The following is a 57,671-nucleotide window of genomic DNA, read 5'->3' as shown; positions in this document are numbered from 1 at the left end:
CGACCGAAACCTTCGGACCCAGCTTGGTGGCGCCTTCCTTTGCCACGGCCTCGAGGTTGCGTTGGACCGCAAGGCGCAATGTCGTCTGATGCTGGATGGCCTTCGGGTCCTTGCGAAGGGCCCGTTCGGCGAGATGCGCGGCATAGGCGGGAAGCTGCAGGCGGCGCGAGGGGACGGAGGTTGCGACGGCGCGCGCGGCCTCACCGTCCCCGATCACATCGGCAACGGCGAGACGTGCCAGCACGCGCTCACGGGCGGCGACGGCTGCGGCATGGTTGCGATCCGGCCGGCGCTTCTCCGGCAGTTGCGGCAGGGCGACGAGCAGTGCCGCTTCGCCGGCGGTCAGCCGCTTCGGCTCCTTGCCGAGCCAGGCGAGGCTTGCGGCGCGCACGCCCTCGATGTTGCCGCCATAGGGCGCATGGGTGAGATAGAGGTTGAGGATCTGCTCTTTTGAAAGCCGTCGTTCGATCTGGATCGCACGGGCGATCTGCAAGAGCTTGGCCGTCACCGAGCGTTGCTGGCGCGGTTCGATCAGGCGGGCGACCTGCATCGAAAGTGTGGAGGCGCCGGAGACGATGCGACCGTTGCTGACAAATTGCAGCGCCGCGCGCCCGAGCGCCAGGAAGTCGACACCCGAATGCTCTTCAAAACGTTGATCCTCGTAGGCGATCAGCATCTTGAGGAACTGCGGATCGACATCGCCGACCGTGGTCTTCAGTCGCCAGAGGCTGTCCGGCGTGGCGAAGGCTCGCAGCAATTGCCCGTTGGCATCGAGCACCTCGCGCGAGACGACGTCAGCCTCTTCGAGTGGCGGCGGGAAGGCCTCGTCGGCCTTCTCGATCGCAAAACCCGTCAGCCCCGTCAGCAGTAGGCAGACGGGCAAGGCGATCAGCAGTTTGCGCCCAATCGACATGATCTAGCCTATTGCGCAGCGAGCACCTCCATGCGCCCGGTGGCGGTGCGAGCCGACAGTTGCGGCCGGTACATATCCTCGACCGTGGCAGCCGGATGGTCGTAGACACCAGGGGTGACGGCACGCACCACATAGGCGAGGGTCACATCCCGGGCGGCACCGGTGCTCCGGTCGATCGCCGCGACGAAGCGGTCGTTGCGGAACTCCGAATGGGTCGCGGTGATTTCGCCGAGCCATTCGAAATTCGTCAACTGAGCGCTGTCAACGAGGCTCGGATTGTCGATCTGGAATCCGGCCGGCAGCAGGTCTGTCACCAGCACGCGCGACGGCCAGTCGTTGGTCTCCGTCATCTTGAGCACAACGACGTAGCGCTCGTTCTGGCGTGCCTCCATGACGTTGGCCTCGGCGCCGTCGAGCGTATAGTAGGTACGCTCTATGGTAAAACCGTCGCCGCCGGCCGAAAGCGGTTGAGCCGGGGCGGCGACGCTGGTGACGACAGCCGAAACCGGATCGGCGCCCTGATTGCGGATTACGACCGGATGGGTCACGAGCGCGTCGCCGGTCATCTGGGCCGCATAGCTGCCGGTCTTCGATGCGCCGTTGACGTCCAGCGCCATGTCTTCATCGCCGTTCTGAATGGCACGGGCGGCTAGCAGCATCCAGGCCTGTTCCTGGGTGCTGGTGTAGGTCTTCTGTTCCCATTCACGCGCGACGATCTTTGACAGTTCCGGAACGATCGGCGGGACCGGACGGCTTTCAGCGGCAAGCACCAGTACGGCGGCGTTGTCGCGCAGGGACGAACCGTAATCGGAGCGCGACAGGCTGACATTGACGAGGCCGGTCGACATGTTGGCCGCCTTGGCAAAGGTATCCTGCGACCCCTGTGCATCGCCATAGAGCGCCAGAGCCGCGGCAATATGGGCCTTGGCGAGCGGTGTCGGGAAGTCATTGATCGCCGTGTTGGCGTAGTAACGCAGATCGTTGATCGCCGCCTTGCGGTTGCGCGCGAGCACGTAGAGCCCGTAAGCGATCTCGTTGCCGCGGTCCTTGACATTGGTGTCGTAGCCGACGCCGTTCTGCAGGTTTTCCAGCGCTTGGACCATGGCAGCCTCAGGCACGTCGTATTTCTGCTCGCGGGCGCGGGTCAGGAAGTCGGTGACATAGGCGTCGAGCCAGAGATCGCCATAGCCGGGGCCCCACAGGCCGAAGCTGCCGGACGATGACTGGTAGGAGAGCACGCGATAGACAGCCTCCTGCACGCGCTTGGTCACGCCCTCATCGTCGGCGAGACCGGATTGCTTCGCAAGTTCGCTCAAATAGAGCAGCGGCAGCGCCCGGCTCGTCGTCTGCTCGGCGCACCCATAGGGGTAGCGATCGAGCGTCATCAGCAGCGCCGGCATGTCGAAGGCAGCCGCGCGCGTGACGCTGAGATTGACCGATGCGCCCTGCAGGATGCTGTCGGCGAGCAACTGCCCATCGACCGTAAGGCTGCTTCCGGGCGCGATCGCAACGACCTGCCGCTGCGTGATCGGCAAGGTTGCCGGACGCACGAGCATATCGAGCGACTGCTCCAGCGAAAGGCCGTTGGCGCCCGTCAGTGCGACCGTGACGACACCGTTTCCGGGATATTGCCCGACCACCGGCAAGGTTATCGAGGTGCGACCGCCCTGGTCCAGGGTTACCGTGTTGCCCGTGCCGGGTTGTTCGACCGTTGCAGGTCCGCTGGTCGTTACGTGGATCTGGTAGTCACCCGCCGGCGCGTCGGTATTGGCGATATCGAGCCTCAGCTCGGACCGGTCTCCGGGCGCCAGGAACCGCGGCAGGCTGGCGGTGACGACCACCGGGTCGCGGATCACCACGTCGCGCGTGGCGTGGCCGACACCGGATTTCGTCCAGGCGACGGCCATCAGCCGCGCCGTGCCGTTGAATTGCGGGATGTCGAAGCTGACGGTCGCCTTGCCGTCACCGTCGAGCTGCACTGGCCCCTCGAAGAAGGCAACGAGCTTTTCCGTGGGCGGGCTGCCCTGGAGCGCCACCTGGCCGCCGTCGCCGCCGGTGCGCAGTTTTCCGGTAGCGCCAAGCGAGCTATCGATCAGGCGGCCATAGAGGTCGCGGATCTCAAGCCCGAGCTGCCTCTGGCCGAAATACCAGGCTTCCGGATCCGGCGCCTCGTAACCGGTGAGATTGAGGATGCCGACGTCGACGGCTGCGAGCGTCACATAGGCTTCCTCGTTGGCACCAGCACCGGCGACCTGAAGGCCGATGTCGAGAGCGCCGCGCGGCTCCATTTTCTCCGGAGCGTTCAGTGTGACGGCGAGTTTGCGCTCGGCCGGGTCGACCGAAAGCCACTTGATGCCGATCGAGCGCATGGGCATGCGGCTTTCCTGGGCATCGCCAGGCCGATAGAGCGTGGCTGTGACATAGGCGCCGGCGCCCCAGGCTTCGGTCACCGGCAGCTCGACCTCGCCGCCTTCGGCGGCAATCGACGCTGTCTGGGTCGTGATCAGGTTTTCGGTGCCGACGGTTACCAGCAGTTCACCGGCAAACCGCGGCGAAACCTTCAGCTTGGCCGTATCGCCGACCGCGTATTTCTCCTTGTCGAGCGCGATCTCCAGGCCATCGGGCGTTTCCGTCGAGGTGGCGGCGACATACCAGCCGGCATCGAATTCGACGCTGGAGGTCGGGCCGTCGATCGAGGCCGTCTCGACCTCCAGGCGGTAGCGCCCCCAGCCGACAGGCACGGCGATCTCGCCGCCATCTTCGGTCAGGTCGACGCTGCCGTTTGCCACCTGCTTGGTGGTGACGACAGGCTCATACTTCCAGGCACTGCCGTCGCGGTACCAGTGATAATTGCGTTCGACGCTGATCAGCTTCCACAGGAGGCCGGGCATGGCGGTCTTGCTGCCGTCCGGATCGACGGCGATGACGCGGAACTTGCCAATCGAGTTTTCGGCAAGTTCGCCTTCGAACTCCGGCTTGATGCCGAGCATCGGGCCTTCGGCGCGCACCGGTAGCTTCAGTGAGCGCTCGACAGCGCGGCCGCCGGCTTCCCGCATGCGGACGGTGACGGTGGCGTCGAGCAGCTGTGTGGTCGAGGGCACTTCGTCGATGAAGACGTCGAACGTGGACTTGCCTTCCTCGTCGAGCGCCGAAAGCTCCTCAAGCGGCAGGCGCGTGTCTTCGCTCGCCTCTTCGTCTGCAAGGCCGAAGGAATAGCCCTTGAAGGCGGCGTTCTCGCGCGTCGGCTTGATGGCCACTTCGCCTTCGAGCTCGAGACCGGCGGCTGGCGCGCCATAGAGATAACGTCCGTCAACGGCCACGCTCGCCGCCTCGCCAACGGCGATTTCCTTGGCGTCGCTGGTCAGGTCGAATTCGGTGCGATCGGGCACGAAATCATCGACGAGGAACTGCTTCTCGCCGATGGCAGGAGATTTCGGATCGGTGAAGATCTGCATCGTCCAGGTGCCGCGCATGGCGTTGGCCTGAACGTCGAGATCGAGTGTATGGCCGCCGAGCTTGCCGCCGGCGCTGGTCATTCGGCGATACTCGACCCCATCGGGCCGGAGGAAAACGAAGGTCAGCGGCAGGTTCTCGATCGCCATGCCGTCGACGTCGCGGGCAAGCGCTGCCGCATGCACTGTTTCGCCGGCGCGATAGATGCCGCGCTCGGTCCAGGCGAGAATGTCGATGGCGCCGGGGGCCGCGCGACCGGTGACGCCGCGATCGGACAGATCGAAGCCGGCACGGCTCATGTCGAGGAAGACGTAGTCGTCTTCACCCTTCCTGGCGGTGATGACCGCGGGGGTCAGTCCCGCCGTGCCGCGGATCAGGCCCGCCGTGAAGGTGACACGGCCATCGCCATCGCTGGTCGCCGTACCCAGGATCTCGTTGTTCTTGGCGACGAGCTGCAGTTCGACGCCTTCAATCGGCTCGGCCGACGCAAGCGAGCGCACGAAGACGTTCAGCCCGTCCGTGCCGGCATAGGTGGAAAGGCCGATATCGGAGACGACGAACCATTGCGTCGCGCGCGCATCCCACTCCTGGCTGATACCGGTGGTCGGCGCCGCCGTCAGAACGTAGACGCCGGGCTTACGCTCCGGCAGCGCTTCATCGACCGGGAAGCTGGTGACGACCTCCTTGTTGACGTCGCGCTCGATGTCGATCGTGCCCTGCCAGACGAGTTCGCCGCTTTCATCTTCGATGCGCTGGGCACTGTAGCCGTCGAGCTGGGTGAGGAACTGCGAGCTCTGCAGCACCTGGGCGATGCTGCGGTCGCCGACGCGATAGAGTTTGAGTTTGGCGCTATCGGTGTTGACCGACACGAGCGGGATCCCGCGGCGCGCGGTCGACGGCAGCACGAAGCTGTCACCGGTGAAACGCACCATCTGGGCGCGGTCGGCGACATAGATGTCGAGATTGACCGGCGCCTCCAGCACTTCGTCGACAGTGGAGGGCAGGCCGGTGCGAAGCGTCAGTTTGTAACGCTCGCCATGCGAAAGGCCCTCGACGCAGATCTGATCGCCTTTGGCTTCGAGCGCCTTGGGTGCTGCGCCGTTGACGGTGACGAAAGAGGCATAGTCAGCGCCACTCTTCAAGAGCTGTTCGGAAAACTGCACGCAGGCGCGCGGCGTCGCAGCGTCGGAATCGATCGTATGCTCGACGACGCGGAAACCCTTGCGCTGCTTAAGATCGAGATAGGCGGCCTCGGCCGACTTCGCCTTCACCAATTCCAGGCTCGCCTTGTAGGCGTCCAATGCGGCGCGGTAGTTTTCAGCGCCTTCGAGCGATTTTGCCATAACGGCGAGCGCATGCGCCCGGCTTTCGGCCGTGCGGGTCAGCTCGTAGCCGTTGATCGCGGCGATCGCTGCTTGCATCGACACGGCCGAATTGTTGGTGATGCGGTTTGCCGTACGCGCCGCTTCCAGCCAAAGCTCGGCTTCATCGGGCGTCACCGCCAGCGCGCCCTGGAAGGCCTTCAGCGCATTCTCGATATTGCCCAGGCCGGCCTGGCCGCGCGCCATGTCGATCAGCGTATTGACGCCCAGGCCCTGCTGGTCGTCGGCAAGCGCGAGATTGGCCTTGGTGTTGCGGGCGTCCTGCAGGATCTGGTCCGACAGGAACTTCAGGCGCGGCGGCGCGCCGATGTCGGCTGCGGCTGCCTGCGGCTGTACGACCTTGCCGGCAATGGCGCCTGGGAAGGCGTTCAACTGATTATAGTCGGACTTGAGGAAGCACCACTTCACCTTGGGATTGTAGGTGAAAGCGCGGCAGGACTGATCGGCGATACAGGTCTGCTGGCATTCGTCGAGCGAGACGTTTTGCTCGGTCCTGAGATCGAAGCCGAAATAGTCGCCATCCTTCGTTATCTCGACCTGGCGGCCGGTCTCCTGAGCAGCGGCGGGGTTTCCCGCGGTCAGAAGGGACAAAAGGAGGGTGGAAAGGCCGAAAAACGCGCGCACAGACATCAAGTCCTCCCAACGCTGCCGGTCTCGATAGGGGCCCCACTTTTCAGGCTTCCGGGGGCGCTTGTCAACCGAGGAGAGGTCGACGTGCTGCGCAATTTCAGCGGGAGTCCTGAGATAAGTGCCAGAGCACCGATCCGGAATGAAACACGATAAAATGATATTTAAATCAAACTATTATGACGACGGCGCCGTTGCGCGGCGGGCCATCGCGCTAGGCTCTCTGTTCCCTGAGGAAGACGATCAGCGAGCGGCCGGCATCTATGATGTGGTCGCGCGTCAGCGCACTGGCGCGCTCGGCGTCGCGGGCAATGCAAGCATCGAGGATCGCCTTGTGCTCGCGGCGTGCGCGGGCAATGCCCGATGTCAGCGTCAGCTGCGCCCTGAGGTAGCGGTCGATGCGGTCGAGCGAGGCGCGGACGATTTGCAGATAGTAGGGTCGGCGCGCGCCCTCATAGAGGCTGTAGTGGAAATTGCGGTTGATCTCGCCCCAGTGGTCGGCGTTCTCTTCTTGCTCGAACGCCTCGCAATGCCGGCGTGCAAGGTCGAGCGTGCGGCGGTCGAGATTGGGCACCGCAAGGCGAATGACCTCGGCCTCGATCAGGGCACGAAACTCGAAGATCTCTTCGATCTCCTCGATGGAGAGGCCGGCGACGACGGCGCCCTTGTAGCGCTCGGTCGTGATCAGGCCGTGCTGTTCGAGACGGGAAAGCGCTTCGCGCACCGGGATGCGGCTGGTGTTGAACATTTGCGCGATGTGGTCCTGTCGCAGGTTCTCGCCCTCGGCGAGATCGCCTTCGATGATCGCCTTGCGCAGCGCTTCATAGACGATATCGGCGGCTGAGGCAGATTGCCTGACGTCCACGGCCTCGAGTTTCATCGTGTTCAAATCCTGCTGGCAAAGCCTTCTGGCTCGGCGAATTCGGAAGCGTTTTGGCGCTGTTGGTCCATGGTCATAGGTCCATTCCGGACCGCGGGCAACAGAACCCTGTGGTCTCGGGCGGGATTTCGAATATTTCAGATTGTATATTGGATCCAATATTTCTATGAGTGTTTTCGCCGGGTTCAGCGCCGTCGCGTATCATCCTGGCAAAAGCGGGAGTACGGCCAATGCGCAGGGCATCGGTCGCCTGAGGTGGCACCCGTCCACCGCTTGGAAGGAGAGAGGCATGCGCAGCAACAAGGTCGTCCACATCGTTTCCTGCCACGCGGAGGGGGAAGTCGGCGACGTCATCGTCGGTGGCGTTGCGCCGCCGCCCGGAAACACGCTCTGGGAACAGCGCCGCTTCATCGCCGAAGACCAGACGCTGCGCAATTTCGTGCTCAACGAGCCGCGCGGCGGTGTCTTCCGCCACATCAACCTGCTCGTGCCGCCGAAGGATCCGCGCGCGACGATGGGCTTCATCATCATGGAACCCGAAGATACGCCGCCGATGTCCGGTTCCAACTCCATCTGCGTTTCGACCGTACTTCTCGACAGCGGCATCGTGCCGATGCAGGAACCGGAAACACGCATGGTGCTCGAAGCACCGGGCGGGCTGGTCAACGTCGTCGCGCAGTGCCGCAACGGCAAGGCCGAGCGCATTACGGTGACCAACGTGCCGTCCTTTGCCGACAAGCTCGATGCCAAGCTCGAAGTCGAGGGGCTGGGCACGCTCACGGTCGACACCGCCTATGGCGGCGACAGCTTCGTCATCACCGACGCGCGCACGCTTGGCTTTTCGGTGACGCCGGACGAGGCGCGCGAGCTTGCCGAAACCGGCATCAAGATTACCCGCGCGGCCAATGAACAGCTCGGTTTCACCCATCCGGAAAACCCCGAGTGGAACCACATTTCCTTCTGCCAGCTCACGCTGCCTGTCGAGGAGAAGGACGGTGTCCTGCACGGCCGCAACACGGTCGTTATCCAGCCGGCCAAGCTCGACCGTTCGCCGACCGGCACCGGCTGCTCGGCACGCATGGCGGTGCTGCATGCGCGCGGCGTGATGAAGGTCGGCCAGCGCTTCAGCGGCCATTCCATCATCGATTCGACGTTTGACTGCCGGATCGCCGGCGAAACCACTGTTGCCGGACGGCCAGCGATCATTCCTGAGATTTCCGGCCGCGCCTGGATCACTGGCACCCATCAGGTGATGCTCGATCCGGCGGATCCGTGGCCGGCCGGCTACCGGCTTGCCGATACTTGGCCGCGCAAGCAGTAAGGCGTCATTATCCGGGCTGCCTTGTGCGGCCCGGACGCTGCGTTTTGGCCGGCTGGCTCAGTCTTCTTTGATGATCCTGGTCGTGCCGACCCAGAGTTCGCGGGCCGGCCCCGCGCCGACATTGCGGGCGCGGTGCGGCAGCGCCGCCGGGAAGTGCAGCGTGTCGCCGGCCTTCAGCAGATACTCCTTGCCGTCGATTTCGTAGAGCATTTCGCCCTCGATCAGGTAGAGAAAGTCCTCGCCTTCGTGGCTCGTCAGTTCCGATGCGTAGCCCTTGGGCATATGGGTGATGCAGCCATTGAGCGTCGCACCCGGGAAGCCACGCTCGATCAGTTCGTAGACGCGCTCCTTGGTCTCGACATTGTATCCTGGCCGCTCACCGGCATGCGAGACCATCGAATGTCCATGCTGCGGCGGCTGCGACAGGAAGGTGTCGACGCTGGTGCCGAGCGCGTTGGCGACGTTGTAAAGCGAGATCAGCGACGGGGTGGAAATGCCGCGCTCGATCTGGCTGATGAAGCCTTCCGTCAAACCGGCTTCGCGCGCAACGTCCTTCATGGTCTTGCCGATTTCCTTGCGGCGCGCGCGCAGCATCTGGCCGAGCGAGGCGGTCGCCACGGCTTCGGGGAGGGAGGCGCCTTCGGCAGCTTGCGGCGCCTCTTTGATCTTCAGGGGCATGATTTTCTTTCCGCTTGACTCACGTCTATCGATGTACTTTAGTCCAGCTAAAGTTGGTTCGGCAAGCCGATCAGATCGGACGCCGGCCTTCTTTCAAAAGGGGAACTACAAGAACGTCTTCACGGCAATCCGTCGGCGGCGAAAAACACTAAGAAAGATTGGATCCAATATCCAATAAACGTGTTCGGCGCGCGATCGATGCTGGCTGCGGTCAAAAGGAGGAGTGAGATGAAACGTATATTGCCTATCATGCTCGGCGCGACGCTTGGGCTGCTTGCGGCCACCTCGGCTTTCGCGATCGAACGCGGCGGTGCGATGACATTCGCACGCTACGACGACTCGACCGTCATCGACCCCGTTTATGCGGACCGCAACCCCGATCTCTGGATGGTGAATGGCCTCTACGAAACGCTGCTGCGCAACGGTCCTGATGGCTCGATCGTGCCGGGCCTTGCCGAGGCCCATGAGGTTTCCGCTGACGGCAAGACCATCACCCTGACACTGAGGAGCGGTCTCAAGTTTTCCGACGACTCGGAGTTGACCGGCGCTGACGTCGTCTTCTCACTCGACAGGGCGCGAAACACCGACCTCGGCCCCTGGGCAGGCCTGCTCGGTGCGGTCGACAAGGTCAGTGCCGACGGCAACAAGATCACCGTTTCGCTGAAGAACCCCGACCCCACCATCATTTCGATCCTTGCGACCTTCAACACCGGCATCATGCCGAAGGCGGCCTTCGAGAAGGCGGCAGGTAGCACGGACCAGGAGAAGGCGCGCGCCTTCTTCGCCGCCGGCCCTGTGACCTCGGGTCCCTTCGTCATGAAGAGCCACGAGCAGGGGTCGAGCATGAGCTTCGAGCGCAATCCCAACTACTGGCGCCAGGGCGAAGACGGCAAGCCGCTGCCTTATCTCGACCGAGTGGAGTTCCTCGTCATTCCCGATGATGCCACCCGTATTCTCAAGCTTCAGGCCGGCGAAGTCGACGCGGCCGAGTTCATTCCGTTTGCCCGCGTCGGCGAGTTGGGCGCCGATCCGAACCTGAAGATGGAGCTCTTCCCCTCGACCCGCATCGTCTACGCGCCGATCAATACGCGCGAGACGAAGAAGGATGGCGCGAAGAATCCGCTTGCCGACGCCAAGGTCCGCCAGGCGCTGAACTACGCGACCGACAAGAACGTGCTGATCAAGCTCGTCACCTTCGACACCGGCAAGCCGATGACCTCGTTGATGTCGGCGGCGACACAGCTTCACTACGGCCCCGCGCCGCTCTACCCGTACGACCCGGAGAAGGCCAGGCAGTTACTGGCTGATGCCGGTCTCAGTGGCGGCTTCGACGTGAACTTCACCACGCTTGCCGGCAGCGCCGACGACGCGACGCTGTTTACGGCCCTTCAGCAGATGTGGGCGCCGCTCGGCGTCAACCTCAAGGTCGAGCAGGTCGACAACCCGACCCGAGGCGAAAAGAACCGCTCCGGCGACTTCGACATCCACACCTATGGCTGGGCAAACGACGTCAACGACCCGGCGCAGGTGACCGGCTGGCTCGGCTACTACAAGCAGCGCCAGGCCGTCGGCACCGGCTGGAACAACCAGGAATTCAACACGCTGTTCGAAGCCTCCAACGTCGAGACCGATCCGGCCAAGCGCAAGGACGAGTACAAGCGCATGCAGGAGATCTATGCGGCGGAAGCGCCGCTGCTCTTCCTGTTCGAGACGCCCTTCGCCGTCGCCGTTTCGAAGTCGATCGAGGGTTACGTGCAGACGCCGCTCGGTGCCAACGACTTCTCTGAAGCCTGGCGCGCCGACTGATAGTGGAGCGGACTGCGAGAACCGGGCGGCAATGGGCCCGGTTCTCCGTTGAAGGTTGGAACCATGCCCTCACTTTCCTATCTCGTGGCGCGGCTGCTGCAGATCATCCCGACGTTTCTGTTGGTGATGATCTTCATCTTCCTGCTCGTGCGCCTTTTGCCGGGCGATCCGGCGATAGCCATGGCCGAGGCCAAGGCGACCGACGCCCAGCTTGAGCAGATCCGGCACAATCTTGGTCTCGATCAGCCGCTGCCGGTGCAATTCCTCGTCTTCGTCAAGAACACGCTGACGGGCGATCTCGGCCGCTCGATCATGCTCAAGGCGCCGGTGACCGACATCATTCTCAGTCGCCTGCCGACGACGATCTTTCTTGCACTCTATTCGGTTGTGCTCGCTGTCTTGCTTGCGGGGCCGCTTGCGTTCCTTGCTGCGTCGCGGGTCAACAGTCCCGTCGACGTCGCTATCCGCGGTGTCTTCCAGGTGGGCCTCTCGATGCCGGTTTTCTATATCGGCCTGGTCCTTTTGACGGTGCTGGCCGCACAACTGCGCTGGTTTCCGGTCGGCGGCTACGGCAAGACCTTTCTTGCCAATCTTTATCACCTGATCCTGCCGGCGCTCAGCGTCGCGCTCTATACGTCGGCGATCATCCTGCGCAATCTGCGCGCCTCGCTGATCGAGGTGCTCGACGCCGATTATGTGCAGTTCGCCCGCGCCAAGGGGCTTTCGCCGCGGATCATCATGACCCGGCACGTGCTGCGCAACGCGCTGGTTTCGACTGTCACGCTGCTCGGCTTGTCGATCGGCAACCTGATGAGCGGCACGCTGGTGACGGAAACTGTCTTTGCCATTCCCGGCGTCGGCCGGCTGATGCTGGAGGCGATCTTTGCCCGCGACTATCCGCTGATCCAGGGACTGACGCTCACCTTCGCCGTGCTCGTCTCCGTCGTCTTCCTGCTGACGGACGTCGTTCAATCCTGGCTCGATCCGAGGCTTCGCCAGTCATGAGTGCCATCACCCAATCCCATTCGCGGACGCGGGGGCGGCTTGCTGGATTCCTGGCACGCGCCTTCGCTCGCCCATCCTTTGTTGTCGGTGTTACCATCCTCGGCCTGTCGCTGGCGCTTGCTCTGTTCCCGCAGGTCTTCGCGCCTTATGATCCACTCGCCTTCGACCTCCAGGCGATGCAGCAGGGGCCGAGCCTCACCCATCCCTTCGGTACCGACAATTTCGGCCGTGACGTGCTGTCTCGGGTCATCTGGGCCTACCGGGTCGACATGCAGATGGCCTTCTTCGCGACGATCTTCGCGCTGTTGATCGGGCTCACTGTCGGCGCTTTCGTGGGCTATTACGGCGGCATTGCCGACGTGATCTTCGGCCGCTGCGTCGATGCGATCATCACCTTTCCCTTTCTGGTCCTGGTCATTGCCATCGTCGCGGTGCTCGGGCCTGGCCTTGTCAACATGTATGTGGCGATCACTGCGGTGAACTGGGTCTACTACGCCCGGCTGACGCGCGCCGAAATCATGACGCAGAAGGCCAGCGACTATGCGGCCGCCGGCCGGGTGCTCGGTTACTCGGATCGTCGCATCATCTTCCGCCACCTGCTGCCGAACGCGATCTCGCCAATCCTCGTCTACTGGATGACGGACATGGCGCTTGCGATCCTGCTCGGCTCTTCGCTCGGCTATCTCGGCCTCGGCGCCCAGCCGCCGGCCGCCGAATGGGGGGTGCTGATCGCCGAAGGCCGCAACTTCCTGATGACGGCCTGGTGGATGAGCCTGATGCCGGGCATCGCCATCGTGCTGACCGGGCTTGGCTTCAGCCTCGTCGGCGATGCGCTTGCCGACTTGCTTCGACCGAAGGGGCGCTGAAATGGGAACACAGGAAAAACCCGTCGTGCTCGACGTCAGGCACCTTCGAACGGAGTTCGGTCCGCGCGAACGGCCACTGGTTGCGGTCGACGATGTCTCGTTCCAGGTTGCGGCGGGCGAGATCCTCGGTCTCGTCGGCGAGTCCGGTTCGGGCAAGAGCATCACGCTTCGTTCGATCCTCGGCATTGTCCGCCCACGCGGGCGCGTTGCTGGTGAAATCCGCTGGAACGGACGGGATCTCGTTACGCTTTCCGAGGCACAGCTCCGGCGCATCCGCGGCCGGGAGATCGCGATGATTTTCCAGGAGCCGATGTCGTCGCTCAATCCGCTGCTGTCAGTCGGGCTGCAGATATCGGAAAACCTGGTGGCGCATACGGATCTCGATGCCAGAGCGAGAAAGGCGCGGGCGATTGAACTCCTCGAGTTGGTCGGCATCCCTGCAGCGCGCAATCGCCTCGATGATTTCCCGCACGAGTTCTCCGGCGGCATGCGCCAGCGGGTGATGATCGCGATCGCGCTTGCCTCCAATCCAAAACTGCTGCTGGCGGACGAGCCAACGACAGCGCTTGATGTCACGATCCAGGACCAGATCCTCAGGCTCATCCAGTCGCTGAGCCGTGATCTCGGCATGGCGGTGATCCTCGTGACCCACGATATGGGCGTCGTCGCCGAGACCTGCGATCGGGTCGCCGTCATGTACGGCGGCAGGATCTGCGAAGTCGGCCCGACGGCGGCCGTCATCGGCGATGCGCGCCACCCCTATTCGCTGGGGTTGCTGCGCTCGATCCCGCGCGACGTCGCGCCACGCACGCCGCTCTATTCCATCCCCGGCGCACCGCCGGCGCTGAATGCGCTTCCGCCTGGCTGCGCTTTCAGCGCGCGCTGTCCGGTTGCCGGTGCCGAATGCCCGAATGTCAGGCCTGCGCTCCAGAGCGTCGACGTGTTGCGGCAGGTTGCCTGTCATCATCTTGCCGACGCGCAAACGCATTTCAGACCGCGGGAGGCGGCGCAATGACCATGCCAGCTTCAGCAAGCACTTCGCCTTTGCTCTCGCTTCGGGCGCTCTCCATGCGTTTCGAGAAGCGGCGCTCGCTCTCCGATACGCTGGCAAGGCGTCCCCAACAGATCGTTTCGGCAGTCAATGGCGTCGACCTTGACGTCATGCCCGGTGAGACGCTGGGCATTGTCGGAGAATCCGGCTGCGGCAAGTCCACGCTGGCACGCCTGATCGCCGGGCTGCACCGGCCGACATCAGGCGATATCCTGTTTGAGGGCGAAAGCGTCGTCGGTCTCCGGGGGGCGCGGCGGCGCGCCTATAACCGGCGGGTCCAGATGATGTTTCAGGACCCCTACACCTCGCTCAACCCGCGCATGACCGTGCGCGACACGCTGCGAGAAGCGATATCGGTGCATCGCATGCGGCAAGGGGCTGCGATTGACCTGCGGGTCGACGAGCTCTTGGATCTCGTCCGGCTGCCCGAGGGGGCGGCGGACAAGTATCCGCACGAATTCTCCGGCGGCCAACGCCAGAGGATCGGCATCGCCCGTGCGCTGTCGCTGGAGCCGACCTGCCTCGTCGCCGACGAACTGGTTTCGGCGCTCGATGTCTCGGTGCAGGCGCAGGTCGTCAACCTTTTGATCGAGCTGCAGGACGAGCTGGGGCTGACGGTGTTGTTTGTCGCCCATGACCTTCGCCTCGTGCGCCACGTCTCGCATCGCGTAGCCGTCATCTATCTCGGCGCGATCGTCGAGATCGGCCCGTCGGAGGCGCTGTTTTCGAAGCCGATGCACCCCTATTCCAAGGGGTTGCTTGCCGCGGCCCCGTCGCTCGACCCGGGCGCCAGACGCCGCGCGCCTGCACTGACCGGCGAGTTGCCGAGCCCGCTCGCCATTCCGCCCGGCTGCCCGTTCCACGTGCGCTGCCCGCACGCAACCGAGCTCTGCCGCCGCGACAAGCCAGTGCTCCGTCCGGTCGGTGCCGGCATGACCGCCTGCCATTTCGCCGAGACCATCGGCGGCGCCTGATCCTCCATTTCAACAGGAAAGACGTGATGACAAAGACAGTGAGGCCGGATATCTCCGGCCGGATCGGCGCCTTGCGCCGCAAGCTCGCCGAGACCGGGGTCGATGGCTACGTCGTGCCGCGTTTCGACGAACACCAGGGTGAATATTGCGCGCCGCACGACAACCGGCTGGCCTTCGTCACCGGTTTTACCGGTTCGGCCGGGGTGGCAATCGTCATGCGCGATCGGGCCGCCATCTTCGTCGACGGCCGCTATCAGGTACAGGTGCGCGACGAGGTTGATCTTGAGACCTTTGCGATCGAGCATTTCTATGACGCGCCGCTGAAGGCGTGGCTGAAGAACAATCTGCGCAAGGGCGAGCGCGTCGGTTTCAACGCCATGCTGCTGCCGTCAACCTGGGACACGGACTGTGGCCGTTCGGTCGAGGCGGCGGGTGGCGTCTGGGCACCTGTCGACGAAGACCTTGTCGATGCGATCTGGACCGACCAGCCGGAAAAGCCGCTCGGCAAGATCATGGCTTTTCCCGTCGCCTATTCCGGCGAAAGCGTCGCCGACAAGAAACGACGTGTCGCCGAGATGTTGGCGCAGCAGGGGGCGGATGTGCTCGTCGAGGCGCAGCCCGACAATGTCGCCTGGTTCCTCAACGTTCGCGGACGCGACGTCGCCTTCAATCCGATGCCGCAATCCTTCCTGCTCTTCGATCGCGCCGGCAAAACCGAATGGCTGGTCGATCATCGCAAGCTGCCGAACGACCTCTCCGATTTCGAGCTCGACGACGTCGCGGTTGCCGAGCCTGGGCAATTGCTCGAGCGCGTCAAGGTGATGGCGGCGGGGCGCACTGTACTGATCGATCCGGGCTTTGCACCATCGGCTACCGCCCATGCGACGCGGGCAGCCGGCGGGACCGTGCAGCTGGCCAGAAGCCCGGTCACGCTTGCCAAAATGCACAAGAACGCGACCGAGCTTGCGGGTTTCCGCGACTGCCACCGCCTCGATGGCGCCGCCTGGATCCGCTTCTTCGCCTGGCTCGAGCGTCATGCCGCCGAACGGGACGCGAGTGGCAGGCCGGTCAGCGAACTGGAGGCGGAAGAGCGCATTCTCGGCTACCGGCAAATGGAGGAGAGCTTTGTCGAGCCGAGCTTCCGATCGATTTCGGCCGCTGACGGCCACGCGGCAATGTGCCACTACGCTGCAACGAACGAGAGCAGTGCACCGATCCGCAGGGGCGGGATCTATCTGCTCGACAGCGGCGGCCAGTATCTGACCGGCACCACCGATGCGACCCGCACGACAGCGCTCGGCCCGGTCAGCGACGAGATCCGTCGCGCCTACACGGCGGTGCTCAAGGGGTTGATCTCCATGGTAACGCTCAAGTTCCCCAAGGGTACCTATGGCCACCAGCTCGACGCCTTCGCCCGCCGCCCCCTCTGGGATCTCGGGCTCGACTACGATCACGGCACCGGCCACGGGGTCGGTCATTTCCTTTCGGTTCATGAACAGCCGCAGCGCTTTGATCGCCGCGTTAATGAGATCGAGTTGGAACCCGGCATGGTGACGACGATCGAACCCGGCTACTACAAGGCCGGCGCCTACGGCATCCGCATCGAGAACCAGGTGGAGGTCGTGGATGACGGCGACGGCTTCCTAAGCTTCCGCAGTCTGACCCTGATTCCGATGGACATGCGCTTGGCCGAGGTCGGTCTGCTGACGCAAGCTGAGCGGCAATGGGTTGATGCCTATCACCGGCGCGTCGCGCAGGAGGTGGACGATTTGCTTGATAGCGAAGCCTTGAGCTGGCTTGCGGAGCGAGCTGCGCCGATCGCAGGCTGATTGGTGCACCAGCCTTCGTCAAGGCGCGGGCGCAGGAGGATGAACGGCAAGACGGCGGTCCGGTGGGCCGCCGTCTTGCATTCTATGGGAAGTGTGGCTGAGGCGTTTCACGCAGCAATTGTGTCGCACCTTTCACTTCGTGTGAGTCCTCTTGCTCAACTGGAGCTATTTGTGATAATTTTCACAAAAGTTGTTCGGGCCTTGCGTTGGTTGCGAACGCCGAGGACACGGAAAGAATATGGTCAGTCGCAAAACAGCCCGCATCATTCAACTTGCCGACGCGTTGTCGGGACGCCGTGTCCTGCATTTGCGCGACGCAGCAGCGCTGCTCGGCGTTTCGGAAATGACCATACGCCGCGACGTCGCCGACAATCCCGGCCAGTTTGCCTTTCTCGGAGGGCATATTGTGCCGGCCGGAGAGATCGAGCCGGATGCGCCCTACGAGCTTGCGCGCGAGGCCGACAGCCATGCGACCGCCAAGCGCGAGGCCTGCGTCCAAGCCGCCCGCCACATTCGCCCGGATGAGACGATCTTCATCGATTGCGGCACGACGCTCGAATATCTCGTTGAGCTCATTCCGGAAAATTATTCAATTACGGCAGTGTGTTATTCGCTGAACGTCGCTGAAAAGCTGACGCGCAAGCCCAATGTCCGGATTGTCATGCTGGGCGGCGTCTATCACCCGTCATCGGCATCCTTCTCCGGCAATTCCGGCCTGGAAACGCTTGACTCGCTCGGCATCAATGTCGCCTTCCTGTCGGCGGCCGGGGTCGATCCGGGCCGCGGCGCGACCTGCGTTCATTTCCACGAAGTCTCGGTCAAGCAGAAGGTCATCTCGCTAGCGCGCGAAAGCCACCTCGTCGTCGATCTCAGCAAGATCGGCAAGCTGAAACCGGCTTTTTTTGCCCCGATCGGCGTTTTCCGCTCTATCATAACGGAAGAGGGTGAGACGCAGCTGCCGAGCCTGTAGCCGCGGCCGGCGCAAAAATATTACCAATTCGTCAAAACGTGAGAGGTTCGCTTGACACCCTCAGTATTTGATGGAATAGTCACAAAAATTCGATAGAAAAATAACAAAATTGAGATCTCGGCGGCCGCGCCCGCGTGTGGCTGGCTGCGACAGGGAGTTCAAGGAGCCATCGCTTGGAAGACCTAGCTGTGAAGTCAGGCGCGTCGAAAGCCGCGCAATCGCCGGCGGCGGGCCACAATTGGCCGCGCAATGACGGCATCGATCTCGATCTCGGCTGGGTGCTGGACCAGCGCGTCAACCTGTCTGCCGCCGAGCGTCGCGTCGCGACGCTTCCCGGCCGCCGGACGGTGAAGAAGGACGCGCAGGCCGCCTGGCTCTTGAAGGCCGTCACCTGCATCGATCTTACGACCCTCAACGGCGACGATACGACGGAGCGCGTCAAGCGGCTCTGTGCCAAGGCGCGCCAGCCGGTGCGCCAGGATCTGCTCGATGCGCTCGGCATGGGCGGTCGCGGCATCACGACGGGCGCTGTTTGCGTCTATCATCGTTTTGTTTCGACCGCCGTCGAAGCGCTTGATGGTTCGGGCATTCCGGTCGCCGCCGTCTCCACCGGCTTTCCGGCCGGCCTCATCCCGCATGACGTGAAGCTGCGCGAGATCGAAGCCTCGGTCGCTGATGGCGCCAAGGAAATCGACATCGTCATCACCCGCGAGCATGTGCTGACCGGCAACTGGCCGGCGCTCTATGACGAGATGCGCGACTTCCGTGCCGCCTGCGGCGACGCCCATGTGAAGGCGATCCTCGCGACCGGCGACCTGAAGACGCTGCGCAACGTCGCGCGCGCTTCGCTCGTCTGCATGATGGCCGGCGCCGATTTCATCAAGACCTCCACCGGCAAGGAAGGCGTCAATGCCACGCTGCTGGTGACGCTTGTCATGCTGCGCATGATCCGCGCCTATCAGGAGCAGACGGGCCTCAAGGTTGGCTACAAGCCGGCCGGCGGCATCTCGGCTGCCAAGGACATCCTCAACTACCAGTTCCTGATGAAGGACGAACTCGGCCGGGAATGGCTTGAACCGGATCTCTTCCGCATCGGCGCATCGAGCCTGCTCGCCGATATCGAACGTCAGCTCGAACATCACGTGACCGGCGCCTACTCGGCCCTCAACCGACACCCGATTGGATGATCCCGATGACTGTCGCAAGGTATTTTGACGAAATGTCCTATGGTCCCGCGCCCGAAGCCGACACCGAAGCCCGCCAGTGGCTGGCGCGTCACAAGGGCGAATTCGGCCACTTCATCAACGGCGCCTTCGTCGCGTCCGCTTCCGGCAAGACCTTCGAGACCAACGAGCCGGCAACCGGCAAGCTGCTCGCAAAGATCGCGCTTGGCGGCTCCAAGGATGTGGACGATGCCGTTGCCGCCGCCCGCAAGGCGCAAGTCGCCTGGGCGAAGCTGCCGGGCCATGCTCGCGCGCGCCATCTCTATGCACTCGCCCGTATGATCCAGCGCCATGCGCGTCTGATTGCGGTCGTCGAGGCGATCGACAACGGCAAGCCGATCCGCGAAACCCGCGACATCGACATCCCGCTCGCCGCCCGCCACTTCTATCATCACGCCGGCTGGGCGCAGTTGCAGGAAGCTGAGTTTGCCGATCAGGTGCCGGTCGGCGTCGTCGGTCAGGTCATTCCCTGGAACTTCCCGTTCCTGATGCTCGCCTGGAAGGTCGCGCCGGCGCTCGCGCTCGGCAACACGGTCATCCTGAAGCCCGCTGAATTCACGCCGCTGACGGCGCTGCTCTTTGCCGAACTCGCCGCCGCTGCCGGTCTGCCGGCCGGTGTGTTGAACGTCGTGACCGGCGAGGGCGAAACGGGTGCGCTGATCGTCGAACATTCCGACATCGACAAGATCGCCTTTACCGGCTCGACCGAAGTCGGCCGTCTCATTCGCGAGCGCACGGCCGGGTCAGGCAAGTCGCTGACGTTGGAACTCGGCGGCAAGTCGCCTTTCATCGTTTTTGATGACGCTGATATCGACGGGGCCGTTGAAGGCGTGGTCGACGCGATCTGGTTCAACCAGGGCCAGGTCTGCTGCGCCGGTTCACGTATTCTCGTGCAGGAAGGTGTGGCACCGCTGTTCTACGAGCGGCTGAAGCGCCGCATGCAGACGCTGCGCGTCGGCCACCCGCTCGACAAGGCCATCGACATGGCGGCGATCGTCGCCCCGGTGCAGTTGCAGCGGATCGAAAGCCTCGTCGCCAAGGGTGTCGCCGAAGGTGCAGCCTTGCACCAGCCGTCGATCGAATTGCCGAAGGGTGGCAGCTTCTATCCGCCGACGCTTCTGACCGGCGTACAGCCGACCTCGATCGTCGCCACCGAGGAAATCTTCGGGCCGGTCGCCGTCTCGATGACCTTCCGCACCCCGGAAGAGGCGATCCAGCTTGCCAACCACACGCGCTACGGCCTTGCCGCCAGCGTCTGGAGCGAGACCATCGGCCTGGCACTGCACGTTGCGGCAAAGCTCGCCGCTGGCGTCGTCTGGGTCAATGCCACCAATCTTTTCGATGCTTCTGCCGGTTTCGGCGGCAAGCGCGAGTCCGGTTTCGGCCGCGAGGGTGGTCGCGAGGGGTGCTACGAATATCTGAAGCCGAAGGCATGGCTCGGCCGCAAGCCGCGTCCGGCGGTCGCCGAGCCGGCGGTGAAACCCGTCGCGGGCGACTTCGCCATGCCTGATGTCGACCGCACCGCCAAGCTCTATATCGGCGGCAAGCAGGCGCGGCCGGACGGCAATTACAATCGCAACGTACTTTCGCCCAAGGGCAGGGTGCTTGGCGAGGTTGGCGAGGGCAACCGCAAGGACGTCCGCAACGCCGTCGTTGCGGCGCAGGCGGCATCCGCATGGTCCTCGGCAACGACGCACAACCACGCGCAGATCCTTTATTACATCGCCGAAAACCTGAGTGGCCGTGCGGACGAATTCGCCGACCGCATTTCGGCCATGACAGGTGCCTCTGCGGCCAGCGCCAAGGCGGAGGTCGAAGCCTCGATTGCGCGGCTCTTTACCTATGGCGCCTGGGCCGACAAATACGAAGGCGCCATCCACCAGCCGCCGCTTCGCGGCGTCGCGCTGGCGATCCCCGAGGCGATCGGTGTCGTCGGCGTGATCTGCCCGCCGGAAGCCCCACTGCTCGGCATGATCAGCCTGGTCGCGCCGCTGATCGCCACCGGCAACCGCGTCGTCGTCGTGCCGAGCGAGCCGCATCCGCTGGCTGCGACCGACTTCTACACGGTCCTGGAAACATCGGACGTTCCGGCCGGCGTGGTCAATATCGTCACCGGTTCGGCGATCGAGCTGGCAAAGACGCTCGCGAGCCATAATGACGTGGACGCGCTCTGGGCCTTCGGTACGCCTGAACTTTCGACGCTCGTCGAGAAGCTTTCGTCCGGCAATCTGAAGCGCACCTTCGTCGACTACGGCAAGGCGACGAACTGGCTGGACCGCGACGCGGCGGAGGGCCCGGCCTATCTGCGCCGCGCGACCGACGTCAAGAACATCTGGATCCCCTACGGCGAGTAGGGGGTCGACCCATCACGCGGGGCGGGAGGAGCCGGCTCGCGTGACGGAGGAAGTCAACAGTTAGGGAGACGCGCTCACCCCAAGGGGAGCGCATTGCGCGCGGTGGCAATCGTCGCGTGTCTGGAGGAGGACTGCATGCTCAAAAATATTGACCCGGCGCTCAATGCCGACGTGCTGCACGCGCTGAGGTCCATGGGGCACGGCGACACGGTCGTCATTTCCGACACCAATTTCCCGTCTGACGCCATTGCCCGCAAGACGACGCTCGGCACGCTCCTGCGCATCGACAACGTGTCGGCCGCGCGTGCCGTCGAGGCGGTGCTTTCCGTGCTGCCGCTCGACACGCCGCTGCAGCCTTCTGCCGGCCGCATGGAGGTGATGGGCGCACCCGATGAAGTCCTGCCGGTGCAGAAGGAAGTCCAGGCGGTGATCGATCGCGCCGAAGGCAAGTCTGCACCGTTGTACGGCATCGAACGCTTCGCCTTCTACGAGGAAGCCAAGAAGGCCTATTGCGTCATCACCACGGGCGAAACCCGCTTCTACGGCTGCTTCCTGTTCACCAAGGGCGTCATTCCGCCCAAGACCTGACGATCCGGCTGCGCGGGTTCGCGTGGCGTCCGATTGACTGATTGAAATCGCGAGAGATTGCCTGGGCACACCGTTTCACACCGGTGCGGTCGCAGGGGGAGGCTTGAATGAAGGTTGGTGTTTCGATCCTTGGCATCTTCGTGGCCGACACGGCCTATCTGGCGCGGCGCATGCCGGTTGTCGGTGAAACGATTACCGGCAGCGGCTTTTCGGTGGGGCCGGGCGGCAAGGGCTCCAACCAGGCCGTCGCCGCGGCGCGCGCCGGCAGTCCGGTGTCCTTCATCTCCAAGCTCGGCCGCGACACCTTTGGCGAGATGGCGCTGCGCACCTATGCCGAAGCCGGCGTGACGCCGACGATCGTGCAGATGGACGATCTGCCGACGGGTGCTGCCTTCATCTATGTCAACGACCAGAACGGCGAAAACGCCATCATCGTCTATCCGGGCGCCGCCGGTTCGATCGGCATCGACGATGTCGAGGCCGCCCGCGAGACGATCGAGGGCTCACGCATCTTCGTGACCCAGCTGGAGCAGCCGGTTGCGGCGGCCCAGCGCGCGCTTGAGATCGCGCATTCAGCGGGCGTCATCACGGTCTTCAATCCGGCACCGGCTGAAACTTTCCCGGACGCGATCTATGCGCTCTGCGACTATCTGGTGCCGAACGAAACCGAAGCGGCGGCGATCGTCGGCTTCGCTCTTTCCTCCGAGGATGACATCCGTCGCGCCGGCGACGTGATCCTGAAGAAGGGCGCCAAGACCGCGCTGATCACGCTCGGTGAACGCGGTGTGCTCTACCACAATCACGAGCAGTCCGTGCTCGTTCCGGCGATCGCCAGCGGACCGGTGGTCGACACAACAGGGGCAGGGGACGCGTTTGTCGGCGGCTTCTCCGCCGCACTGGCGCGCAACCTTGCTCCGGTCGACGCGGTCCGCTTCGGCTGCGCAACCGCCGGCATCGCCGTCACTCGCCGTGGTACCGCTCCCGCCATGCCGACCCTTGCCGAGATCGAAGCGCTGCTTGCCAGAGGGGCGGCCGCATGACGCGCAACGATCCGATCAAGCATTTCTTCATCTGGCCGGCGCTCCTTATCGTCCTTCTGATCTCGATCTTTCCGCTCGTCTATTCGCTGACGACCAGCTTCATGAGCATGCGGCTCGTGCCGCCGACGCCCGCCCGCTTCGTCGGCCTCGGCAATTACATCGACCTTTTGCAGAACCCGCGCTTCTGGCACGTCGCCGGGACGACGACGCTGATCGCCTTCATCTCCGTCGGGCTGCAATACGTCATCGGCCTTTCCGTGGCGCTGGCACTGAATTCAAAGGTGCCGGGCGAGGGAATCTTCCGCGTCAGTTTCCTGCTGCCGATGCTGGTCGCGCCGGTTGCCGTCGCGCTGATCGCCCGCCAGGTGCTCAACCCGACGATGGGCCCGCTCAACGAGCTGATGACGGCGCTCGGATTTCCCAACCTGCCGTTCCTCACCCAGACGAGCTGGGCGCTCGGCTCGATCATTGCAGTCGAGGTCTGGCAATGGACACCTTTCGTCATCCTCATGCTGCTCGCAGGATTGCAGACCCTGCCGGACGATGTCTACGAGGCGGCCGCGCTCGAAAACGCCACGCCCTGGCAGCAGTTCCGCGACATCACCTTTCCGATGCTCTTGCCGATCTCTGTCGCCGTCGTCTTCATCCGCCTGATCGAGAGCTACAAGATCATCGATACGGTCTTCGTCATGACCGGCGGCGGGCCGGGGATCTCGACCGAGACGCTAACGCTCTTTGCCTATCAGGAAGGCTTCAAGAAGTTCAATCTCGGCTACACCTCGGCGCTTTCGTTCCTGTTCCTGATCGTCATCACCGTCATCGGCCTCGTCTATCTGGCGGTCCTCAAGCCCTATCTGGAGAAGCACAAATGAGCGTGCGCACTCTCAAGGGAAAACGGCGCTGGCTGGCGCTTGGTGGTTGCCTCATCTGGCTCGCCATCACCTTCTTTCCGCTCTACTGGGTGCTGATCACCTCGTTCAAGACGCCGATCGCCGTCGTCGGCGGCCCGACCTATCTGCCTTTCGTTGACTTCGAGCCGAGTCTTACGGCCTGGAGCGAACTTCTGTCGGGCCAGCGCGGCCAGTTCTTCAATACCTTCTGGGCATCGACGATCATCGGTCTTTCGGCATCGATCGCCGCGACGTTCATAGGCGCAATGGCAGCCTATGCGTTGGTGCGCTTCACCTTCCGCTTCCGACTGCTCTCTGCGCTGATCTTCGTGGCGATCGCCTTCGGCGGCTTCCTTCTCGGCCGGCATGTGCTCGGCTTCGGGCAGGGGATCTCGTTGATCTACTCTTTCGTCGCAGCGCTCGCCCTTGCGATCGTTTCCAGTCGTTTCCGTCTGCCCGGACCGGAGCTCGGCAACAACGACATCGTCTTCTGGTTCGTCAGCCAGCGCATGTTCCCGCCGATCGTCGCCGCCTTCGCGCTCTTCCTGATGTACACGGAAATGGGCAAGCTCGGCTTCAAGCTGGTCGACAGCTACATCGGTCTCACCTTCGCCTACATCGCCTTCTCGCTGCCGATCGTCATCTGGCTGATGCGCGACTTCTTCGAGGCATTGCCGGTCGAGGTCGAGGAAGCGGCGATGGTCGACAACGTGCCGTCGTGGCGGATCTTCTTCGGTATCGTCCTGCCGATGTCGAAGCCGGGCCTGATCGCCACCTTCATGATCACCCTCGCCTTCGTCTGGAACGAGTTCCTGTTCGCGCTGTTCCTGACCAATTCCAAGTGGCAGACGCTGCCGATTCTCGTCGCCGGCCAAAACAGCCAGCGCGGCGACGAATGGTGGGCGATTTCGGCTGCCGCTCTCGTTGCCATCATCCCGATGATGGTCATGGCCGGGCTTTTGAGCCGGCTCATGCGCTCCGGCCTGCTTCTCGGAGCGATCAAGTAACAACCGACTTTGGCATGCATTCATTCACAGGGAGGATAGAATGAGGAAATTGCTACTGGCATCTGCATCTCTTGCCACACTCGCGATGGGGAGCGCGGGAACGGCGCTTGCCTGCGATCCGGACTACACCGGCGTCGAACTGACGGCGACGACACAGACCGGCCCTTACATCGCCTCGGCGCTGCAGCTTGCGGCCAAAGGCTGGGAGGAAAAGACCTGCGGCAAGGTCAAGGTCGTCGAGTTCCCGTGGTCGGAACTCTACCCGAAGATCGTGACCTCGCTGACATCCGGCGAAGACGCTTTCGACGTCATCGCCTTTGCGCCTGCCTGGGCGCCTGACTTCACCGACTTCCTGTCGGAAATGCCGGCCGACTTGCGCAAGGGCGCCGACTGGGACGACGTCGCCCCTGTCTACCGCGAACAACTGATGGTCTGGAACGGCAAGGTGCTGTCGCAGACCATGGACGGCGACGCCCACACCTACAGCTACCGCATCGATCTCTTCGAAAACGCCGACAACCAGAAGGCGTTCAAGGCGAAGTACGGCTACGACCTGGCGCCGCCGAAGACCTGGAAGCAGTATCTCGATATCGCCGAGTACTTCAACCAGCCCTCGAACAACCTCTGGGGCACGGCGGAAGCCTTCCGCCGCGGCGGCCAGCAATTCTGGTTCCTGTTCAGCCACGTTGCCGGCTATACCAGCCACCCGGACAACCCCGGCGCCATGTTCTTCAATCCGGAGACGATGGACGCGCAGGTCAACAATCCCGGCTGGGTTCGCGGCCTGGAGGAATACATCCGCGCCTCCAAGCTCGCGCCGCCGAATGCGCTGAACTTCTCCTTCGGCGAAGTGAACGCAGCCTTTGCCGGTGGCCAGGTGGCGGAATCGATCGGCTGGGGCGATACCGGCGTCATCGGTGCTGATCCGAAGCAGTCGAAGGTCGCCGGCAATGTCGGCTCGGCGCCGCTGCCGGGATCGGACGAGATCTGGAACTACAAGACCAAGAAATGGGACAAGTTCGACCACGTCGTCCAGACCTCGTTCATGGCCTTCGGCGGCTGGCAGGCGGCGGTTCCCGCCACCTCGACGAAGCAGGAAGCGGCCTGGAACTATATCCAGTTCCTGACGAGCCCGGCCGTTTCCGGCCAGGCGGCGATCACCGGCGGCACCGGGGTCAACCCCTATCGCATCTCGCACACGACGAACGTCGATCTCTGGTCGAAGATCTTCTCCGAGCGTGAAGCGAAGGAGTATCTCGGTGCGCAGAAGGAGGCGGTGACCGCCAAGAACATCGCGCTCGACATGCGCCTGCCCGGCTACTTCTCCTACACCGAAGTGCTGGAGATCGAGCTTTCCAAGGCACTTGCCGGCGAAGTGACGCCGCAGCAGGCGCTCGATAGCGTTGCCGAGCAGTGGAACAAGCTGACCGACGAGTTCGGCCGCGACAAGCAGCTTGCCGCCTATCGCGCATCGATGGGGCTGCCGCAGCAGTAACGAGACCCCCGCCCGCCCCGAAACGTTCGGGGCGGGCGCCAACGTCCCCGGCGAGGCCGGGGCATTGTCAGCAGCAAGGGTTTTTGCATGTCACAGGTCCGACTGGAGCAGATCACCAAGTCCTTCGGGAACGTCACCGTCATACCGCCGCTCGATCTTCAGATCGCCGATCGCGAGTTCGTGGTGCTCGTCGGGCCGTCCGGCTGCGGCAAGACAACGACCCTTCGGATGATTGCCGGCCTCGAAACGGCGTCGTCGGGTTCGATCAGGATCGGCGAGCGCGACGTGACCGACCTGCGCCCGGGCCTGCGCAATTGCTCGATGGTGTTTCAGAACTATGCGCTCTATCCGCACATGACGGTCGCCGAAAACATCGGCTACGGCATGAAGGTGCGCGGCACGCCGAAGGCCGAGATCGACAAGGCCGTGGCGGATGCCGCCCGCATCCTCAATCTCGGCGCTTATCTCAACCGCAAGCCGAGCGCGCTTTCCGGCGGCCAGCGCCAACGCGTCGCGATCGGCCGGGCGATTGTGCGCCAGCCGGATGTGTTCCTCTTCGACGAGCCGCTGTCGAACCTCGACGCCAAGCTGCGCATCGAAATGCGTACCGAAATCAAACTCTTGCACCGGCGTCTTCAGACGACCGCCGTCTACGTCACGCACGATCAGGTGGAAGCCATGACCATGGCCGACCGCGTCGTCGTCATGAACCAGGGCCGTATCGAACAGGCGGCCGACCCGATTACGCTTTACGAGGCACCGGCCAATCTCTTCGTCGCCGCCTTCATCGGCGCGCCGAGCATGAATTTCATCGAGGGCCGGCTCGAACGTGGCGATAGCGGGCTCACTTTCAGGGCGGAAGGCGATGTCGTTATTGCGGTTCCGCAGATCCGCGCGGATTTTCTCGGTGCTTTTGCCGGCAAGGACGTGGTGCTTGGCATCCGTCCGGAGCATACGATGGGGACGGACGCTGGAGCGCCGACCGTGAAGCTCACCGTGCGCGATGTCGAGCCGCTTGGGCCGCACACACTGGCGCTCGGCAAGGTGGGGCAAGGCGCGTTCACAGCGCAGGTTCACGCAGCGTCACGCATCGGCCCGGATGACCAGATCGAGGTGCCGATCGAGGCGGAAAAGATGCATTTCTTCCTGAAGGAAACCGGCAAAGCGATCGGCCGCTGACCGGAGGGGAGCCGAAGGCGGTGCTTCGGCTTCGAAATCTTACTTCTGCTCGGCGCGCGCGGCGGCGAGGAAGGCGAGTTTCGCCGGCAGTTCCAGATGCTTGGAAAGTGCCACGCGTTCGGGCGTGTAGTGATGCTCGACGTCGAGGCAGTTGACCGTGCCGAGCAGTTCGCCACCGACCACGACCGGGATGTTGGCGACCGAACCGCAGCCGAGCGACCAGATGGTTTCGTGGTCGCCGAAGACCTTGGAGATGTCGACGATGGTGTTGGCGACGAAGGTCTGGTGCGCCCTATGCACGATGTCGAACCAGCTGTCGTAGCGGATCGGCTTGGTGCCAGAGGTCGGATATTCCTCAGGGTGCGAGGTGTAGGCGCGGCGGGCGACTTCGTTGACCATGTCGACCGTCATGATGGTGAAGAGCTTGGCGCCGATCACCTGGCGGCAAAGCGTCTGCAACGCGGTCCATACCGCGTCGGCATCGGTAGTCTTGGCAATCGCCGCGTCGAATTCCGCCAGCGCGGCAGCGATCTGTTCACTGTTCATGCTATGTCCTTGGGGTTACGCGATATTTTAGAGCGGGACGCGGGCGGAGAACCTCCCGCGTTTTCCCTTGTCCCGCTCTAGTTGGCATGCGCGGCGCTGATCTGCATCAGCTCACGCGAATAGGGTTCCCTAAGGTCGCCGCGTTTGAGATCGGCGACATCGGCCACTTCGACAATGCGACCCTGCCGCATGACGGCCAGCCGATCGCAGAGGAAGGAAACGACCGCCAGATTGTGGGTGACCATCAGGAAGGTGAGGTTCTGCTCGCGCCTGAGCCGCTTCAACAGGTTGAGGATTTCGGCCTGAACCGAGACGTCGAGCGCGGATGTCGGCTCGTCGAGCAGCAGAACCTTCGGCTTTAGCATCAGCGCGCGGGCGATCGCCACACGCTGGCGCTGACCGCCGGAGAGCTGATGCGGGAAACGGAAGCGAAATTTCCGGTCGAGGCCGACCGAGGCCATGACTTCCTCTATCCGCGCATTGCGGTCGCCGATACCGTGGATCGTCAGCGCTTCGCCGAGTGTCGCGTCGACGGTCTTGCGCGGGTGCAGCGAGCCGTAGGGGTCCTGGAACACCATCTGGCACTGGCGCGAGAAGGCGCGGTCGATGCCGTGGCCGCGGGGTGAGCCGAGCACGGTGATTTCGCCCGTCCATTCCGGCGCGAGCCCAGCGATCGCCTTCAATACGGTCGATTTTCCCGAGCCACTTTCGCCGACAAGGGCGAAGCTCTCGCCGTCGGCGATGTCGAGATTGACGTCGTGGGTGATCTGCACGTCGCCGTAGGAGATGTCGAGGTTCTTCAGAGAGAGCGCGGTCATGCCTTGGCCCATGCGCTGCGGTCGAGCACCGGCAGCTCGTCCCGTGTTTCATCGAGGCGCGGAATGGAGGCGATCAGCCCGCGCGTATAGGGGTGTTTGGCCGCCATCAGTTCACCGGCCTTGCACTCCTCGACCACCTCGCCGGTGTTCATCACGAGGATGCGGTCGCAATAGCTGGAGACGAGGTTCAGGTCGTGGCTAATGAAGATCAGCCCCATGCCCTTGCGCTTCACCAGTTCATCGATGATGTCGAGCACCTGGGCCTGGACGGAAACGTCGAGCGCCGAGGTCGGCTCGTCGGCGATCAAGAGGTCCGGCTCCGGGATCAGCATCATCGCGATCATCACGCGCTGACCCATGCCGCCGGAGACTTCGTGCGGGTAGAGGCGCGCGACACGTTCCGGGTCGGCGATGCGTACCGATTCCAGCATGGCGAGCACGCGGGCGTTGACCTCACGGCGCGGCAGCTTCTGGTGTGTCAAAAGCGCTTCGGCGATCTGCTCGCCGATGGTCATGACTGGGTTCAGCGAGAACTTCGGATCCTGCATCACCATGGAGATACGGGCGCCGCGAATGGCGCGCATCTGCCGCTCGGACCGCTTCAAAAGATCGATGCCGTCGAAGACGAGCTTGTCGGCCGTCACCCGACCGGGCGCGCGGATAAGCTGCAGGATCGAGCGGCCGGTCATCGATTTGCCGGAACCGCTCTCGCCGACGATGCCCAGACGCTCGCGGCCGAGCGTGAAGGAGATGCCGCGCACCACCTCGAGGTCGCCACGGGGCGTCGGGAAGGTGACACGCAGGTTTTCGATTTCGAGAAGGTTACTCATCAGCGTTGCTCCCCGCTCTTCGGATCGAGCACGTCGCGCAGACCGTCGCCGAGGAAGCAGAAGCCGAGGCTGACGAGAATGATGGCAAAGCCGGGCATGGTCGCCACCCACCACTGGTCGAGGATGAAGGAGCGTCCGCGCGAGATCATCGCGCCCCATTCGGGAAGCGGCGGCTGCGCGCCAAGGCCGATGAAGCCGAGGCCGGCGGCCGTCAGGATGATGCCGGCCATGTCGAGCGTCACACGGACAATCATCGAGGAGGTGCAGAGCGGCAGCACGTGGCCGAGATTGACCCGGAGGCTGGAGGCGCCGAGAAGGCGCACCGCCGAGATGAACTCGGAGTTCTTGAAGGTGAGCGTTTCGGCGCGGGCGACGCGGGCATAACCCGGCCAGGAGGTGATGGCGATCGCGATGATCGCGTTCTCGATGCCTGGGCCCAGCGCCGCGACAAAGGCGAGCGCCAGGATCAGTTTCGGCAGCGACAGGAAGATGTCGGTGATGCCCATGAGGATGCGGTCGACCCAGCCGCCGAAATAGCCGGCAGCGACGCCGATCACAAGACCGGCGGGCGCTGCGAGCACGGCAACCAGCGTGACGATTGCGAGCGTGATGCGCGCGCCGTAGACGACGCGGGACCAGATGTCGCGGCCGAGTTCGTCAGTTCCCATCCAGTGGGCAGCACTCGGTGGCAGCAGACGTTCGCTCAGCGATTGGCGCAGCGGGTCATGGGTGGCGAGCCAAGGCGCGAAGAGAGCCGTCAGCACCAGTGCAAGAATGATGATCGCGCCGACGACGGCGAGCGGATTGCGCATCAGCGCGCCGAAGATGCGGTAGAAACGCCCGAGGCGCGCCTGCATCGGCGAGGCGGGGCTGTCGTCGATCAGCCAGTCGCGAAGTGTGGTCATGTCCGCCTCCTCCCTAGCGTGCACGCGGATCGAGCACGCGATAGAGCACGTCCGAAATTTTGTTGATGCCGATGAAGACCGCGCCAATGACGAGGGTCGAGCCGAGCACGGCCGACATGTCGGCGTTGAGCAGGGCGACGGTCAGGTAGTTGCCGATGCCGGGCCAGGAGAAGATCGTCTCGATCATGACAGACCCTTCGAGCAGGCCGGCATAGGACAAGCCGATGACAGTGATCAGCGGCACGCGGATCGGCCGGAAGGCATGGCGCCAGATGACGAGGCGCTCCGGCACGCCTTTGACCCGGGCGGTGGTGACATACTCCTGGCTCAGCTGGTCGAGCATGAAGGAACGGGTCATGCGAGCAATATAGGCGAGCGAGAAGAAACCGAGGCACGAGGCCGGCAGGACCAGGTGCCAGACGGCGTTGCGGAAGATCTCCCATTCCCCGGCGATGATGCTGTCGACAAGGATCAGGCCGGTGACCGGCGAGACCATGCCATCATAGAAGATATCGACCCGTCCCGGGCCGCCGACCCATTGCAGCCGCGCGTAGAAGACCGCCAGGCCGACGAGGCCAAGCCAGAAGGCCGGTACGGAGTAGCCGAGAAGGCCGATGACGCGAATGCCCTGGTCCAGCCACGAGCCGCGGCGGGCTGCTGCAAAAACGCCGAGCGGCACTCCGATCAGCACGCCGAGGATGATGCCGAGCGTCGCCATTTCCAGCGTTGCCGGGAACACGCGGGCGAGGTCCTCGATGACCGGCTTACCCGTCGAGACAGAGGTGCCGAAATTGCCGGTGACGACATCGCCGACGTAGCTGACGAACTGGGTGATCAGTGGTTGGTCGAGCCCCATTTCCTGGCGGACACGCTCATAAACGGCAACCGGAGCCCGGTCGCCGACCACGGCCAGAACCGGATCGATCGGTACGATGCGGCCGATGAAGAAGGTGATGGCGAGCAGGCCGAGGAATGTCACCGCGAGCGTAACCAGGAAGCCCGCCAATGAGGTAAGGCGCTGCCGTCTCCGGCTGGGTCTGGCGGCGCGGCGTACCGGCGCTGCTGCTGTCGTGCTGTCGTTTGCCACGTGGCGATTCCATCCCTCTTCGCTTGCGGTCTGTCCTGTCGATACCGCAAAAATTCGCTTGGAGTATATAAATAAGTTTGCTTAAATCAAAAAAATTTTACTGGAGGAGGAGAGCGTGAGCATTCCGTCAGATGACGAAGCCACGTCCGGAAAAAGCACCGGGGCAGGGCAGCCGAAGGTGGGCGCGCTGGTGCGCGCGCGCCGCAGGCAGATGCATATGACGCTGCAGGCATTGAGCGATGCGGCCGGCGTCTCCGTCGGTTATCTCAGCCAGGTCGAGCGCGATCTCGCCATGCCCTCGCTCGGCACGCTGGCGCAGATCGCCCAAGGGCTCGGCGCCGAACTCAACCATTTCATCCTGGCGCCGGCGATCGATACCGGCCTTTCGCGCGCCGAAGGGCGCATGGTGTTTTCGGTCGGCGGCTCGCCGGTGTCCTATGAGCGGATCGGCGCGGATTTTGCCGGCAACCAGCTTTCGAGCTTCGTCATCACCATTCCGCCCGGACACCGTTCCGAGGTCTTCAGTCATGAGGGCGAGGAGCTCGTCTATATGCTGGAAGGCGAAATCCTGTTCGGGCTCGACGGCGACGAGACCATGCTTTCCCCGGGTGACGGCCTGCACTTTCGCGGTATCCAGCCCCACTACTGGTGGAACAAGACCGACACGCCCGTGCGGCTGATCTGGACCGGCACGCTGCCGCTCTTCCGCCCGCGTGCCTCCCAATCCAACGAGACCGGTGCGCCGCAAGCGCTTCCGAAGCCGGCGACGACAAAAACCAAGCCTCATCGAAAATAGGAGAATGATGATGAGAATGTTCAAGGCCGCGGTTTTCGCGGCGTCCCTGATGCTGAGCGTGTCGCCGGCCGCACTCGCCGAAACGCCGGCGGAGGTACTGGTCGTCGCCCAGAATATCGACGACATCGTTAGCATCGACCCGGCCGAGGCCTACGAGTTTTCTTCCGGTGAATACGTCACCCAGACCTATGACCGCCTGGTGCAGTACGATGCGCCCGACGTGAAGAAGCTGGCGCCGGGCCTTGCCTCCGAATGGACGGCCGACGATGCCGCCAAGACGATCACCTTCACGCTGCGTGATGGTGTCACCTTCACCTCTGGCAACCCGCTGCGCGGCGAAGACGTCGTCTATTCCTTCAAGCGCGTCGTCGTTCTCAACAAGGCCCCGGCCTTCATCCTGACGCAGCTCGGCTGGACGCCAGAAAACATCGACAAGATGGTGACCGCCGACGGCAACAAGGTCACGATCAAGTATGAAGGCGACTTCTCGTCCGCTTTCGTCCTCAACGTTCTCGCAGCGCGCCCGGCATCGGTCGTCGACGCCGAGACCGTCAAGGCCAACGAAGCCGATGGCGATTTCGGCAATGCCTGGCTCAAGGCCAACTCGGCCGGTACTGGTCCCTTCGTGCTGAAGGCCTTCCGCGCCGGCGAACTCCTGAACCTTGCCAGCAACCCGAACTACTTCGGCGGCGCTCCGGCCATCAAGGGCGTCATCATCCGCCACGTCGCCGAAGCCGCAACCCAGCAGCTGATGCTGCAGACCGGCGACGTCGACATGGCCAAGAACCTGACCCCGGACCAGGTGTCGGGTCTTGAAGGCAAGGATGGCGTGAAGGTCGAATCCTACCCGCAGGCCGCCGTGCACTTCCTGTCGTTCAACCAGAAGGCCGCCGCACTTCAGCCGGAAGCCGTCTGGGAAGCCGCCCGTTACCTCGTCGACTACAAGGGCATGACCGACAGTTTCCTGAAGGGCCAGATGGATGTTCACCAAGCCTTCTGGCCGAAGGGCTTCCCCGGCTCGCTCGATGAAACGCCCTATGGCTATGACGTCGAAAAGGCGAAGAAGATCCTCGCCGACGCCGGCATCAAGACGCCGATCAAGGTGACGCTCGACGTCATCAACTCGACGCCGTTCACCGACATGGCGCAGTCGCTGCAGGCATCGTTCGCCGAAGCCGGCATCAACTTCGAGATCATTCCGGGCACCGGCAGCCAGGTCATCACCAAGTACCGTGCCCGCACTCATGAAGCCATGCTGCTCTATTGGGGCCCGGACTTCATGGACCCGCATTCGAACGCCAAGGCCTTCGCCTATAACGAGGACAACGCCGACGACAAGTACCAGTCGACGACCACCTGGCGTAACGGCTGGGCGGTTCCGGCCGAGCTCAACGAAGCGACCAAGGTAGCGCTGAAGGAAGCCGATCCGGCCAAGCGCGACGCGCTCTATGTCGACCTGCAGCGCAAGGTGCAGGAAAAGTCGCCGATCGTGATCATGTTCCAGGCCGCCACCCAGGTCGCGATGAAGGACAAGGTTGAAGGTTACGTCAATGGCGCCACCTCCGACTTCGTCTTCTACCGGATGGTGAAGAAGAACTGATCGAGCATCGCTCTTGCGCCGTCCTTCAAAGGCGCACATATCAATCGCCCCGGACCTTTGGCCCGGGGCGACGTGTTTCTACCGATGCGATGGTGTTCTTTAGGTTCTGGGAAGGTTTGTGAAATGGCGGATGTGAAGGTGAGAACGCGGGAAACCGGGGCGACGGCGGTCGTCGGCAAGACCGGATTTCCGCATGTGACCTCTGTGACTGGAGGTGAACTCGATATCGTCACCGGCCCGTCGCAGGCAGGATATGGCCCGCTCGATCTGCTCTATGCGTCGCTCGCGAGCTGCCTGGTGCTGAGCGCCCGCATCGCCGCCAGCCGTTATGGCGTGCTCGACCGGTTGACGGAAGTGAGCGCCAAGGTGACCGGTGAGAAGGCGCATGACGAGCCGTCCCGCGTCGCCAGGTTCAACATTGTCTTCGACATCAAGGGCGATTTCGACGATGCGGTCCGCCATGCGATTGCGGAGGCCGCCGAAAACGAGATCTGCACCGTCAGCAACACGATTCGCGGCAATCCGGAATTTGTGACGAGCTTCGCTCACTGACATCAATTGGCCTAAGGCCTGTGTGTTTGTGGGGTGGGCTGCCACAGGCGGCCCACCCTTTTTCGTATCCGGATGAGGGAACTCAGGCCGGCTGCGGCGCAAGCGTCGCCGGTTGGCGCCGGCCAATCGTCAGGACCAAAAGGGCCGCGACGAGGCAGAGCATGCCGGCTGCAAGCAGTGCTGGCGTATAGGTTTCGAGCGACGTCCGGCTGGCGCCTGCGAGGAAGGTCGCACTGGCGGCACCCAGTTGGTGGCCGGTGAAGATCCAGCCGAAGACGAGGCCGGCCCGTTCCGGGCCGAAGCGTTCGGCCGAGAGCTTCACGGTCGGCGGTACCGTCGCGACCCAATCCAGGCCGTAGAAGATCGCGAAGATCGACAGCGTGTAGATGTTGAAGCCGCTGAACGGCAGGAACATCAGCGAGAGGCCGCGCAGCCCGTAGAACCAGAAGAGCAGCCAGCGGTTGTCGTAACGATCGGAGAGCCAGCCGGAGCCGATGGTTCCGATGAGATCGAACACGCCAATCAGTGCCAGGAGGCTGGCCGCGGCAACGGCGGCAATGCCCACGTCACCGCAGATCGAAACCCAATGGGTCTGGATCAGGCCGTTGGTGCTGAAACCGCAGACGAAGAAGGTGGCAAACAGCACCCAGAAGGTGTTGGTCTTGGCGGCGTCGGCGAGCGCCCGGATCGGCGCCATGAGCAGGGTTCCGAAGCTCTTTGCCTTCGGCGGCGCCGGCGCGATCTGCTTTCCGCCGAACGGCGCGAGGCCGAGGTCGCTTGGGCGATCCTGCATGAACAGCAGCACCAGGATAAAGGCTACCACGAGGATGACGATGATCAGCGTCAGCGCCGACCGCCAGCCGATCGTTTCAGTGAGAGTTGCAAGCAGCGGCAGGAAGACCAGCTGGCCGGTGGCGTTGCTGGCGGTCATCAACCCGACCACCAGCCCGCGTCGCTGGTCGAACCAGCGGGTCGCAACCGTTGCGCCGAGCACCAGCGCCGTCATGCCAGTGCCGACGCCGAGCACCACGCCCCAGATCGCGACCAGATGCCAGAGTTCCGTCATGTAGAAGGAAGCGGCGATGCCGGAGACGATCAGGATCAGCGCCGCTGAGACGACCGGGCGCACGCCGAAGTGGTTCATGAAGGAGGCGGCAAACGGGCCGAGCAGCCCGAAGAGGCAAAGCCGGATCGCCAGCGCCAGCGAAATCTGGGCGTTGGACCAGCCGAATTCGGTCTCAAGCGGCTTGATCAGCACGCCGGCTGAGCCCATCGCGCCGGCGGTCGACAGCATGACGAGGAAGGTGACTGCGGCGACAGCCCAGCCGTAGTGGATGTTGCGTCTGGCAAGATAACGCGCAAGCGCCGGACCGAGCATCGTCGTTTTCCTTTTGTCCATGTTTTCGGGTGTGCGAGAGCGCTGCGCGAACACAGAGCGCCTGTCGCAGTTTGGATTTGGTGTCAGTCTGCCGCCGCTCCCTGACGGGCAGCGTCGCTTAAAGCGTTTGCAGCAGTTCTTTCAGTTGTGCGGCAGCGTCGGTCCCCAGCCGCGCCTCGATCTGGTCCTGCGCGCCCTGCCAAAGCGGCGCACCTTCCGCGAGAATCCGCCGGCCGTTTTCGGTGAGTTCGACAACGGCCTCCCTCTGATCCTTACCGCTTGCGGTCGTAACCAGCCCCATTCCCTCCAGCACCTTGACGTTGCGGCTGACCGTCGAACGCTCGAGTTCGATCTTGCGGCCAAGTTCGGTCATCGAGATCGGCTCGCCGCGCTCAATGTGCCGTAGCAAACTGAATTGGGCCAGGTTGATGCCGACCGGCTGTAGTGCGTCGTCATAGAGCGACGTCACTCTGCGGGTGGCTTTGCGTAATAGGGCACAGTAGCAGCGAGACATTATTCGTGTATATACACGCAAATGCCGGACGTCAAGCTCTAACAGTGAGGGCGCACGACAGGGCGGTTACCGCACCAGATCGATGTCGGACCGGTCCAGGCGAAGTTGAAGAACGTGGTTGGGGTAGGCCTGGTCGCCGATTCTAAAGTGGGTTTCGCCGATCTTCTCGAAGCCGCTTGCGATGTAGAAGGCCGTAGCCTTTTCATTTTCGGCGTTGACCGCCAGCCACGTACTCGTGCTGCCGGTGTTTGCGCAGAACTGAAGGCCAGTCTCTAGCAGCCTCTTGCCAATGCCGCGACCGTGGTGACGCGGCTGCACATAGAGTGTCGTTAGTTCAAGGTCCGAAACGATGTCGATCGGCGGCGGCGAGTTGGATGACATGCGCAGGAAGCCGTCGATGCCGCCGGTATTCTGCGAAACCCAGATGTTCTCGTTCTCCTGAGACAGGATGTCCTTAAAGCGTGCGGTGGTGAATTGCTCCAGCGCATAGTCGGCGAAGAACGCGTTGACGCCGTCGCGGATGTAGGTGTTGAGCCAAACTTCCAGGCTGATTGCGGCCAGGCTCGATGCATCCTCTGCGGTAGCGGGTCTGATCAAGGTTTCATCTTTCAGGTCTTGCATTTCCGCGAACGTTTGGCGTGGCGGCGGCGGTCCTCAGTTGCTCAGTCGACGTAGGGCTCAAGCTCCTTGTCGAATTCCACCCCGGCGACGTTGTTGAAGAGGGCTGTCGCGACCATGATCCCCGAGAAGGCGACGAGGTCGACCAGCGCCTTGGCATCGTAGCGCGCTTTCAAGCCCGTCCAAATCTCGTCCGGGACGGCATTGCTGTCGGCAACGATCGCCCGTCCGAAGGCGATAAGCCGCTGTTCGTCTTCCGTCGGCACGACCGAATGGAAGTCGATGCCGGCATTGGCGAAGGCGCGGCGGAAAAAGCCCATCGCGATCGGGGATTTCATTGCTTCGGAAATGGAATGGGAAAGGAACCAGATCTCCCGGTCGTTGAGCGCCGGGCGCAGTTCCTCGCGCAGCGTGAACCATTCAGCATAGATCCGATGCGCAACCGGAGAATGCAGCAGCGTGCGCTTCATGTTGGTCATGCGGCCGCGCACGCGGATCTCCTCGTCATGGGCGGCGCGGATTTCGTCGGAGGCGGTGTCGTAGTCGATCTGGGGAATATGGCTCACGGTCTTGCCTGTCTTTGGTGGCGCAGTTCTAGCGCATGTGATGGTGGTGGATCAGACGGTGCTGAGCAGAATGCTCGTCTCGCTGTTCGAAACGCCCTCGACGTCGCGCACTTCGCGCAGGATGCGGTCGAAATCGCTGAGGCTGTTGGCGCGGATTTCGGCGACGAGATCCCAGCCGCCATTGGTCGTGTGCAGCGCGTAAAGCTCGGGCAGGCCGCGCAGGTATTTGATGACCTTGGTGGTGTTGCGGCCGCTCACTTCGATCATCATGATTGCTCGGATGGCGCGATCGTCATAATCCTGCCGCACGCGCAGCGTGAAACCCAGCACCGCTCCGCTTTCGAGCAGCCGGTCGATGCGTGTCTGCACCGTTGCCCTGGAGATGCCGAGCACCGTCGCTATCTTGGAGTAGGGCGCACGGCCGTCTTCTCGCAACAGCGAGATCAGCTGGTGATCGAGGTCGTCGAAGATATGCATGAAGACTGTATATTACGATTGCGCAAAATGCTCAATATGACCGTGAATTTTAGGCATGTTTAAAATTTCAACTCACTTCTTGCAAGCCTAGGCTGACCTCATCGAATTTCTCCGATGGAGTTGGTAACGTGGTTCAGTATGTCGGTGTCGGCAACGTAATCGAGCTGGTCAAATCGATCGGCATTGAGACGTTCCTTGTGGGTCTTGCGGAATACATCGAGGATGATTTCCGCCGATGGAACGCATTCGAGAAAACGCCGCGGCTTGCGAGCCACTCGAAGACCGGTGTCATCGAGCTGATGCCGACCTCTGACGGCGAGCATTATGGCTTCAAATATGTCAACGGTCACCCGAAGAACCCGAATGTCGGTCTGCAGACGGTCACCGCCTTCGGTGTCCTTTCCGATGTCAGCACGGGTTACCCCTGTCTCGTCTCCGAAATGACGATCATGACCGGTCTGCGCACCGCCGCCACCTCGGCGCTTGCCGCAAAATATCTCGCTCGTCCCGATGCCCGCTCGATGGCGATCATCGGTCTCGGCGCCCAGTCGGAATTCCAGGCGCTCGCCTTCCGCGCGCTTCTCGGTGTCAAGCGCCTGCAGGTCTTCGATATCGACGCGGAAGCTGCCGACAAATTCTGCAACAACCTCGCGGACATGGACTTCGACATCGTGGTCGCCGCCACCGCGGAGGATGCGGTAGCCGGCGCCGATATCATCACGACAGTCACGGCCGACAAGCGCAACGCCACGATCCTCTCCGACAACATGGTTGGCGCCGGCGTGCACATCAACGCCGTCGGCGGTGACTGCCCCGGCAAGACCGAGCTCCAGGGCGACATCCTGCACCGCGCCGACGTCTTCGTCGAATATCCGGAGCAGACCCGCATCGAAGGCGAGATCCAGCAGATGGCGCCGGATTTCCCGGTTACCGAACTCTGGCAGGTCATTGCCGGCGAGGCCGTAGGCCGCCGCAGCATCGGCCAGATCACCATCTTCGATTCCGTTGGCTTCGCCACTGAGGACTTCTCGGCGCTGCGCTTCCTGCGTGACAAGATCCAGGGCACGGCTTTCTACACCGAACTCGACCTGACGACGCAGCCGGACCACCCGCGCGATCTCTACGGCCTGTTCAGGCAGCAGCCGGCCGCCTTTGCCGAGCGGAGCGTTGCATAAAATGAAGAGACTGTCCGTACAGGCGCCAAAGGGCGTCGTGATGATCCGTCCGCACCATTTCGGCCCGAACCCGATGACGGCCGAAGACAATGCCTTCCAGGCGACCGACAAGGCGCGCCAGCCGTCGGCAATCGCCCGGGCAGCTTACGACGAAGTGAGCCGCATGGCTGACGGGCTTGCCGGTGCCGGCGTTGCCGTGCACCTCTTCGAGGATGAGTCGGCGACGCGTCCCGACTCGGTCTTCCCAAACAACTGGTTCTCGACCCATTCGGGTGGCCATGTGGCGATCTATCCGATGTATTCGGAAAGCCGCCAGAGCGAGCGCCGCGCCGATATCATCGAGATGCTGAAGAACGAGTATCGCGTTCAGGACGTGATCGACTATTCCGGCCTCGAAAAGGATGGCGTCTATCTCGAAGGTACCGGCGCCATGGTGCTCGATCATATCGGCCGCGTCGCCTACGCGGCCCGCTCCAACCGCACCAACGAGGTGGCGCTGGAGCGTTTCTGCACCCACTTCAACTTCGAGCCAATGATCTTCGACGCGGTCGATCGCCAGGGCAATTCGATCTACCACACCAACGTCTTGATGTGCATCGGCACCGAGTTTGCGCTGATCGGCACCAGCATGATCCCGGATCTTGCCCGTCGCCAGGAAATCTGCGCACGGCTGGAGGAGACCGGTCGCCAGGTCATCGACCTGACGCTGGAGCAGATCGAGAATTTCGCCGGCAATGCCATCGAGCTCGACGGCGCCGACGGCCGCGTCGTGGTCATGTCAGCCCGCGCACTCGCCTCGCTCCGTGCAGACCAGATCAAGGCGCTCGAAGCCTCGGCCCGTGTTCTCGCCTTTGACGTTCCCACCATCGAGCTTGCCGGCGGTTCCGTGCGCTGCATGCTTGCCGGCGTTCATTTGTCGCGAAGAGAACCGGCCGGTACGCAAAAGCTTTACGCCGCCACGTCCGATCGATAGAAGCAGCTCATCCAAGCCAAAGGTACTGAAAAAATGTCGCAATCACGCCCCGTCTACCAGTTCAACAACATCATCGTCCGCACGCCGTCGACGTCGGTCGTCAACGGCCTGCGTGCCGATGACCGTGGCAACCCCACCTTCGAAGGCGTGAAGGCTGAACACGACGCCTACATCCAGGCGATGAAGGACGCGGGCGTGAAGGTGACGGTGCTGCCGGCGCTCGAAGCCTTCCCGGACTCGATCTTCGTCGAGGATCCGGCGCTGGTCTTTACCGAAGGCGCGATCCTGCTTCGCCCGGGTGCCGAGACTCGCGTCAAGGAAACGCCGGAGATCGAGCCGACGCTGCGCGCCATGTTCGAGACCGTGCTTGACCTGCCGGGTACCGGCTTTGCCGATGGCGGCGACGTGCTGACGACCCGCGAGAGCGTGATGATCGGCCTCTCGGCCCGCACCAACAAGGTCGGCGCCGAAGCCCTTCAGGCCTGCCTGACCAAGCTCGGCCGCAAGAGCGAGATCGTCGCGACGCCGGAAGGCGTGCTGCACTTCAAGACCGACTGCTCGCTGCTTGACGACGAGACCGTGCTTTCGACCGCGCGTCTCGCCAAGTCCGGCGCATTCGAGCGCTTCAAGCAGGTGATCATTCCGGATGGCGAAGAGCCTGCGGCCAATGCGCTGCGCGTCAACGACGTCGTCATGGTCGGCTCGGATTTCCCGCGCACGATCGAGATGCTTGACAAGCTCGGCTATAAGGTCGTGCCCATGAAAACGACGGAGATCGGCAAGATCGACGCAGGCCTGTCCTGCATGTCGCTGCGCTGGTTCAGCAACACGCTCTAATCCGACGCAATCCCCGAGGAGGAAACATTATGAAGACGTTGAAGACCGCCCTGTTCGCAGGGATCGCCCTTTCCATGGCTGCCGGCAGCGCATTTGCCGAGGACACCTTGCGGCTCGGCATGACGCCGGAGCCCTATATGCCCTTCACCCAGGTCAATGCCGGCGGTGAATGGGAGGGTCTCGAAGCCGATCTCTCCCGCGCGCTCTGCGAGAAGATGGCCGTCAAGTGCGACATCAACCAGATGGCCTGGGACGGTCTGATCCCGTCGATGAAGGAAAACAAGGTCGACTTCATCATCGGCGCCTTCTCGATCACCGACGAGCGTCGCCAGGTTGTCGACTTCTCGACGCCCTATTACACCGAAGGCACGTCGTTCGTCGGGGCCAAGGCTGACACGAGCGAGATCAAGACGGTCGACGCGGCAGACGGTTCCGGCGAGATCATCGATCCGGCAAGTGTCGAGGGCAAGATCATCGGCGTTCAAACCTCAAGCGTGCAGTCGGCTTACGTCGCCAAGTACCTGACGGGCGCCGAAGCCAAGAGCTACGACACCGCCGACAACTCGGTCGCCGACCTCGTTGCCGGCCGTGTCGACTACGTGCTGATCCCCGACCTCTACATCCAGACCTTCCTGAAGTCGCCCGAGGGCGCCGACTACGAGGTCAAGGTCGAAGTGCCGAAGAACGTCGTTCTTGGCGAAGGTGTCGCCTATGCCGTGCGCAAGGGCGATGCGGCGACCCTTGAAAAGGTCAATACCGGCCTCGCTGCTCTCGAAAAGGACGGCACGACCCAGAAGCTCGTCGACAAGTGGATCTTCGGCAAGAAGTAATTGCTCTTGAAGGGCGGCGCCGGGCTCTTCGGCTCGCCGCCGCCCTTGTTCGCCAAACCGGCCGCAGCGCCGGGGCAACATCGCAGCCACCGCTATAGCAACCGCGCCCCCTTCGACGGGCAGCGGCGCAGGGGCTGACGAGACAATCGGGAACAGGTAACGACGGATGGACTATTACTGGCAATTGCTTGCCTGGGGCGGCGAGGGCTGGGGCGATGATTTCGCCTGGGGCCTGGTGATGACCTTGCAGGTATCCGTGGTCGCCTATGCGGTTGCGGTTCTCTTCGGCTTTCTGGGTGCCGCCGGCAAACTGTCGAAGCACCGCCTACCGCGTTACCTCGCCGGGATCTATACGACGGTCGTCCGTTCGTTGCCCGAACTGCTCGTCATCCTCCTTCTCTATTTTTCCGTTGCAAGCGGCGCCGAGCGGCTTTTGAAGCACTTCGGGCTTGTGGCCGAAACCTTCCAGTTCAGCTCGTTCTGGGCGGCGATCATTGCGCTTGCCTTCGTCTCCGGCGCCTTCATGACCGAGGTGCTGCGCTCCGCTTTTCTCTCGGTGCCGCCGGGCCAGATCGAGGCGGCGGTTTCGATCGGCATGCCGAGACGCAAGGTTTTCACCCGTGTTGTTTTCCCGCAGATGATGCGCCACGCCGTGCCCGGCATGGGCAATCTCTGGCTGTCGATCACCAAGGAAAGCGCCATCATCAGCGTGCTCGGCTCCTTCAGCGAACTGCTCTACACGGGATATCGCGCAGCGGCAGGCACCAAGCAGTACATCTTCTTCTACGGGCTGACGGCCATCCTGTTTCTGGCAATCACGCTCGTTTCCGTCCTGGTGATTGCTGAGATCGAGCGCCGCCTCAACCGGGGGCACCACTGATGGAAACGATCTCCAACGTCATCGGCTTCCTGCCGGCCCTGATCAAGGCAACCCCGCTGACTCTGCTCTTGACCGCGGTCGCCGGCGTCTTCGGACTGGTCATCGGCACGCTCGTGGCGCTCGCCCGGCTTTCCGGCCGCCGCATCCTTTCGGTGCCAGCCTACGTCTTCACCTTCGCCTTCCGCGGCACGCCGCTGTTGGTGCAGATCTACCTCGTCTATTACGGTTTGGGGCAAGTTCTGCCCGGCACCTGGGTGCGTCACAGCTTTCTCTGGCCCTATCTGCGTGATGGCCTGTGGTATGCGATCTTTGCGCTGAGCCTCAACCAGGCGTCCTACAATGCCGAAGTTATCCGCGGCGCGATCAAGGCAATTCCGCGCGGCCAGATCGAGGCGGCAAAATCGATCGGTATGCGTTCGTCGATGATCCTTCGCCGCATCACCCTGCCGCAAGCGTTCCGCTCCTGCCTGCCGGTACTGACGGGCGATCTGATCATCCTGTTGAAGACGACGTCGCTCGCCTCGACCATCACCATCCTCGAGGTCATGGGCACCGCCCGCATGCTGCAGCGTCAATCGCTTCTGATTTTCGAACCGTTGATTGCCGCAGGCATCATCTATTTCACCGTCGTCTTCATCCTGACGCGCGTCATGGGCGTGGTCGAGAAGCGGCTCACCCGCTACCGCACGGCGAAGGCATAACGAGGAGGCGCGCTTGGGCGCGCGAGAGGAACGAACATGGCTGCAACAGCGCTTTCGGTGAAGAACATTCACAAGAGCTTCGGATCCGTCGAGGTGCTGAAAGGCGTCTCCTTCGAGGCAAAATCCGGCGACGTCATCTCGCTGATCGGCAGCAGCGGGTCCGGCAAGAGCACGCTGCTGCGCTGCATCAACTATCTGGAGACGCCGGATGAAGGCGAAATCTCCGTCTCGGGCGAGGTGATCCGCACCGTCAAGGGCAAGGACGGCAAGCTTGCCGCCGCCGACAAGCGGCAGCTCGAACACATCCGCACCCGTCTCGGCATGGTGTTTCAGAGCTTCAATCTCTGGTCCCACAAGACCATTCTCGAAAACATCATCGAAGGGCCGATCCACGTGCTTGGCATGGCCCGCAAGGATGCCATCGGCGAGGCGGAGCTGCTGATGGAAAAGGTCGGCATCACACCGAAGCGCGACCACTATCCGAACCAGCTCTCCGGCGGCCAGCAGCAGCGCGCGGCGATCGCCCGCGCTCTGGCGATGAAGCCGGAGGTAATGCTCTTCGACGAGCCGACTTCGGCGCTCGATCCGGAACTCGTCAACGAGGTGCTGCTCGTCATCAAGAAGCTCGCTGAAGAAGGGCGCACCATGGTGATGGTCACCCACGAAATGTCACTCGCCCGTGATATCTCCAGCGAGGTGATCTTCCTGCACAAGGGGCTGGTCGAAGAGCGCGGCGCGCCCTCGCAGATGATGCGTGACCCGCAATCGGCGCGACTGCGCCAGTTCCTGCAGATGGCTTGAGGAGGCCCCGATGCGCGACGCCAATTTTTCCCACTTCCTGCCCGAACTCGTCGAAATTCGTCATCAACTGCATGAAATGCCCGAAATCGGCCTCTCCGAGGTGAAGACCTCGGAATATGTCGCGGGGCTGCTGCGGTCCTGGGGCTTCGAGGTTACGCGTGGCCTGGCAACGACCGGGATCGTCGCGACGCTGAAGCGCGGCAACAGCAATCGCGCCATCGGCTTTCGCGCCGACATGGACGCGCTGCCGATGCAGGAAGAAACCGGCCTTGCCTATCAGAGCAAGCATCCGGGCGCCATGCATGCCTGCGGCCACGACGGTCACACCAGCATGCTGCTCGGGGCCGCCTGGGCGCTGTCGAAGGACGAGAGCTTCAACGGCACGGTGCATCTGATCTTCCAGCCGGCCGAGGAGAATTTCGGCGGCGGCAAGCTGATGATCGAGGACGGGCTGTTCGAGCGCTTCCCCTGCGAGCGGGTCTATGCGCTGCACAACTGGCCGGGCCTGCCTGCTGGCACCTTTTCCAGCCGCGCCGGCGCAATGGCCGCGTCGATCGATGTGCTGACCTTGACGATCAGGGGCAAGGGTGGACACGGCGCCCAGCCGGAGCTGACGATTGACCCCGTTGTCGTCGGTTCCAGCGTCGTGATGGCGCTGCAGACTCTGGTCTCACGCAACGTGTCGCCGCATCAGCCGTCGGTGCTGACGGTCGGTTCGTTCCAGTCGGGCTCGGCTTCAAACATCATTCCAGATACGGCGGTGCTGGAAATCAGCATGCGCGCGATGGATCCGGTCGTGCGCAAGCAATTGCAGGAGCGCGTCGAGCAGATCGCCCGTTTCCAGGCCCAGAGCTACAACGCAGAAGCCACCTTCGACTGGCAGGTCGGTTATCCCGCGACGATCAACGATGCGCAGGCTGTCGAGGACGCCCGGGCGGTGATCGCCGAGACCTTTGGCGCCGACGCCTATGTAGAGCTTCCCGAACCACTGATGGGCAGCGAGGACTTCTCTTTCCTGCTGGAAAAAGTGCCTGGCGCCTATGTGCTGATCGGAAACGGCGACAGCAGCGGGCTCCATACCACCCGCTACGACTTTAACGACGAAATCCTCGAACGTGGGGCGACGTACTTCTACAACCTCGCGCGCGCTGCACTGGTCTAGCCTGGGTCACGGACTCACAAGCCGGGACCCATATCCTTGCGGAAGCGAGTGCGACGGCGGCGAGGACGTTGCTTGCGAGTTCGTAGCGTGTGGCGATACCGCGGACCGCTATGATGAGGGATGCCGCCGGCAGTCGCATGAGATGTCGAACCGAACCCATGCGCGGCGCGGTCATTCCGGTTGATGGCGGCTGGCTGGCGCGATGAGCTGAGATGCTTGGCCCGCGCCGATATGGCAATCGGCGTGATGATTTTTGACTTCCAGGAGGGGTTCAGGCCGCCAAGGCTGCCCGAGGCATCGACGACACGACGAACCTCGGCATCAAGGGCAGTGTGCCTGGCTTCACGATCAGGTCGAAACTCATCTTTCGCCTTTCTGGTACGGGATCATCAAAGCCTTGGGATAGGCGGCGCGGCGTGCGACCAGGATCAACGCCAGGATCGACAGCGCATAGGGCATCATCAGGAAAACCTGATAGGGCACGATGCCGCCCGATATCTGCTGAAGGCGAACCTGATAGGCATCGAAGGCGGCGAACAGGATGGCGCCGATCAGCGCCTTTCCTGGCCGCCAAGAGCCGAAGACGACCAGTGCGATGCAAATCCAGCCGCGCCCGTTGATCATCTGGAAGAAGAACGAATTGAAGGCCGAGGTGGTGAGAAAGGCGCCGCCGACCGCCATCAGCGCGCTGCCGACAACGACGGCGCCCATGCGAATACCGGTGACCGAAATGCCCTGGGCCTCGACCGCCGACGGGTTTTCGCCGGCAGCGCGGACCGCAAGGCCGACGGGCGTGCGATACAGAATCCAGGCAACAGCTGCGACCGACACGAAGGCAAGATAGGTCAGTGGCGTCTGGGTAAACAGCGCCTCGCCGACGACCGGAATGCTGGACAGGCCCGGGATCGGCAGGGGCTGGAACGGTTCGATCTTGGGCGGCGATGTAACCTCCGGCAGCGCAAGACGATAGATGTAATAGGTAAGACTCGTGGCAAGCAGCGTGACGCCGATACCGACGACGTGTTGCGACAGGCCAAGCGGTACCGTGAGCGTGGCGTGCAGCAGGCCGAACATGGCGCCCACAAGGGCAGCGACCAGCAATCCGGCCCAAAGATCACCGCCAGAATATACGGTGAACCAGCCGGCGAATGCACCGGCCGTCATGATCCCCTCGATGCCGAGGTTGAGGACGCCCGCGCGCTCGCAGATCAACTCGCCCATGGTCGCGAAGATCAGCGGAGACGCGATGCGGATGGCGGCAACCCAGAAGGAGGCGGTGAAGAGGATTTCAAGCGCGTCCATGTCACCTCCACCTGATCCGGAATCGCGTCAGAAGGATCGCGACCACCATCGTCAGCAGCGAGGTGGCGACCATGACGTCGGCTATGTAACTCGGCACCCTGGCCGCACGGCTCATGGCATCGGCGCCGACGAAGATGCCGGCGACGAAGATGGCCGACGCAATGACGCCGAGCGGATTGAGCATGGCCAGCATGGCGACGACGATGCCGGTGTAGCCGTAGCCCGGCGACAGGTCGAGCGTCAGGTTTCCCTTGAGCCCCGAGACTTCTGAGAAGCCCGCAAGCGCAGCCAATCCGCCCGAAAGCAACGCCGTCTTCATCAGCGCGCGGTTGACCGGAATGCCGACAAACCGCGCGCCCTCGGGATTGTGGCCGACGGCGCGCATTTCGTAACCGAGAACCGTCTTTTTCATGACGACCCAGACGAGAACGGCCGAAACCAGAGCGATGACGAAGCCGTAGTGCAGGCGCTTGCCCTGGATGAGGCGCGGCAGTTGCGCTTCGGCGATGACCTTCTGCGATTGCGGCCAGCCGAGCCCCATCGGATCCTTGAGCACACCTTCAAGCAGCATCGATACGAACAGCAGGATGATGAAGTTGAGCAGCAGCGTGGTGACCACCTCGTCGACGCCGAAGCGGGTCTTCAGCACGGCAGGGCCGAGCAGAAGCAGCGCGCCGGCGGCCATGACGGCGACCATGATCACCGGGATCAGGATGGCCGAAGGTAAAGGCAGCGCGCCGGTGCCCAACACCACGGTGACGACGCCACCAATGTAGAGTTGGGCTTCCGCGCCGATGTTCCAGAGCTTGGCCCGAAAGGCGACGGCGATCGCCAAGCCCGTGAAGATCAGTGGCGTCGCGCGGGTCAAGGTTTCCAGCAGCGCGAATTGTGAGCCGGCCGCGCCCTTGGCCACAAGATAGAAGACCGACAGCGGCGAAGCGCCAGCGGCAAGAACCAGGATCGACGTCAGCATCAGCGTTGTGGCGATGGCCGCCAGCGGAAACAGCAAGGTGATCGCCAAGGACGGTGCGGGCTTCGGCTCAAGCCGCATGATCGCTGTGCTCCCCGCTGTGACCTGCCATCAGTTCCCCCAGTTCCCGAATGCTGCGCTCGCCGCGCGAAGACGGCGTCGAAAGGCGTCCCTTGGACATGACGATGATGCGGTCGGACAATGCCAGGACTTCCTCGAGGTCTTCCGAAATCAGCAATATCGCCGCGCCCCTGCCTCGCGCTTCAAGCAGCATCCGGTGCACGTAGGCGACGGCGCCGACATCGAGGCCGCGGGTCGGCTGGCTTGCAAGGATAATTGCCGGGTCGGGATCAAGCGCTCGGCCGAGGATAAGCTTCTGCATGTTGCCGCCCGAAAGCAGGCGTATGCGGGCCTCGGGCGAGGGGCATTTGACGTCGTAGTCGGCAATGAGTTTCTCGGCGAAGCGGCCGGCGGCCTTCCAGTTGAGAAAGCCCATGCGGCTGAACCGGGGGCTTCGGTAACGTTCGGCGATGACATTCTCCGTCACGCTCATGTCGCCGATGCTGCCGATGGCGTGGCGGTCTTCCGGAATGCGTCCCACGCCATGGGCAAGTGCTGTGCGCGGCGACCAGTCGGCGACCTCCCGCCCGGCGATGGAAATGCTGCCGTTCGTCGGACGCCGGATGCCGGCGATGAGAGCGGCAAGGACAGCCTGGCCATTGCCGGCAACGCCGGCAAGGCCGGTGATTTCACCCGCTGTGAGCGTGAGCGATACGTTATCGAGGCCGGCCCCGTTGTACGGCGGCGTGGAGACGCGTTCGAGCACCAGCAGCGGGGCACCCAGCTTAACCGGGCTTACCTCCGCTGGCTTGACCTCCTGGCCAACCATGAGAGCCGCCAGTTCTTTGCGATCGGTCGAGCCTGTTTCGCGCTCGCCGACGAGCTGGCCGGAGCGTAGGACCAGCACCCGATCGCTGACAGCCATCACTTCGTGCAATTTATGGGAGATGAAGATGATCGAAAGGCCCTGGGCGACGAGCAGCTTCAGCGTGCGGAACAGTGCGTCGGTCTCGGCGGGGGTCAGAACGGCCGTCGGCTCGTCCAGGATCAGGATGCGGGCTTCACGATAAAGGGCCTTTAGGATCTCGACGCGCTGGCGTTCGCCGACCGAAAGGGTGGAGACGGTGGCCGCGGGATCGACGGCGAGGCCGAAATCGGCGGACAGTTGCTCGATGCGCCGCCGCGCTGCGGCCCGGTCAAGCCGCATACGCCAGAGGCTCTGCGTGCCAAGGGTGATGTTTTCCTGCACCGTCATGTTGTCAGCGAGGGTGAAGTGCTGGTGGACCATGCCTATGCCGGCATCAAGGGCAGCGCGCGGATCTCCCGGTGGAAGCGGCTTGCCAAAAGTCTCGACGGTTCCCTCGTCGGCGACGTAGTGGCCGAAGAGAATGTTCATCAGCGTTGTCTTGCCGGCACCGTTCTCCCCGAGAAGCGCGATGACTTCGCCCCGCATCAGGTCGAAGGAAATGGCCTCGTTGGCCCTGAGTGGTCCGAAATGCTTGCTGATGCGGGAAAGACGAAGGGCGAGATTGCTTGACACGTCGGTGACCGGAAGTGGCGTTGCGGGAGAGCGGCTTTGCTTCCCGTCCAGGCAGAGGATGGTTGCTGTCGGCGAAGCGTAATCCTCGCCCGGCACTGCCAACCACCTCTGCCACGAACGGGAGGAACGGAAGGGCTAGCTCGACTTCGGCTCTGCGTCGTTGATCTCGACGGTGAACGAACCGTCCTTGATCATCTTTTCCTTCTCCGCGACCTTGGCCTTCACGTCTTCCGGAATCTTGCTGTCGAAGGTTCCGAGCGGCGCGAGCGAACAGCCGCCGTTCTTCATGAAGGAATAGACGCCGTAGTCATCGGCCTTGAAAGCGCCGGCCTTCACCTCGGCAATCGCCTTGTCGAGGGTCGGTTCGAAATGCCACAGCGCTGAGGCGACAACGGTGTCCGGATAGTCTGCCTGGGTGTCGATGACATTGCCGATGGCCAGGATCTTCTTCTCCTTTGCGGCATCGGAGACGCCGAAACGCTCGGCATACAGGAGGTCCGCACCGCCATCGATCTGGGCGAATGCGGTCTCCTTGGCCTTGGGTGGATCGAACCAAGAGCCGATGAAGGCGACCTGGAACTTGGTGTCCGGGGCCACTTCCTTCACGCCGGCCATGAATGCGTTCATCAGCCTGTTGACCTCCGGGATCGGGTAACCTCCCACCATGCCGATGTTCTTGGACTTGGTCATCGCACCGGCGACGAGGCCAGACAGATAGGATGCGTCCTGGATATAGTTGTCGAAAACCGAGAAGTTCGGTACGGCGGCATCGGGTTTGAAGCTAGAGCCCATCAGGAAGGCGACATCAGGATAGTCCTTGGCGACGGTGCGGGCGGCATCCTCGACGCCGAAGACCTCGCCCACGATCAGCTTGTGGCCGGCCTCGCAATATTCGCGCATGACGCGCTCATAGTCGTTGTTCGCGGTGTTCTCCGAATAAACATACTCGATGTCGCCGCGCTCCTTGGCGGCGTTGGCAGCCTTGTGGATACGGCTGACCCACTGCTGTTCGACCGGGACGGTATAGATGGCCGCCACCTTTATCGGGTCCGCAGCGAGCAGGCGACTGGGCAGACCCGCCGCAGCGACAACGGCGGAGGCACCGGCAGTTTTGATCAGGGTTCTTCTGGAAATGATGAAATTGAAGGAATCGCTATGCATTAAGGTCCCCTCTGATTGATTGCGCGTCTTGGAACGCGTCTTTTTACCACCTGGTCAATGTAGGTGAAGTTGGGAGGCGCAGCAATTGGGCGCGGAGCGCCATTCAACCAGAAATGACCCGGCCTCGGCGACGAGGTCTCAGTCGTTTGGAGCCAAAGGCTCAGGATGGCAGACCGACAGGCGCACAGCTATTCCCTCACGTCGGGGCAGAGGCAAGCTTGCGGGCGATCTCGAAGAAGGCGCTGACAAGTTTCCCATTGCTCCGCTCACGCAGACAGATGAGAGCTTCGTCCATCAACATCTCGGGTGCCTCGATCTCGATCGGGATGAGGCGGTTGTCTTGCCCGAACTCGGCCGAGGAGACAAAGCCGACGCCGCCGCCGGCCGCAACGATCTCGCGCACGGCCTCGCGGCCTTCGGCTTCGATGAGGGGCGTCAAAGGCATGCCGCATTGCTTGGCCATCGCTTCCAGCTTCTGGCGGGTCTTGGAGCCTTGTTCTCGCATGACGAGCGGATGCTTGGCGAGGTCAGCGAAGGTGACCGATTTCTGGCCCGCGAGTGGATAGTCGCGGCTCGCAAAGGCGATGATCGGCGTGGAGTTGAGCTTCAGTATGTCGAAGTCGCTCGATTGCGGGATTTCGCCGAGAACGCCGATATCCGCCTCGTAGGCGTGCAGGCTTGTGATGACCGTCTCGGTGTTGCCGGAATCGATCGACACCTGCACCGTTGGATAGGTGCGCCGGAAGGCGGCAAGGATGTGCAGCAGATGGTGGGCCGCATCGGCGACGATGCGGAGCTTTCCGGCCCTGAGTGCCCGCGATTCCGAAAGCAGGTCGAGCGCCTGCTGTTCGACATCGAACATGCGGCGGGTGACTTCCAGAAGCTGCTGGCCGGCCTGGGTCAGCGTTACCTGCTTCTTGTTTCGGTTGAAGAGCAGGACATCGTATTCCTCCTCGAGCTTGCGCACCTGGTCGGAAACCGCAGGCTGGGTGAGGAAGAGCGCTTCCGCCGCGCGTGAAAAGCCGCCGTGAATGGCCACATTGTGGAAGGCGCGAAGCTGGACATAGCGCATGTGTGCGGCGCCTTTCGATAGATTTCACCTATGGGTTTATTAGAACGAACGATTTGATTTATGTAAAGCGGCAAAGGATAGTTTTCGGATTCCATCCTTTTTGCGGAGTGAGCACATGAACCTCCCGGCTGTCGCCCTCGAACTTGCCGCCGCCACCGTTCTCTTGCTCTACGCCGTCAGCCTCGTGAAGAAGGGCGTTGAAGCGGCCGCTGGCGACATCGTCGCGCGCACGGTCGGTGGAGCCGGTGGACGGCCGCGCGCGGCCGCCTGTGGCTGCGCGGTCGCAATTGCGCTGCAGAGTTCGACAGCCGTCGCCATGCTGGCTGCGGGGTTCGCCGTCAGCGGTGCATTGGCGCTCGATATCGGTCTGGCGGTGCTGCTCGGCGCCGATCTCGGCTCGGCGCTCGTCGTCAAGATCCTGTCCTTCGACCTGCACTGGCTGGCGCCGCTCCTGATTGCGGCCGGCGGTCTCGTGCATTTGAAGGCATCGACCCGGAAGACCGTCGAGGCCGGGCGCGCCGTTCTCGGCATCGGGCTTTTGCTTTTGTCGCTGCAGATGATCGGCCATGCGACGCAGCCGCTCGCACAGAGCCCGCTGCTGCCTTCCGTCGTCGCCTTCGTCGGCAGGGACGCGCTGACGGTGATGATCCTCGCCGCGCTTTTTACCTGGGCGCTGCATTCGAGCGTGGCGGCGATCCTGCTGATCCTTACCTTTGCCGCGAAGGGTATCGTGCCCGTCGAGATCGGCATTCCGCTGGTTCTCGGGGTCAATGTCGGCGGCGGGTTGATCGCGCTCTGGCTGACGCGCGGTCTGCCTGTCGAGGGCCGACGTTTGCCGCTCGGAAATCTACTGTTTCGCGCCCTGTTCGGCGCAGCGGTTTTCGGCCTTTTCTCGTTGCATGCTCCTTTCGCTTGGCTTCCAGGCGAGACGGCGGCTGCAAAGCTCGTCAACCTGCATGTGCTTTTCAATGCTGCACTTGTGCTCGTCGGGACAGTCTCCTGCGGCCCGATGGCGCGCCTTGTTCGGCTGCTCATGCCGGATGCTGCCGGCAAAGGTGATCATTCGGTCCATGTCAGCGCACTCGATCGCACGCTGATCGACAAGCCGCCGCAGGCGCTTGCGGCTGCGGCGCGCGAGGTATTGCATATGGGCGATCTCATTGCCCGAATGCTGGAGCCGGTCATGACGGTCATCCACGCGCCGACGCCGGAGGCGGTCAAAGCGCTGCTCAGCATCGACGGCAATATTCATCGCGCTCACAGCGAGATCAAACTCTACATCGCCGCCGTCAACCGAGGCATTCTCACAGAAGACCAATCACGACGTGGCATCGAGCTCACCGAGGCGGCGATCCACCTCGAATATGCCGGCGACGTCGTGGCGAAGAGCCTATTGCAAATGGCGGAGGAGCGGTTGGAGGGGGCGGGCGCCTTTTCTCTGGAGGGGTGGCGCGAACTCACCCTGCTGCATGCGGCCGTGGCTTCCAACGTCAGGCTCGCGGCCAACCTTCTCGTTTCGCCCGACCCGGTGATCGCCCGCGAGATGGTCCGGCAAAAGGAACATGTACGCCGCCTCGTCGAGGAGAGCAGCAAGAGCCATTTGGAGCGGCTTCGGCAAGGTGTGGCCGCCAGCATCCTGTCGAGCGACATGCACCTGGAGATCGTGCGGGCGCTGAAGGAGGTCAATTCGCTGGTGACGACCATGGCCTATCCGCGCCTGCGCGAGAACGGTGACCTGCTCGAAAGCCGGCTGGTCCCAGCGGCGTGAGATATATAAATTCAGCCTATAGATTGATACAAAAGAACGATTTTACAGATATATGTTTCCGCCGCATTGTCGTTCTCGAACACGCCAACTGCGAGGACGGACAATGCCAAACACCGCTTCTGACAGAACCATCGCGCCCCTGGAAACGCCGAGGCTGGGCGAACCCTATCTCCTGACGCCCGGCCCGCTGACGACGGCCTACGAGGTCAAGGAAGCCATGTTGCGGGACTGGGGTTCATGGGATGGCGACTTCCGGGCGATGACAGCCAAGCTGCGTCGGGAACTGCTCGAGATTGCCGGCGATAGCAAGGGCGAGTTCGATTGTGTGCCGATGCAGGGCAGCGGCTCATTCTCGGTCGAGGCGATGCTCGGCAGCTTCGTTCCGAAAGGCGGCAAGGTGCTGGTGCTGATGAACGGTGCCTATGGCAAGCGCATTGCCCAGACACTCTCCTATCTCGGCCGCGAGCACGTGACGATCGACAAAGGCGACTACATGCCGCCCCGCGGGCCGGAAGTTGCCGCCGCACTCGACGCCGACGCTGCTATCACCCATGTCGTCGTCGTCCATTGCGAGACGAGCTCCGGCATTCTCAACCCGTTGAAGGAGATCTCCGACACCGTCTATTCCCGCGGCCGCAAGCTGCTCGTCGACTCGATGAGTGCCTTCGGCGCGGTGCCAGCCGGTATCGGCGATTTCCGCTACGAGGCGATTGTTTCCTCCGCCAACAAGTGCATCGAGGGTGTACCCGGCTTCGGCTTCGTCATTGCTCGCAAAAGCGAACTGGAGGCCGCCAAGGGCCGCAGCCATTCGCTGAGCCTCGATGTGCATGCGCAGTGGGACTACATGAACAAGACGGGCCAATGGCGTTTCACGCCGCCGACGCATGTGGTTGCGGCCTTCCTCGAAGCGCTCCGGCTGCACCGCGAGGAGGGCGGGGCAGCCGGCCGCGGAGCCCGCTATGCCCGCAACCGCGACGTCATGGTCGCCGGCATGCGCGAGGCAGGGTTCGAGACGCTGCTTGCCGACCAGTGGCTGTCGCCGATCATCGTCACCTTCTTCAGCCCGGCCCATTCCGCCTTCGCCTTCGACCGCTTCTACGATCTGATGAAGGACAAGGGCTTCATCATCTATCCGGGCAAGCTGACCGTGGTCGACAGCTTCCGCGTCGGCTGCATCGGCCGCATGGACGAGCATGTCATGCGCCGCGTGGTCGCAGCCGCTCGTGAATCCCTCAATGAAATGGGCGTCGACAGCGCCGCCCCGCCGGCCGTCGCCCTTGAAGAACGCCGCCGCCTCGCTGCCTGAACAAAGGAAATTCCAATGAACCAGATGTCCAAGATCACCGTCACCGCCAACCGCCGCACCTATCCCTGGCCGAAGGTTCCGGCCATCGCCATCTGCCTCGACGGTTGCGAGCCGGCCTATCTCGACGAAGCCATCAAGGCGGGGCTGATGCCGACGCTCGAGCGCATCCGCAAGACCGGAACGGAGCGCACCGCGCTCAGCGTCATCCCGAGTTTCACCAACCCGAACAACCTTTCCATTGCCACCGGCCGGCCGCCGGCGATCCACGGCATCTGCGGCAACTATCTCTACGAGCCGCAGACCGGCAACGAAGTGATGATGAACGACCCGCGCTTCCTGCGCGCGCCGACCATCTTCAAGTCCTTCTACGATGCCGGCGCGAAGGTGGCCGTGGTGACGGCCAAGGACAAGCTGCGCGCGCTGCTCGGCCACGGCCTCAAGTTCGACGAAGGCAGGGCGATCTGCTTCTCCTCGGAGAAGTCCGACAAGACGACCAAGGCGGAAAACGGTCTCGACAATGCCTCGGCGTGGCTCGGCCGTCCGGTGCCGGAAGTCTATTCGGCGGATCTCTCCGAGTTCGTGTTTGCCGCCGGCGTCAAGCTGCTGAAGGAGTTCCGCCCTGATGTCATGTACCTGACGACGACGGACTACGTGCAGCACAAGTACGCCCCCGGCGTGCCTCAGGCCAATTCCTTCTACGAGATGTTCGACAAGTACCTGACCGAACTCGACGCGCTTGGTGCTGCGATCATCGTCACTGCCGACCACGGTATGAAGCCAAAGCACAAGGCGGATGGTTCGCCTGACGTCGTCTACGTTCAGGATCTGCTCGACGAATGGCTCGGTAAGGACGCCGCGCGCGTGATCCTGCCGATCACCGACCCCTACGTCGTGCATCACGGCGCGCTCGGCTCCTTTGCGACCGCCTATCTGCCCGAAGGCGCGGACAAGGAAGAGATCATCGAGCGCCTGAAGGCGATCGAGGGCATCGACGTCGTGCTCTCCCGTCCGGAAGCCTGCGTACGCTTCGAGCTGCCTGACGACCGCATTGGCGATCTCGTGCTGATCTCGACCGAGAACAAAACGCTCGGCACCAGCGAGCACCGGCACGATCTCGCCGCGCTCAATGAGCCGCTGCGCTCGCATGGCGGCCTGACCGAACAGGAAGTGCCGTTCATTGCCAACCGCAAGCTTCCCGAACTTCTGACGGCGGGCACGCTGCGCAATTTCGACGCGTTCTTCTACGCGCTCGTCGCAGCGGCGCAAGCTGAACACTAGGGAGGACGCCATGACCAAGGTGGAAACGGCATTTGCAATTCGCCACGAGCCGATGCGGATCGCTGGCAAGGCAGTCGATACCGAGGGGCGCATCGAGGTGCGTTATCCCTTTAACGATGCCGTCATCGGCACCGTTCCGGCTGGTAACGCCGAGCATGCCCGCAAGGCCTTCGAGATTGCGGCGGCCTACCAGCCGAAGCTGACGCGCTACGAGCGTCAGCGCATCCTGCTGAAGGCGGCGGACCTGCTCGTCGCCCGCAAGGAGGAGATCTCCGACCTGATCACGCTGGAGCTCGGCATCTCGAAGCAGGACTCGCTCTATGAGGTCGGTCGCGCCTTCGACGTGCTGACACTGTCCGGCCAGATGTGCATCCATGACGATGGCGAGATCTTCTCCTGCGACCTCACCCCGCACGGCAAGGCGCGCAAGATCTTCACCACCCGCGAACCGCTCAACGCCATTTCGGCGATTACGCCCTTCAACCATCCGCTCAACATGGTGGCGCACAAGGTGGCGCCAGCGGTCGCGACGAACAATTGCGTCGTCCTGAAGCCGACCGAATTGACGCCGATGACGGCGCTCGTCTTCGCCGACATCCTCTATGAGGCCGGCCTGCCGCCGGAGATGCTGTCGGTCGTGACCGGCTGGCCTGGCGATATCGGCATGGAGATGATCACGAACCCGAACTTCGACCTCATCACCTTCACCGGCAGCGTGCCGGTCGGAAAGCTGATTGCGGCGCACGCCCACTACAAGCGACAGATTTTGGAACTCGGCGGCAACGACCCGCTGATCATCCTCAACGATCTCTCGGACGCCGATCTCGCAAAAGCCGCGGATCTTGCCGTTGCCGGTGCGACGAAGAACTCCGGCCAGCGTTGCACGGCGGTGAAGCGCATTCTCTGCCAGGAAAGCGTCGCGGACCGCTTCGTGCCGCTGGTGCTGGAGCGGGCGAAGAAGCTGAAGTTCGGCGATCCGATGGACCGCGCAACCGAACTGGGCACGGTCGTGCATGCACGCGCGGCGGAGGTCTTCGAGCAGCGCGTGTACAAGGCGGCGGAAGAGGGGGCGGAAATCCTCTACAACCCCGGCCGGCAGGGCGCCCTGCTGCCGCCGATCGTGGTCGACCGGGTCACGCATTCGAGCGAGCTGGTGATGGAGGAAACCTTCGCGCCGATCATTCCGATCGTGCGCGCGCCCGATGACGACGACGCGCTGATCGCGCTTTCGAACTCGACGGCTTTCGGACTTTCCTCCGGCGTCTGCACCAACGACTTCCGGCGCATGCAAAAATACATCGCCGGGCTGAAGGTCGGCACGGTCAATATCTGGGAAGTGCCGGGCTACCGCATCGAGATGAGCCCATTCGGCGGCATCAAGGATTCCGGCAACGGCTACAAGGAAGGCGTCATCGAGGCGATGAAGAGCTTTACCAACGTCAAGACATTCTCCTTGCCATGGTGATCTCCAGCGTTTCCCCCGCTGATTCACCCCTCTGGGAGCCGCTACGCCGGCTCCCTTTTTTGTAAGCAAGTAAACCTCCACCTCCGGTGGAGGACTGGACGAGTTCTACATCTTCCTTGAGAGACCTCCGTGCTTGGACCGCTAGGCTGGCCGAGACATAGAACGGAGGTTT

At 63.0% G+C, this 57,671-nt stretch carries 50 protein-coding genes (1 of these 50 running past the window's edge); 31 read left to right on the top strand and 19 right to left on the bottom strand.

Features of this window, described 5'->3' with window-relative positions:
• The 3 genes from pbpC to BBX50_RS27070 all read right to left on the bottom strand — a co-directional run.
• Nucleotides 1–913, bottom strand: the beginning of a protein-coding gene (gene pbpC, locus BBX50_RS27080; RefSeq protein ID WP_065778379.1) for a penicillin-binding protein 1C. It extends 1,169 nt beyond the left edge of the window; 913 of the gene's 2,082 nt are visible here — the first part of the coding sequence; its start codon is at nt 911–913; its stop codon lies beyond the left edge, outside the window.
• A gap of 8 nt (nt 914–921) precedes the next feature.
• A complete protein-coding gene (locus BBX50_RS27075) occupies nt 922–6,372 on the bottom strand; it encodes an alpha-2-macroglobulin family protein (RefSeq protein WP_065778513.1) in 5,451 nt (1,816 codons plus the stop codon).
• Between the two features lie 217 nt (nt 6,373–6,589).
• Nucleotides 6,590–7,255 (bottom strand): GntR family transcriptional regulator, encoded by a 666-nt coding sequence (locus tag BBX50_RS27070; protein ID WP_065778378.1) that lies wholly within the window; start codon nt 7,253–7,255, stop codon nt 6,590–6,592.
• A gap of 289 nt (nt 7,256–7,544) precedes the next feature.
• On the opposite strand from BBX50_RS27070, the gene BBX50_RS27065 reads away from it, so the two are divergent.
• Complete coding sequence (locus BBX50_RS27065; RefSeq protein WP_065778377.1) at nt 7,545–8,576, top strand: proline racemase family protein; 1,032 nt, start codon at nt 7,545–7,547, stop codon at nt 8,574–8,576.
• Between the two features lie 57 nt (nt 8,577–8,633).
• On the opposite strand, the gene BBX50_RS27060 is transcribed toward BBX50_RS27065, so the two are convergent.
• Nucleotides 8,634–9,254 carry a cupin domain-containing protein gene (locus BBX50_RS27060; protein ID WP_083213831.1) on the bottom strand — a complete coding sequence of 207 codons (621 nt, stop codon included), beginning with the start codon at nt 9,252–9,254 and terminating at the stop codon, nt 8,634–8,636.
• A gap of 228 nt (nt 9,255–9,482) precedes the next feature.
• On the opposite strand from BBX50_RS27060, the gene BBX50_RS27055 reads away from it, so the two are divergent.
• The 15 genes from BBX50_RS27055 to ugpC all read left to right on the top strand — a co-directional run bounded on the left by BBX50_RS27055 (nt 9,483) and on the right by ugpC (nt 27,531).
• Nucleotides 9,483–11,060: an ABC transporter substrate-binding protein gene (locus BBX50_RS27055; protein WP_065778376.1), complete on the top strand. Its 1,578-nt coding sequence runs from the start codon at nt 9,483–9,485 to the stop codon at nt 11,058–11,060.
• A 63-nt stretch (nt 11,061–11,123) separates the two neighbouring features.
• A complete protein-coding gene (locus BBX50_RS27050) occupies nt 11,124–12,065 on the top strand; it encodes an ABC transporter permease (RefSeq protein WP_065778375.1) in 942 nt (313 codons plus the stop codon).
• A complete protein-coding gene (locus tag BBX50_RS27045; RefSeq protein WP_083213830.1) occupies nt 12,062–12,931 on the top strand; it encodes an ABC transporter permease in 870 nt (289 codons plus the stop codon). Before BBX50_RS27050 ends, BBX50_RS27045 begins: the two co-directional genes overlap by 4 nt.
• Before the next feature lies 1 nt (nt 12,932).
• On the top strand, nt 12,933–13,946 hold the full coding sequence (locus BBX50_RS27040) for an ABC transporter ATP-binding protein (RefSeq protein WP_065778374.1): 1,014 nt from the start codon (nt 12,933–12,935) through the stop codon (nt 13,944–13,946).
• A complete protein-coding gene (locus BBX50_RS27035; RefSeq protein WP_065778373.1) occupies nt 13,943–14,956 on the top strand; it encodes an oligopeptide/dipeptide ABC transporter ATP-binding protein in 1,014 nt (337 codons plus the stop codon). Before BBX50_RS27040 ends, BBX50_RS27035 begins: the two co-directional genes overlap by 4 nt.
• A 26-nt stretch (nt 14,957–14,982) precedes the next feature.
• Entirely contained in the window at nt 14,983–16,785 is a 1,803-nt protein-coding gene (locus BBX50_RS27030) for an aminopeptidase P family protein (protein WP_065778372.1), read from the top strand.
• A 238-nt stretch (nt 16,786–17,023) separates the two neighbouring features.
• Nucleotides 17,024–17,755: a DeoR family transcriptional regulator gene (locus BBX50_RS27025; RefSeq protein ID WP_065778371.1), complete on the top strand. Its 732-nt coding sequence runs from the start codon at nt 17,024–17,026 to the stop codon at nt 17,753–17,755.
• A gap of 173 nt (nt 17,756–17,928) precedes the next feature.
• Nucleotides 17,929–18,942 carry a deoxyribose-phosphate aldolase gene (deoC, locus tag BBX50_RS27020; RefSeq protein ID WP_065778370.1) on the top strand — a complete coding sequence of 338 codons (1,014 nt, stop codon included), beginning with the start codon at nt 17,929–17,931 and terminating at the stop codon, nt 18,940–18,942.
• Nucleotides 18,943–18,947: 5 nt separating this feature from the next.
• Nucleotides 18,948–21,332, top strand: coding sequence for an aldehyde dehydrogenase family protein (locus tag BBX50_RS27015; RefSeq protein ID WP_065778369.1), 2,385 nt, complete (start codon nt 18,948–18,950; stop codon nt 21,330–21,332).
• 135 nt (nt 21,333–21,467) lie between these two features.
• Nucleotides 21,468–21,920: an RbsD/FucU family protein gene (locus BBX50_RS27010; protein WP_065778368.1), complete on the top strand. Its 453-nt coding sequence runs from the start codon at nt 21,468–21,470 to the stop codon at nt 21,918–21,920.
• A 107-nt stretch (nt 21,921–22,027) separates the two neighbouring features.
• Nucleotides 22,028–22,960, top strand: coding sequence for a ribokinase (gene rbsK / locus BBX50_RS27005; RefSeq protein ID WP_065778367.1), 933 nt, complete (start codon nt 22,028–22,030; stop codon nt 22,958–22,960).
• Nucleotides 22,957–23,832, top strand: a complete 876-nt coding sequence (locus BBX50_RS27000) for a sugar ABC transporter permease (RefSeq protein WP_065778366.1) — start codon at nt 22,957–22,959, stop codon at nt 23,830–23,832. Before rbsK ends, BBX50_RS27000 begins: the two co-directional genes overlap by 4 nt.
• Nucleotides 23,829–24,857, top strand: a complete 1,029-nt coding sequence (locus tag BBX50_RS26995) for a carbohydrate ABC transporter permease (protein WP_065778365.1) — start codon at nt 23,829–23,831, stop codon at nt 24,855–24,857. Before BBX50_RS27000 ends, BBX50_RS26995 begins: the two co-directional genes overlap by 4 nt.
• Before the next feature lie 40 nt (nt 24,858–24,897).
• Nucleotides 24,898–26,352 carry an extracellular solute-binding protein gene (locus tag BBX50_RS26990; RefSeq protein ID WP_065778364.1) on the top strand — a complete coding sequence of 485 codons (1,455 nt, stop codon included), beginning with the start codon at nt 24,898–24,900 and terminating at the stop codon, nt 26,350–26,352.
• A gap of 87 nt (nt 26,353–26,439) precedes the next feature.
• Nucleotides 26,440–27,531 carry a sn-glycerol-3-phosphate ABC transporter ATP-binding protein UgpC gene (gene ugpC, locus BBX50_RS26985; RefSeq protein ID WP_065778363.1) on the top strand — a complete coding sequence of 364 codons (1,092 nt, stop codon included), beginning with the start codon at nt 26,440–26,442 and terminating at the stop codon, nt 27,529–27,531.
• A 39-nt stretch (nt 27,532–27,570) separates the two neighbouring features.
• On the opposite strand, the gene BBX50_RS26980 is transcribed toward ugpC, so the two are convergent.
• The 5 genes from BBX50_RS26980 to BBX50_RS26960 all read right to left on the bottom strand — a co-directional run bounded on the left by BBX50_RS26980 (nt 27,571) and on the right by BBX50_RS26960 (nt 31,636).
• Nucleotides 27,571–28,077, bottom strand: a complete 507-nt coding sequence (locus BBX50_RS26980) for a GAF domain-containing protein (RefSeq protein WP_065778362.1) — start codon at nt 28,075–28,077, stop codon at nt 27,571–27,573.
• Nucleotides 28,078–28,154: 77 nt separating this feature from the next.
• The gene (locus BBX50_RS26975; protein WP_065778510.1) at nt 28,155–28,895 is read right to left on the bottom strand and encodes an ABC transporter ATP-binding protein; all 741 of its coding nucleotides are present in this window, start codon (nt 28,893–28,895) and stop codon (nt 28,155–28,157) included.
• Nucleotides 28,892–29,725: an ABC transporter ATP-binding protein gene (locus tag BBX50_RS26970; protein WP_065778361.1), complete on the bottom strand. Its 834-nt coding sequence runs from the start codon at nt 29,723–29,725 to the stop codon at nt 28,892–28,894. The genes BBX50_RS26975 and BBX50_RS26970 overlap by 4 nt, the downstream gene beginning before the upstream one ends.
• The gene (locus BBX50_RS26965) at nt 29,725–30,630 is read right to left on the bottom strand and encodes an ABC transporter permease (protein ID WP_065778360.1); all 906 of its coding nucleotides are present in this window, start codon (nt 30,628–30,630) and stop codon (nt 29,725–29,727) included. Before BBX50_RS26965 ends, BBX50_RS26970 begins: the two co-directional genes overlap by 1 nt.
• 13 nt (nt 30,631–30,643) lie before the next feature.
• Nucleotides 30,644–31,636 carry an ABC transporter permease gene (locus BBX50_RS26960; protein WP_065778359.1) on the bottom strand — a complete coding sequence of 331 codons (993 nt, stop codon included), beginning with the start codon at nt 31,634–31,636 and terminating at the stop codon, nt 30,644–30,646.
• A 196-nt stretch (nt 31,637–31,832) separates the two neighbouring features.
• Between BBX50_RS26960 and BBX50_RS26955 the strand changes: the two genes are divergently transcribed.
• From BBX50_RS26955 to BBX50_RS26945, 3 genes are all read left to right on the top strand, one after another.
• Nucleotides 31,833–32,513 carry an XRE family transcriptional regulator gene (locus tag BBX50_RS26955; RefSeq protein ID WP_244513236.1) on the top strand — a complete coding sequence of 227 codons (681 nt, stop codon included), beginning with the start codon at nt 31,833–31,835 and terminating at the stop codon, nt 32,511–32,513.
• A gap of 10 nt (nt 32,514–32,523) precedes the next feature.
• Complete coding sequence (locus BBX50_RS26950; protein ID WP_065778508.1) at nt 32,524–34,113, top strand: ABC transporter substrate-binding protein; 1,590 nt, start codon at nt 32,524–32,526, stop codon at nt 34,111–34,113.
• Between the two features lie 123 nt (nt 34,114–34,236).
• The gene (locus BBX50_RS26945; protein ID WP_065778358.1) at nt 34,237–34,665 is read left to right on the top strand and encodes an OsmC family protein; all 429 of its coding nucleotides are present in this window, start codon (nt 34,237–34,239) and stop codon (nt 34,663–34,665) included.
• A gap of 82 nt (nt 34,666–34,747) precedes the next feature.
• Here BBX50_RS26945 and BBX50_RS26940 read toward each other — a convergent pair whose 3' ends face one another.
• The 5 genes from BBX50_RS26940 to BBX50_RS26920 form a co-directional block, all read right to left on the bottom strand.
• A complete protein-coding gene (locus tag BBX50_RS26940; protein ID WP_065778357.1) occupies nt 34,748–36,043 on the bottom strand; it encodes an MFS transporter in 1,296 nt (431 codons plus the stop codon).
• A gap of 118 nt (nt 36,044–36,161) precedes the next feature.
• Nucleotides 36,162–36,557 carry a MarR family winged helix-turn-helix transcriptional regulator gene (locus BBX50_RS26935; RefSeq protein WP_065778356.1) on the bottom strand — a complete coding sequence of 132 codons (396 nt, stop codon included), beginning with the start codon at nt 36,555–36,557 and terminating at the stop codon, nt 36,162–36,164.
• Between the two features lie 66 nt (nt 36,558–36,623).
• Nucleotides 36,624–37,178, bottom strand: coding sequence for an N-acetyltransferase (locus BBX50_RS26930; RefSeq protein WP_065778355.1), 555 nt, complete (start codon nt 37,176–37,178; stop codon nt 36,624–36,626).
• A gap of 41 nt (nt 37,179–37,219) precedes the next feature.
• Nucleotides 37,220–37,741 carry a hypothetical protein gene (locus BBX50_RS26925; protein WP_065778354.1) on the bottom strand — a complete coding sequence of 174 codons (522 nt, stop codon included), beginning with the start codon at nt 37,739–37,741 and terminating at the stop codon, nt 37,220–37,222.
• Nucleotides 37,742–37,792: 51 nt separating this feature from the next.
• The gene (locus BBX50_RS26920) at nt 37,793–38,218 is read right to left on the bottom strand and encodes an Lrp/AsnC family transcriptional regulator (RefSeq protein ID WP_065778353.1); all 426 of its coding nucleotides are present in this window, start codon (nt 38,216–38,218) and stop codon (nt 37,793–37,795) included.
• 92 nt (nt 38,219–38,310) lie between these two features.
• Between BBX50_RS26920 and BBX50_RS26915 the strand changes: the two genes are divergently transcribed.
• From BBX50_RS26915 to BBX50_RS26880, 8 genes are all read left to right on the top strand, one after another.
• Nucleotides 38,311–39,393, top strand: a complete 1,083-nt coding sequence (locus BBX50_RS26915) for an ornithine cyclodeaminase (protein WP_065778352.1) — start codon at nt 38,311–38,313, stop codon at nt 39,391–39,393.
• Between the two features lies 1 nt (nt 39,394).
• Nucleotides 39,395–40,366: an arginine deiminase-related protein gene (locus BBX50_RS26910; RefSeq protein ID WP_065778351.1), complete on the top strand. Its 972-nt coding sequence runs from the start codon at nt 39,395–39,397 to the stop codon at nt 40,364–40,366.
• Between the two features lie 33 nt (nt 40,367–40,399).
• Nucleotides 40,400–41,203, top strand: a complete 804-nt coding sequence (locus tag BBX50_RS26905; protein WP_065778350.1) for an arginine deiminase family protein — start codon at nt 40,400–40,402, stop codon at nt 41,201–41,203.
• Between the two features lie 29 nt (nt 41,204–41,232).
• Entirely contained in the window at nt 41,233–42,033 is an 801-nt protein-coding gene (locus tag BBX50_RS26900; protein ID WP_065778349.1) for a transporter substrate-binding domain-containing protein, read from the top strand.
• Between the two features lie 166 nt (nt 42,034–42,199).
• Nucleotides 42,200–42,913: an ABC transporter permease subunit gene (locus tag BBX50_RS26895; protein WP_065778348.1), complete on the top strand. Its 714-nt coding sequence runs from the start codon at nt 42,200–42,202 to the stop codon at nt 42,911–42,913.
• On the top strand, nt 42,913–43,614 hold the full coding sequence (locus BBX50_RS26890; protein ID WP_065778347.1) for an ABC transporter permease subunit: 702 nt from the start codon (nt 42,913–42,915) through the stop codon (nt 43,612–43,614). The genes BBX50_RS26895 and BBX50_RS26890 overlap by 1 nt, the downstream gene beginning before the upstream one ends.
• A gap of 36 nt (nt 43,615–43,650) precedes the next feature.
• Nucleotides 43,651–44,415 (top strand): ATP-binding cassette domain-containing protein, encoded by a 765-nt coding sequence (locus tag BBX50_RS26885; RefSeq protein WP_065778346.1) that lies wholly within the window; start codon nt 43,651–43,653, stop codon nt 44,413–44,415.
• A 10-nt stretch (nt 44,416–44,425) separates the two neighbouring features.
• Nucleotides 44,426–45,577, top strand: coding sequence for a M20 aminoacylase family protein (locus BBX50_RS26880; protein ID WP_065778345.1), 1,152 nt, complete (start codon nt 44,426–44,428; stop codon nt 45,575–45,577).
• A gap of 360 nt (nt 45,578–45,937) precedes the next feature.
• Here BBX50_RS26880 and BBX50_RS26875 read toward each other — a convergent pair whose 3' ends face one another.
• The 5 genes from BBX50_RS26875 to BBX50_RS26855 form a co-directional block, all read right to left on the bottom strand.
• Complete coding sequence (locus BBX50_RS26875; protein ID WP_065778344.1) at nt 45,938–46,879, bottom strand: ABC transporter permease; 942 nt, start codon at nt 46,877–46,879, stop codon at nt 45,938–45,940.
• Nucleotide 46,880: 1 nt separating this feature from the next.
• A complete protein-coding gene (locus BBX50_RS26870; RefSeq protein WP_065778343.1) occupies nt 46,881–47,930 on the bottom strand; it encodes an ABC transporter permease in 1,050 nt (349 codons plus the stop codon).
• The gene (locus BBX50_RS26865) at nt 47,920–49,449 is read right to left on the bottom strand and encodes an ABC transporter ATP-binding protein (RefSeq protein WP_065778507.1); all 1,530 of its coding nucleotides are present in this window, start codon (nt 49,447–49,449) and stop codon (nt 47,920–47,922) included. The genes BBX50_RS26870 and BBX50_RS26865 overlap by 11 nt, the downstream gene beginning before the upstream one ends.
• Nucleotides 49,450–49,584: 135 nt before the next feature.
• Entirely contained in the window at nt 49,585–50,610 is a 1,026-nt protein-coding gene (locus BBX50_RS26860) for a BMP family protein (protein ID WP_065778342.1), read from the bottom strand.
• 196 nt (nt 50,611–50,806) lie between these two features.
• The gene (locus BBX50_RS26855) at nt 50,807–51,682 is read right to left on the bottom strand and encodes a LysR substrate-binding domain-containing protein (protein WP_065778341.1); all 876 of its coding nucleotides are present in this window, start codon (nt 51,680–51,682) and stop codon (nt 50,807–50,809) included.
• A 115-nt stretch (nt 51,683–51,797) separates the two neighbouring features.
• Between BBX50_RS26855 and BBX50_RS26850 the strand changes: the two genes are divergently transcribed.
• The 4 genes from BBX50_RS26850 to phnY all read left to right on the top strand — a co-directional run bounded on the left by BBX50_RS26850 (nt 51,798) and on the right by phnY (nt 57,499).
• Nucleotides 51,798–53,450 (top strand): Na/Pi cotransporter family protein, encoded by a 1,653-nt coding sequence (locus BBX50_RS26850; RefSeq protein WP_065778340.1) that lies wholly within the window; start codon nt 51,798–51,800, stop codon nt 53,448–53,450.
• 103 nt (nt 53,451–53,553) lie between these two features.
• Nucleotides 53,554–54,756, top strand: coding sequence for a 2-aminoethylphosphonate--pyruvate transaminase (locus tag BBX50_RS26845; protein ID WP_065778339.1), 1,203 nt, complete (start codon nt 53,554–53,556; stop codon nt 54,754–54,756).
• 15 nt (nt 54,757–54,771) lie between these two features.
• Complete coding sequence (phnA, locus tag BBX50_RS26840; RefSeq protein WP_065778338.1) at nt 54,772–56,034, top strand: phosphonoacetate hydrolase; 1,263 nt, start codon at nt 54,772–54,774, stop codon at nt 56,032–56,034.
• Between the two features lie 10 nt (nt 56,035–56,044).
• Nucleotides 56,045–57,499: a phosphonoacetaldehyde dehydrogenase gene (phnY, locus tag BBX50_RS26835; protein ID WP_065778337.1), complete on the top strand. Its 1,455-nt coding sequence runs from the start codon at nt 56,045–56,047 to the stop codon at nt 57,497–57,499.
• Nucleotides 57,500–57,671 lie beyond the last annotated feature (172 nt).

The sequence above is a fragment of the Ensifer sp. LC11 genome, assembly GCF_001695835.1.
GTDB lineage: Bacteria > Pseudomonadota > Alphaproteobacteria > Rhizobiales > Rhizobiaceae > Ensifer.
The sequence above is the reverse complement of the archived record's forward strand: the minus strand, read 5'-3'. Positions and strand labels throughout refer to the sequence as shown.

What these genes read in the sequence shown, in the direction of transcription:
- BBX50_RS27070 (WP_065778378.1), bottom strand. Translation starts at nt 7,255, where the DNA reads ATGAAACTCGAGGCCGTGGACGTCAGGCAATCTGCCTCAGCCGCCGAT.
- BBX50_RS27065 (WP_065778377.1), top strand. Translation starts at nt 7,545, where the DNA reads ATGCGCAGCAACAAGGTCGTCCACATCGTTTCCTGCCACGCGGAGGGG.
- BBX50_RS27060 (WP_083213831.1), bottom strand. Translation starts at nt 9,254, where the DNA reads ATGCCCCTGAAGATCAAAGAGGCGCCGCAAGCTGCCGAAGGCGCCTCC.
- BBX50_RS27055 (WP_065778376.1), top strand. Translation starts at nt 9,483, where the DNA reads ATGAAACGTATATTGCCTATCATGCTCGGCGCGACGCTTGGGCTGCTT.
- BBX50_RS27050 (WP_065778375.1), top strand. Translation starts at nt 11,124, where the DNA reads ATGCCCTCACTTTCCTATCTCGTGGCGCGGCTGCTGCAGATCATCCCG.
- BBX50_RS27045 (WP_083213830.1), top strand. Translation starts at nt 12,062, where the DNA reads ATGAGTGCCATCACCCAATCCCATTCGCGGACGCGGGGGCGGCTTGCT.
- BBX50_RS27040 (WP_065778374.1), top strand. Translation starts at nt 12,933, where the DNA reads ATGGGAACACAGGAAAAACCCGTCGTGCTCGACGTCAGGCACCTTCGA.
- BBX50_RS27035 (WP_065778373.1), top strand. Translation starts at nt 13,943, where the DNA reads ATGACCATGCCAGCTTCAGCAAGCACTTCGCCTTTGCTCTCGCTTCGG.
- BBX50_RS27030 (WP_065778372.1), top strand. Translation starts at nt 14,983, where the DNA reads ATGACAAAGACAGTGAGGCCGGATATCTCCGGCCGGATCGGCGCCTTG.
- BBX50_RS27025 (WP_065778371.1), top strand. Translation starts at nt 17,024, where the DNA reads ATGGTCAGTCGCAAAACAGCCCGCATCATTCAACTTGCCGACGCGTTG.
- BBX50_RS27015 (WP_065778369.1), top strand. Translation starts at nt 18,948, where the DNA reads ATGACTGTCGCAAGGTATTTTGACGAAATGTCCTATGGTCCCGCGCCC.
- BBX50_RS27010 (WP_065778368.1), top strand. Translation starts at nt 21,468, where the DNA reads ATGCTCAAAAATATTGACCCGGCGCTCAATGCCGACGTGCTGCACGCG.
- rbsK (WP_065778367.1), top strand. Translation starts at nt 22,028, where the DNA reads ATGAAGGTTGGTGTTTCGATCCTTGGCATCTTCGTGGCCGACACGGCC.
- BBX50_RS27000 (WP_065778366.1), top strand. Translation starts at nt 22,957, where the DNA reads ATGACGCGCAACGATCCGATCAAGCATTTCTTCATCTGGCCGGCGCTC.
- BBX50_RS26995 (WP_065778365.1), top strand. Translation starts at nt 23,829, where the DNA reads ATGAGCGTGCGCACTCTCAAGGGAAAACGGCGCTGGCTGGCGCTTGGT.
- BBX50_RS26990 (WP_065778364.1), top strand. Translation starts at nt 24,898, where the DNA reads ATGAGGAAATTGCTACTGGCATCTGCATCTCTTGCCACACTCGCGATG.
- ugpC (WP_065778363.1), top strand. Translation starts at nt 26,440, where the DNA reads ATGTCACAGGTCCGACTGGAGCAGATCACCAAGTCCTTCGGGAACGTC.
- BBX50_RS26980 (WP_065778362.1), bottom strand. Translation starts at nt 28,077, where the DNA reads ATGAACAGTGAACAGATCGCTGCCGCGCTGGCGGAATTCGACGCGGCG.
- BBX50_RS26975 (WP_065778510.1), bottom strand. Translation starts at nt 28,895, where the DNA reads ATGACCGCGCTCTCTCTGAAGAACCTCGACATCTCCTACGGCGACGTG.
- BBX50_RS26970 (WP_065778361.1), bottom strand. Translation starts at nt 29,725, where the DNA reads ATGAGTAACCTTCTCGAAATCGAAAACCTGCGTGTCACCTTCCCGACG.
- BBX50_RS26965 (WP_065778360.1), bottom strand. Translation starts at nt 30,630, where the DNA reads ATGACCACACTTCGCGACTGGCTGATCGACGACAGCCCCGCCTCGCCG.
- BBX50_RS26950 (WP_065778508.1), top strand. Translation starts at nt 32,524, where the DNA reads ATGAGAATGTTCAAGGCCGCGGTTTTCGCGGCGTCCCTGATGCTGAGC.
- BBX50_RS26945 (WP_065778358.1), top strand. Translation starts at nt 34,237, where the DNA reads ATGGCGGATGTGAAGGTGAGAACGCGGGAAACCGGGGCGACGGCGGTC.
- BBX50_RS26940 (WP_065778357.1), bottom strand. Translation starts at nt 36,043, where the DNA reads ATGCTCGGTCCGGCGCTTGCGCGTTATCTTGCCAGACGCAACATCCAC.
- BBX50_RS26935 (WP_065778356.1), bottom strand. Translation starts at nt 36,557, where the DNA reads ATGTCTCGCTGCTACTGTGCCCTATTACGCAAAGCCACCCGCAGAGTG.
- BBX50_RS26930 (WP_065778355.1), bottom strand. Translation starts at nt 37,178, where the DNA reads ATGCAAGACCTGAAAGATGAAACCTTGATCAGACCCGCTACCGCAGAG.
- BBX50_RS26920 (WP_065778353.1), bottom strand. Translation starts at nt 38,218, where the DNA reads ATGCATATCTTCGACGACCTCGATCACCAGCTGATCTCGCTGTTGCGA.
- BBX50_RS26910 (WP_065778351.1), top strand. Translation starts at nt 39,395, where the DNA reads ATGAAGAGACTGTCCGTACAGGCGCCAAAGGGCGTCGTGATGATCCGT.
- BBX50_RS26905 (WP_065778350.1), top strand. Translation starts at nt 40,400, where the DNA reads ATGTCGCAATCACGCCCCGTCTACCAGTTCAACAACATCATCGTCCGC.
- BBX50_RS26900 (WP_065778349.1), top strand. Translation starts at nt 41,233, where the DNA reads ATGAAGACGTTGAAGACCGCCCTGTTCGCAGGGATCGCCCTTTCCATG.
- BBX50_RS26895 (WP_065778348.1), top strand. Translation starts at nt 42,200, where the DNA reads ATGGACTATTACTGGCAATTGCTTGCCTGGGGCGGCGAGGGCTGGGGC.
- BBX50_RS26890 (WP_065778347.1), top strand. Translation starts at nt 42,913, where the DNA reads ATGGAAACGATCTCCAACGTCATCGGCTTCCTGCCGGCCCTGATCAAG.
- BBX50_RS26885 (WP_065778346.1), top strand. Translation starts at nt 43,651, where the DNA reads ATGGCTGCAACAGCGCTTTCGGTGAAGAACATTCACAAGAGCTTCGGA.
- BBX50_RS26880 (WP_065778345.1), top strand. Translation starts at nt 44,426, where the DNA reads ATGCGCGACGCCAATTTTTCCCACTTCCTGCCCGAACTCGTCGAAATT.
- BBX50_RS26875 (WP_065778344.1), bottom strand. Translation starts at nt 46,879, where the DNA reads ATGGACGCGCTTGAAATCCTCTTCACCGCCTCCTTCTGGGTTGCCGCC.
- BBX50_RS26870 (WP_065778343.1), bottom strand. Translation starts at nt 47,930, where the DNA reads ATGCGGCTTGAGCCGAAGCCCGCACCGTCCTTGGCGATCACCTTGCTG.
- BBX50_RS26860 (WP_065778342.1), bottom strand. Translation starts at nt 50,610, where the DNA reads ATGCATAGCGATTCCTTCAATTTCATCATTTCCAGAAGAACCCTGATC.
- BBX50_RS26855 (WP_065778341.1), bottom strand. Translation starts at nt 51,682, where the DNA reads ATGCGCTATGTCCAGCTTCGCGCCTTCCACAATGTGGCCATTCACGGC.
- BBX50_RS26850 (WP_065778340.1), top strand. Translation starts at nt 51,798, where the DNA reads ATGAACCTCCCGGCTGTCGCCCTCGAACTTGCCGCCGCCACCGTTCTC.
- BBX50_RS26845 (WP_065778339.1), top strand. Translation starts at nt 53,554, where the DNA reads ATGCCAAACACCGCTTCTGACAGAACCATCGCGCCCCTGGAAACGCCG.
- phnA (WP_065778338.1), top strand. Translation starts at nt 54,772, where the DNA reads ATGAACCAGATGTCCAAGATCACCGTCACCGCCAACCGCCGCACCTAT.
- phnY (WP_065778337.1), top strand. Translation starts at nt 56,045, where the DNA reads ATGACCAAGGTGGAAACGGCATTTGCAATTCGCCACGAGCCGATGCGG.